Raw genomic sequence first — 57,671 nt, forward strand, 5'->3', positions numbered from 1 at the left:
TGCCCAGAACGGTACCGGCTGTATCAGATCAAATGAGAAAGGCGCGCCGATGTGTCACATCAAATGAGAATGCTTCAGATCGGATGAGAACTGACACGACGCGCCGCGCCACAGGACGGCTGGGTGTGCCTCGGCATTGGCCTTAGGATGTCATCAGGAATACGTCACTGTGACGGTTTACCCAGGCAAATCCCGTTGCATAGCAATATCTTTCGGTCATTTCATGGATAATCTACATTATCCATGAAAATCGTTGTGCACACCTGGTGCAGATGAATCAATCCCCCCGCCTACTGGTCGGCATTGGATGACGCGCTCTGCGGGTGCGAAATCGGAACTTGGCGCCAGTGTCGTCCTTGGGCAGCATGGCACAGGTGTGTAGGTTCCGTCGTCCGCCGAAGGCTGAGGGGTTGGTGGCGTTAATGCCGGCGGCGCGGCATAGGACGGGGCGCAGAGCGTTAGAACAGTGTGCCCTCGACGTCCGTGACGACTTGCCGTTCGGCGGCCTCTACGGGTAGTACACGCTCGTCGGTCAATTCCGCGACGGACCATACCGGTTGTTTCGTGACCGCGGCGAGTAGAACAGCCTGGTCGGCCTCAAGCTCGATGAGGAGCCCCAAGACGTTGAGCAGGTCCAGGAGCTCGGATGTATAGCTGGCCTGCCAGCTGTCGCTATGAATCTTCCAGAGTTCCGACACGGTGCGGTTTCCAATCACCGTGGGCGTTCGATCGCGTCGACGGTCGTTGAACCATTCCCGTACCACGTGCGTACCCGAGACTCTGTAATCCCACATTTCCTGAGTTACGTTGTCGATGAAGCCATCTCCGACATGAAGCCTCTGTGTGGCAGCGTCGTACGAGATAGTGCTCGGCATGTCGTCTACACCCGTTGGGATGGCGCCCCCGTTCGGAACCACCGGACGTTGCGCGGCGGCCATACGCGGCGAGCCCGCTGGCCGTCCGAGCGCTGAATCGATGTATGCGGTGCCGTAGGTCTGCAGCCAAATGACCCGAGCTCCAAGATCACGTATCTGGGAGTAGAGATCGTCGCTGCGTGTAAACGGAATTCGGATCCCTGCGCGGCCAAGCTGCTCCAGGAAGGTGGTCACGTAGTTGGGGTGTGCACAAAGCCCTGCGATGTATGCCGTCACATCGGGCGCGGTGACCGGTGTGTCGTATCGATCACTGAGAAACGCCAACAAGCGCGGATTGATGTTGGGAATACTGGCATTTGAATCCTGCCAGAGCGGGTACACACGCCCGCCGCGGCCGTTGTAGTGGTGCACATCGGGGATCTCAGCGCATACGGTCAGCGCTGGCCCGTCTGCCGGCGACTCGGCTACGGGTGCGGTAAGCCATACTTGCGACGATGACCGTCCCGACCAGAGATGTGGATTGGGCTGATTGATCACGCGCTTGTCGGGGATGACCCAGCGACGATCGAATGAGCGGAAGGCGATTCTGATGGGCGTGGGGCAAGGGCCGGACTCCTCGGCGATCGTGGTTGGTCGAGATTCGAATCCTGGCAATGGATCTCGGAGCACTTTGTCTATGGTCCGGTCGCGGCTGTGCTCCTTGAACAGGAGTCTCTTCCGCTCCCGGTCGGAGGTGCCGATCAACGTATCCCAACGGGCCTTTAGCTGCTCAGCATCGACGTCAATGATCCAGCTGCGACCTGACATGATGCCCGACCCGTTGTACAGGAACACGTCATCCAGAGACAGGAAAGATGACCATTCATCGCTGGCTTGTGGGAGGAATGGGTCTCGCCAAGCGTCGGAACACGTCAGCCATCCGTCGGAACCCAGGTGAATCGCGGCGAGCTGATCGAATTTCGCAGTCCGGTGCCCTGGTTCGAGTTGGCGGTATCGCACCACTGCGGGTGTTTCCGGATTGGCGGTCTTCGACCGCAGGGCGAGCGTGATGCATACCTCGTGTTGCACTGCTTCAAATATTCGGGTGTTTACCTCAGGTTGGAATCCTTCGGGCGAGCATTCGATTACCCAGATGTAGTCACACGTTTGGCGTAGGTAGCGACGCATCCCTTCGAAACCTTGGCCGTGGGTGAATCCGGCGACGGTTATGAAGCACACGATACCGTTTGTATCAGCCGGCTGATTGTCGAAGACTTTCCATGTGGCCCAGCGCCAGAAGTAGATGTAGAGGTTGTAGAGGTGCCTGGAGTGCGCGCTCACTCCCCATTCCGGCTCGGGCATGAACCGTTGAAGCGGTGGAACCCCGTGGCCCTCCGAGCCGGTCTCTAGCCATCCGCCGAGACCACGTGCCCTGTCTTTCCATGGCGGATTACCCGTGACAACTAGGACTTGCTCGCTGGCTTTGACCTGGTTGGCGGCCCGCCTGGCGTCGGTGATCGGCTTGTACCAGCTTCCGAGCTGGTTTTCCTCGACGAATGGATCCTCGAGTGTGTTAGTGATGTAGGTGCGGAGCGTTTGCGGGCCGACGTCAAACACCTTGAACTCTGCGAGCTCAGCGAGTATGCGTAACTGAGCTACAGCGAACGGCCCGAGCTGAAGCTCGAAGCCGATCAAACGAGACAGGCTGGCGATCAAGGCGGGGCCTACTGCGCCCGGCCCTTGATCCGCGGCAATCGTCGCGGCAATGGATCGCAGAATCTCGAGCATGAAAGTGCCGCTACCCATGGCCGGATCGAGGCAAGTAACCGCCGGGTCAGCTAAACCGCTCGGCCTATTTAGATGTTCGGTCAGCGCCTCGGACACCAACCGAACCATTGCAGTAGTCACTTGTGGCGGCGTGTAATAGGAACCGGTGCTCTTCCGAAGGTCCGTGTCGTACGTCTGCAAGAATCCCTCGTAGAAGTACAGCCAAGCATCTGGGTTTCCACGAGATACCTTGTCCCAGTCCACGACCGCGAACACGCGCCCCATCGTCGCCACCGAAGTCTTGAGAGCATTCTCCGAGCCGGGGGTGTCGACCAAGATGCGTAGCGCGGAACCGATGAGCGAATTGGTACTTGCAGCAAGCTCTTTCGCTGCGTAATCGACTCCGGGCTCCAAGTCGATTTCGCGGGCGCGCGCGAGCAGCAACCCGAACGTCACAGCCTGTGCGTACCAGTCGGCGAACTGGTCATCGGTCGCCTCCGGGAAGAGCAACGCCTTCCAGTCGTCGCGTAACGACGTGAGAGTTTGGTTGCCGATGGCGATCTGCTCGCTGACCTCATCGCGCAGCAACCTGCACAGTCGCGCCGACACTTCGGCAAGTGCCGCAGGTGACTGCGGCGCTTGCGGAGTCCACGACATGAAGCCTTCAAGGAAAGCCAGGAATAAGTCGGGTGCCGTGAGAGCCGACCCGGCGTTCGCGAGGTCCCCATTCAGCGTGCGTATGTCCCCAACGCGCTCGCCACTCTGATAGAGACCGAACGCCTGTCCATCGGTGTAGATGAGGTTGGGCAGCGCCTGGAGTTTCTTCCACTGCGTTCGGTCGTGTGGGTCGGAGAATCTTCGAGGGTCGGCTCCCTTTCCTGGGGACTTGACTTCGATGAACCCGACCAATGCGCCGTCGTATTCGACCGCGTAGTCCGGACGCACCGAGATCGCGCTGAGGGAGGTCTCTCCGATCAGGGTGAGCTTCGAGGGGTCGTAACCGATCAGCCGGCACATCGCCAAGAACAGTTCTTCTAGAGGTGCACGAAGCTGGTCCTCGGGCTGACCCGTCACCGTGATGGCATTGAGCTTCTTGTTGACTTTGGTTCCATAAGCGCTGACAGCAGTCGCTAAGTCCTCCGGCGTGGTCGGCACTGTCACATCATGGCGTCTCTGGGCGGCGGGATACCGGCGGACACGCACAGCCGGACTCTGCGGCCGCGCGGCCGCATCCCCGCGCGGTCAACCGCAGTGTGAGTCGGTTCGACTTTACTCACTCCACATGATTGTCAAGACGCGGCAGTCGCGAGGTCGGTTGTCTCGGTGAGCTCAGCGATCAACTTGACGGCGACCGACCGTCTATGGCCGGTGGCACGAGCTGGTCAACGCAGAGCTCAGAGAGCTGAGTCATCTGCTCGGTAAGTCATCAGCGACTGCTTGACCGGATTACTTAGCCGGCAGGCCGCGGCGCTTTGCCAGGTGAGCTCTCCGCCTGGCGTTGCTAAGCTACGGCCTCGAACAGCCTCACGACGACGGTCGTTCGCAGTGCCGCCGTTGACTGCGGGCTCGTTGTAGCTGCATCTCCAGGTATCTCCAGAGGGCGCGGTTTGAGCCCGACAAGATCAACCTGTGCCGAACCTTCCGACCGAGGATGCTCGGCACTGAAAAACGCGGGGAAAGCCACCGCGTGCCGTAACACCCCCGCTCACTCGTCACCGCCGTGGTGGCCGCCCTTTCGGCGACCCGGTTGTCGCAAATACCGGATACCGGTAGTATGACCGGTAACGAAACCGGAAGTTTAGGGAGAGTCTCATGACAGCCACATTGGACCGGGCAGTCGAAGCCACTGAAATCGTCGATGCCCTGAAGCCGTTTGGCGTCACTCAGCTCGATATCGCCGCGGCCACGCAGGTCTCTGACCGGGCCGTGCGCGGCTGGCGGACCGGCGACATACGCCCTGACCGGTACGACCGGCTCGCGCAGCTCCGCGACCTCGTCCTGCTGCTTTCGGACTCACTTACCGCTCGAGGTGTCGGCCAGTGGCTGCACGCGAAGAATCGCCTTCTGGACGGCGAGCGCCCTATCGAGTTGCTCGCTAAGGAGCGCTACGAGGAGGTCCGTCGCGCGGCCGAATCCTTCATCGACGGTTCCTACGTGTGACGCTCGCCGACGCGGTCGCAACCGCACGGCGACGCAAGCTGACCGGGAAATTCTGGCACCAAGGCCCAACGCGGCACCCGCTCGTATCCTGTCTCGACCCCGCGGCGGGGGCGGGCCGATACCACCAAACCGGCGAACCCGGGGTCTGGTACGCCTCCAACCGGGAGCAAGGTGCCTGGGCGGAGCTCTTCCGCCACTTTGTCGATGAAGGCATCGATCCCTTCGAGATCCGACGCCGCGTTGGTCGTGTATCGATCGACCTTCAGGTACTCGATCTCACCGACGAGCAGACCCGATCCCATCTGGGCGTGGACGAAACGGACCTTGTGTCAGAGGACTACGTCATCACCCACGCCATAGCAGTTGGTGCCCGCGATGCTGGGTTTGACGCCATATTGGCCCCGGCAGCCGCGCTACCCGGTTGTCATACACTGGCAGTGTTCGTTCACGCGTTGCCCAACGTCGATGCCGAGCGATCAGAAGTCCGTCAACCTCCGCCACGGCTCGCTGACCTCCTCGCGGTGATCCGACCACACGAAAACGTACCCAACGCTGTACGTCGATTGCTCAAGACACTGGAAGGGATTGGCGCCGAAGAGATTCGGCGTAGACGCCGCTAAACGACCTGATACAGCCCAGTTGACCGTCGATGGATGCGATTCATCCAAAGCTGAACAGACGCCAATGAATACGCCGCACCGCCCAGAACCTCTCAATGGGATATTCGGACAAGTTGACACATCATCATCCATGAATGTGGGCAGCCGTCGTCGCGCTACGTCACGTAGCACCGGCTACTGCTTGCCGAGCCATTTACGCAACGTCGTGCGGGTCCTTATAGCTTCCGGCTGGCCTCGTGCCAGCAACGGCACGCCGTCGCCGATCGCGAAACGCGTTGAGCCACAGTGTAAGCAGTCTGGCGACTTTGCTGGGCGGTGCTCGACGACGTCGTCGGTGAGAGGGTGGTATTCGACCCAATGATCGGCTCCTACGGTCGGATCTACCAGGCCGCCGACCATCATGAGCCAGTCATCGACCGCGCGCGCTGCGGCGACCGCGTTGAGCGTAATCACGCTCGGGGCATGGACGTTCTCATCTTCGATATAGCGCTGCCGGCGGCGTTGGACTTCCCCTGTGGCTTCCTCAGTCAAGCGCGAGGCAGAAATCAGGCCGTTGCACTGCAGGCAACCGCTACCGGGGTTGCTCATCCGCGACACGGAGAAAATGTCGGCGACCTGGCCATCGACGACCGAAACCTTGGCGCCGACTTGACTATTCGGGATCAGATACTGATGAGTTATGGAGTTGACGACGCGGCGGGCGAGCGCTGAGTCGGCGGCAAGGAAAATATGATCACAATCGGTCAACAGCGCCGCAACGTCAGCGTCGACCACCGAGCGCGCCACCGTGGAGATCCGGACGGTACGAGAGGCTTGGTGAGCAACTCGCGCTGCGATCTTCACCTTTGGTGTTGAGATGCGGGCTCCGAGATCTCGCATCCACTGCGGTTGCGTGCTTGCCTGAAGCCAAGTCATCGCGTCGAGTCGGCGAGCACCGACGACCCTGGGAAGATTCGTCGGGTCGACCCGGTCGGGGTCGATGAACACCAGATGCCCTACCCCGAGGCGGGCGAGGTATTCAGCGATGAGCGATCCAGCCCCGCCGAGTCCGACGACGGCCACCTTCGACTGCGCAAGAAGCGCCTGGCCGCGATCACCGAAGACCCGCGTTTGACGATCGTAGGTCGGATCTGCGATCCCGGCTGGCATCGGCTCAGGGGTCAACGTGAGCTGCGGTCGCCCCATCACGCGAAGGTGGGTGAGAGCGCGACGCCGTCCGTCGCTCGTCCAAATATCACCGGCAACAGCACCCTCGGCGAACACCAGCGCTCCTACCGGGACGTCCCCGTTGATGTCGAGCAGTGCCGGATAGCCACGTTCGTGGGATGTCATGTCGGTGCGCGAGAAGGCTACTCGGTCGCGGCCACCGTGATTGTGCACCGCGAGGTAGGCCAACCCTTGCTCCGCGCAGGCGTCGATGGCATCGGCGACGAAGCCCGCGGTGAGCTTCCGGTACCCGCGGGTTCCCTCGACGTAATCGATACCGTCTGCAGCTACCACCACATCGCGCACCAGCAATCTGGTGCCCCGCGCGCTTCGCGCGATACCGCATCGCAGCACGGCGCCGTGCTCCTCACCGTCACCGCAAAACAGATGATCCCGCAGAACAGCCCACTGCGCTGCGGTGATCGCCACCGACCAAGGCGCATCTACCGTTCGTTGAGCCATTTGAGCACCTTCAGGACTTTGGTCGCGGCCGTGTCGACGGCAGGGTTGAGCCGATTACTTCTCCGAGACAGCTGCATTCCCGGCTCCCCCGCCGGCCCCCATGTCGTTGGCGAGAATCCCTCACCAAGGGCGGCGCCGTCCGTGCGCTTCAAATCGGGTCGCACGAAATGCGGATAAACGTCTGCCTCCGGATAGGCGAACGTGATGAGGAAGGCGATCCAAGAGCTGTCCTATGTATAAGTGGAGCTGAGCGGGACCGCGTCGATGACTACCCACGCGCCACCGTCACCGGTGGCGGTGACGGTGACGGTGGACTCGGCGAACGTCTCTTGGATCTCGTGAACCGCGCCCGCGACGGCCGGACTGATCGGTGTGGTCGTCACGAGTTGTCATCCCCGTCGACGGCGCGGAACTCGTCGCCATCGTGGACCCGGATCTGCTCGTCGTCGCCGACCTGGTCGAATTTTGCACCGGTCTTGCGGGACAGCAGGAAGTCCAGCTGGATCGGCACATCCTGCGCGATGGCGGCCTCCTTGATCGACATGCCGGTCTGGCGGGCGCCATGCAGGGTCACCATGTGCTTCCGGTTGACGATGACGTGCAGCTCTTTCTTCGGCAGCTCCTTAGTGAAGAAGCGGTCCCCGTCGGCGATGTGGACGATCTCGCCGGCCTTGATCGGATCATCGAGGTCGTCGGAAATGTCCTTCCAGATGCCGTAGTCGTCGGCGATCGGCGGAGTAGTCAAATCGCGCAACTGCGTTTCGGTGAGCGCGGCGGTGCGCACCTGGTACGGGATCTTGTCGATGTAGATGGTGCGCGGGCGGTCAGTGTAGAAGCGCATGTTTTCCTCGATAGCCACGACTTCGGTCGGGGCAATCGGCTCATCTTGCGCGTCAGCGATGTCGAGCCACACGTTGTCGGCGGGCGGCGTGACGAGAGCGGCGAGCTGGGCGCCGGTAAGGCGCCGGTGCTTGACCGTAATTGGTTCACCGTCGATGTAGATCTGGATATTGTCCTGGGGCGCCACAGCGGGCTCCTTTCCACTCTTTCTGGATGCAGGCATTCGCCTGTTCAACAGTTAGAGACGGGACAACGTCGAAATCGTCCAGAACACCCTGAGCGTGGAGCCGTTGTTAGCTCGCGCAATCCCGGCACACCGTGGAGCCAGTGTCGAATTGGCTGGGGTGCTTGCATAAGAAACACTCTGTGCAGGTCTGTTCGGTGTTGGCGGTGCAGCCGCAATGACCTGACGGGCAGCGGGGATGCTCGCAGCGGCCGCAGACACCCTCTGCAACAAACTCCTGGTGACAGTGTTCGCATTCCTCCCAGGCGTCGGGAGCCCGGTCGGCCGTGCTATCTCGGGGCGGTGAGAACGTCAGCCACGGCGCCCCGTGGGAGACCATCGTCAGGAACAGCCGATCTCCCGCCCAAGCCGCTTGGCCGTACAGCAGGTCGGAGGTGTGGCCATCGCGGTACCAGATCTGTGCGTCGTCGCGCGTGACCACACGACCGTCTCGATCCGCACGCAGCGCCGCCTGGACAAGCGGGTTGGAGCACTGATCGCTACCGCGTGCGGGCGGAAACAATCCACCGCATGCGGCGGCGAAGGTGACGATGCCGTCGCCGTCGAGCACGGCGACTACCCCAGCTGATCGGAGCCGTCCGACGAGGCGGACGCAAATCGCCGCCCGGGAGGCATTGGAGGCTGCGAACAACCCAGTTGCGGTGCTGACCGTGGGCCCAGAACCGTGGATGTGCGTATCGACGAGATCATCGGGAAGCAACATGCGTGCGGCAAACGCATCGCAGCTCGCATCCTCGAACGCCTCAGGCTCACGGTGCTCGACGATTGCAGTGCCGAGGGCGATGTCGGTCTTCTGGATGTGGTGGCCGAGTTCGTGTAGCAGCGTGAATTGCTGGCGCCGCCATGACATCGACTGCGTCACGATCAGCGTCGGCGGATCCCACCGATACCCACCGGCGACGGAACAGCCCAGTTGGGAATCGTGAGGCACGAACTCGGGAACGCGCAGCACGGTGAGATCGTCGCGGCTTTCCAGCGCAGCAAACGCATCACGCGTCAAATCATCTTGACTGCCGCCCCGCGCTTCCCACACACGCACCATCGCGTCGACTTGGGCAGGCACGGCGTCGAATGTTCGCGGCACGGGCCTAACTGCCTTCTGCTGCGATTATCGCTTCCAGGCGTTGTCTCCACTGTTGCCGTCCTTGGCCGGTTTCTCGCGCGGCGAGCTGGTAGGCCTCGTAGCCAAGCTGTGTTCGCGCTGCGCCTTCGTCTCCATCGACCGCGCGTTGTCTGATGTGCGGGCGCCAGCGCGGCTCTTGCAGTTCGCGCGCGAGATCCTTCGGTAGTGGCGCGACGGCGGCAAGGACATCGTCGACGGCGAGATCGGCCGCCGCCGCGAGCTGTTGGGCTTCGTCGCGCGTCAGCGGTTCCTTGCCTATGCGAATGGCCATGGCACGAGCTTGCGTAACGCGCAACGTAGTCATGATGGTTGGTAGCGGAATATCAAGTTGTGCAACCGATTTCACCGAGGTACTGATGTACAGCCCCGGCGCCGCCTGGAGGACCTCGAAAGCATCGAAGAGCTCGTCGATCGCCATGGCCGCTCCCGACCCAAGAGGCGGGTCGAATTTTCCTCTACGCAGCCCTTCTTCTGCGCCACGATTTGTTGTTGTGCCGGTGATGATTTCGAGTAACGGCCGTGGGATTGACGCGATAATCGTGTCCAGCACTCCAAACGGAATCTCGGCTGCTGCGTCTGGCCAAATCGCAATGGGTCCGTATAGCGGGCTGGCATCGGCTTCCACGATCACAGTCGCCCTATCCTCGACGCCGGCCTCCAGAGACACGGGAACAGCGTGGGCTCGTGCAGAAGTGTCGTCGACACTCACGACGAGGAGGATGACGGTCGACTCACGCCAATACGCCTGACGCAGTTGGCCCGCTGAAACGTCGTCGGTTGTGCTGGAGCTGCGCAGAAGCCCGCCGCGCTTCGGGCCGATCGGGGCACGTCGCGCGAGTTCTAACCAGCGCTCGGACGACTCAGACGACATTCGAACCCTCCATGGTCATGTCATCTACTGACGGGACAACGGCTTCATCGTCCAGCACCAGACTGACCAGAGCCGCAACGACCTCGCGGCCTCGCTCGGCATCACCAGCAATCTCGATCAGACGTGCCCGAAGCGTGGCAATGAGGCTGTAGGCGCTGCTGCGGCCCACGCCAAGTTCGTTCGCGAGCCCACGTGGGTCGTTAAGGAATCGGATCACTGTCCGGTCCCGGGCGGTCAACGTCGACATCAGTTGGGCGGCAACGTGTTCGTGACTGAGTTGCGCCTCGGCAATCGCAGCGCTATCAGGACCAGACACTGTCTCTTCAATGATCTCCCAATCAATTTCGAGTGTCACGTCGAAGGCATCATTGGCGTCTAACAAGGATGGGAACCGGTCGGCGCAGATATCGGTGAGGTCGGTGATATGGAGTCGGCCGGCCGCGGCCAGAACCCGCCGTAGCATCTCCTCCAGTTGCCCCGGGCGGCCCAATGGCACGGGGCCATCGCCCCTCAACTGGGCCAACTCGACCGGCGCGCCGGCCGCGATGGAGCGCAGTTCATCGGGCCCGACCAACAGATCAATATCGTCGCCATTCGTGAGGATCCAGTGATGTGCCAACGCCGATGGCGAGAAGAGATCTGAGCGTTCCAGACGTTTTTCGAGCCGGTTTCGTAGTGCTCCCCACGGGCGCTTACGAACTCGGTCGACCAGCCAGTGCTTGACCCATTTGCCGGTGAGACGGTGGGCAGCCGCATCGTCGGGAACCGCGGTGACCGCATTCGCATAGCCGGCACCCTTGGCTTCGAAAAATTCGTTCACCAAGTCATCGACTTCATCGGCCTCGTCGAGGGCACGAAATCGCGGCATCTGCTCACGGAACACGCTGCGCATCATCGCCAAGGCTGCATTGCCGAGATATCCGAGTGCTAGCGCTTCGTCCCGAATGTGCGTCGTGCTCATCCCTATCGCTCCACCTAGTACCAGGTGTTCTGCTGGGCTCCGCGCAGCCGGACCCGCCCCGCGGCGACCCGCTGGACCGGCCGCAAGGCAGTGAATTGCGCAGCAATGTCGTCGTACAACGTGCCGTTCCCACCAGAGTCTGACACCGAGACGAGCATGGCAAAAGGCACCTCAGTCGGCGAACCGTCCAAAGCTCCCGCTCGGCGGGCGACATAGCGCACCTCCAGCCTCGCGCTATCGAGTTCGCCCGCGGTGAAATTGACTCGGTAATGTCGCAGCGTTTCCCACTTGCCCGAGTCGCGCAGATCTGCCTCATTCAAACTTGTTGTGTTCGTGAGGGTTTTGGCAACCGGTTCCTGACCGGCTTTCCATCCCTCCATCAACAGGGTTCGCGCCTCGGACGAGGCGAGGTCGATTTCCCTGGCTGGCTCGTCGGATCCCGCCGGCGGAGAAAATCGAAACATGTTGCGGTGCGGACGCAATGTCAGTTCGAGCGAGGCAGAGGTGTACTCGGTGGGCTGGGTCGGCTCCACGGGTGAGGCATAGGCAAGGGTGACCGACATCTTTGCCGGTCCAGTGAAGTATCGGGGCAGCGGCAATTGATAGCCCACGATGTCTCCACGCGCGATCTCATCGACGAACAGCACGTGCACTTGGTCCGGGGTGCATTCCATCGCGTCGGCGAACGACAAAGGCAGCCGTCCAAAGCCGAACTCGTCCTGCCGCTTCTTGAAGGCACGATGGCGTTCGGCGAAATGCACTGGGAACGCTCGAAGTACGCTGCTGTTCACCCGAGGTAGCCGCGTTGTGAGGTCCGCAAGTGCGTGAGTGACGACCGGCGCGGCAAAGCTCGTGCCCGTCGCCTCCAAAAACGTTCCGTCGGCGCACAAGACGTCAAACATCCGGTCATCCACTCCGCCGAACTGAACGCCCAGCGGCTGGGTCCGATTTCCGGGGCGTCCGGGGCCCATTGATGAGTAGGGTGCGCGCGTCCACGGCCGATCGGGAGCGGGCACATCGCAAGCACCGACCGAAATCGCGTTGGCCATGTCGGCTGGCACTTGCACTCGATGTAGCCCAGTATCGCGATCTTGGTTTCCGTCATTTCCAGCCGCGACCACGAACACGATGTCGCGCTCCCACGCCAATTGATCCAGTTCTGCGGTCCACCGGTTCGGCTCGTTGTCATCCTCGACAGCTAGAGTCGGCCCCAGACTCAAATTGACTAGCTTGTGCCGACCCTCGGTCAGAATGTCCTTGATCTGGTCAAGGATCCAGTACCCATCGAGGTCCCCCGGGTCATACGGCGGTGGCATGACCCGAAAGCTCTCCACGGGCAGAGGTGGCTGCGCCGCCTGATCACCTGAGCGCAACAGTCCGTAGAGGACGGCGCCGGTAACACCGGTGCCGTGATCAACATCGTCGGCCTCGATCGGCTCCTGCGTCAGATCGATCACCGGAATTGGGAACAGCCCAAGCTGATCCGGATCGCGGACGCCGCCGTCGAATACCGCCACAGTTGTGACGTCAGCGATGGGATCCGGAACAGTGGGGGGCCGAATCCGGCTCGCACTGCGCAACCCGAACCGAGGCCGCGGTCGGATGGCGGGCATCGGTCGCAGCGCCCGTAGCGGGTTGAACCTCGCTAATTGCGGTGCATCCGCGTCCGCCACCCGCACTGGGACGAATGTCAATCCCCCGACGGTGCGAAGAAAGTCGCCGTGCACGGTACCGCCGTATGATTCCACGAGCGATATCCAGCGATCCAGCGTTGCAGCGTCGATCGCTACGGGCTCGCCGGACCGCACAGCGCGCGGGTGCAGCACTGCCTCATAGAGAGAGCTCACTTGCTCGCCGATACTCTGCTCGGGATCCACGCGCAGAACAGAACTCACGGCAGGCGAGGCGACTTCCTCGAGGCGTCGAATCTGTTCGAACGCCTGCTGGGCGCTGCGGCCAGGGCCCGGGGCATCGACAAGTGATTCGAGCCGCTCGAGTGCTGTGTCATCGACGGCAAGGATGAGTCGGCGGGTCCCGCTCGGCCGATCTTGCGCCGCTGTGCGCAGGATGCTGGCGTCCGACCTTGAACCCACTGGGACTGCACCGATGTATCCGAGCAGAGCTTCCGGATAGTACGTCGGAGCAAGATAATTCGGGAAGAGCTTGGCTTCGATGTAGATGCGGTCCACGGCCCGCAGCTCGTCAGGCAATTCTCGCAATCCGGCACGCGCGGAACGGATCTGCGGGAGTAGCCACTCCCGAGCTTGTTCGGAAGTGTATGGGTTGTACTTCGGTCCACCACCCGTTGGGGCGGGTTCGACCTCGAATCGCATCGCTTCGCCATTGAGCAACAGCCGGCGGGCGACTCCGGCTGTCGACCCCGGGGTCGTCACAGCGCTTCCGTGGCTTGCCGGATACCGCTGGCAACGGTGGGGTGGCTGACGCCGGCGAGAGTTGCGATGCTGCGATTCGACATCCCTAGCCGATCGTGTGCAACTTGCCAGACCTGGTTACGCGCATCGCTGGTCGGAAACTGCGTGACGAGTTCTGTCACTACGACGTCCTCCATAGTCCGATCGTTGAGAATTGCCCTGCGCCTGCAGAGATCCCAGAAACGCAGAATGACCGCGTGACTGTGTCCTTCCCAGATTGTTGCGGCCACGTCCACTACCTCTGCCGAGACGTCCCTGCATTTCAGGTTGGTCAGCAGTGTGCGCCGTTCCGCGTCGCCGGGGAGCGCAAATTCGATGATGCGATCGAAGCGGCGATCGACGGCTTCATCGAGCAACTGGGGATGGTTCGTTGCGGCGACCAACAGACTCGTCTCCGGCCATCGATCCAGCTCGACAAGGATCACGTTGACAATGCGCTTCAACTCGCCGATGTCGGTGTCGTCGTCGCGGCGCTTCGCGACCGCGTCGAATTCATCGAGCAGAAGTACGCACGGGCCCGACTTTGCGAACTGCAGTACCGATCGGATGTTGCGGCCGGAACTGCCCAGGTAGCTGGAGACGACCGCAGCGAGATCCAGTGTCACCAACGGCAATTCGAGCCGCTGCGCGATCCAACGGGCGGCGAGGGTCTTGCCCACACCCGGTGGGCCCCAAAACAACACGGTCCGGCTCACCGCGACGCCCGCCCGTGCCAGCTCAGCGCGACGCTCACGCTCTGTCACAATCTCGTGTAGTTGCGCCGCCACAGCGTCATCGACCACCAGTTCGTCGCCAGTCGGGATCGCGTCGACGTGGGCCAACGAATGTGTCCCTTCGGCATCCGCCGGGATCGCTCCGCTATCGAACCGGAGCCCCGCAGTGGGCGCTGCCGCCGATAGTGCGTCGTGTAGCGCCACACGAAATGCGTCCGCGTCGGGCACCGACGATGGAACGGCCCGCATTAGGCGTCCGGCAAGCTGACGAACACCTGCGGCGTGGCCACGCGCCCCCACTCGTACCAGATCCACGAGGGCTCGCTCGAGCCCGTCATCGCCCTGGTAAATCGTCGACTTGGATGGCGCCACGTTTACCACGTTAGCGTGGATCGGCGACATTTCCGATAACTGCCGACGATTTCGGCTGCCCGCAATCTCTCGAACTCGCAGCGCAGCGCAGCCCTAACCACGCCCGATAGCATGTTATCCACGTCAGACACCGTCTCGTCGGAGGAGATGCTCGTGGGCTCAGCCGCGGTCTTCATACACGGCATCTTCTCCTCCCAAGACGTATGGCAACCACTGCTGACTCAGTTGCAACAACTGCCGGACGTCGGCGAGAGATACGCGTTCCCGAAGTTCGAGTACAGCTCCAAGAAGGTCGTTGTCAATCGCATGAGGCGCCGCCCAGACCTGGACGCGCTGGCAGACTGGCTGCGCACATTCTTGGAACACCAGTGCCGCGAACACGACGAGCTGGTGCTGGTCGGCCATAGCCAAGGCGGCCTTGTCATACAGCGCTTCCTTGCACGCATGCTCGACGACGGGCGCGGACACGATTTACGCCGCATACGCGCTGTGGTCCTACTGGCCTGCCCCAACGATGGTTCAGACTTCATGATGTCGACGCGGCGGACTATTTTGCGCTCACGCAACGTGCAAGAGCTGCAATTGCGGCCAAACTCCGAACCAGTCAAAGCAGCGCAAGCACGGGTGCTCAATCAGATAGTGAACGCGCCGTACGATTCAGATAGATTCTGCCGGATACCGTTCCACGTCTTCTACGGCCTCGAAGACGGCGTTGTGCCGGTGGCCTCGGCCAGAGGACCCTTCGCAGAGCCGCGGGCGCTCCCCGGAGACCACAGCACAATTCTTTCTGCTACCAACCCCACAAGCGCCGTCGTCACTGTTGTACGGAACATCCTCGTCGATGCTGTGCGGAAGACGCTCCCGCCCACGGAGGTGACCCCCGACGGCGGGGCGGTGGACGTCGAGAGAGGCCAACTTGACCTCAGTTCCCGCCATCCCCCAGCCTCGCGACAAGCAACGTCACATCAGGTCGTCGTAGGTGAGATTCCGGGACTGCCACCGGCATTCATCACAAGGAACACACTCACTCGGCTGTCGCAGTCCCTGGATCGGAATCTGATCGCCGTCGTGTGCGCCTTGACCGGTATGCGTGGCGTCGGGAAGACGCAACTTGCCGCCGCCTATGCCCGGTCGAAAATCGTCGAAGGCTGCGGTGTCGTGGGCTGGGTGAACGCCGAAACGGTAGGCGAGATGGTCACCGGACTAGCTCGAATCGCTGAACGGCTCAATGTCGCAGACCCCAAAGGAGATTCAGCCGAATCAGCCCGGCGGTTGACCGAACACCTGGCGAGCACACGCGTCGGTGACGCTTTGCTGGTCTTCGACAACGCCACCGATCCCGATGAATTGAAGAAGTACATTCCACCAGTTGGCACCCGCGTGGTCATCACCAGTACGAGCCGGTCATTCACCGAGCTTGGAACGCCGATCGACGTGAGCGAATACACCCCGGAAGAGTCAATCAGCTACTTGACTCAGCGAACTGGGCTCGATGACCAGGCGGGCGCGTCGCGCATCGCCGAAGAACTCGGCCACCTCCCGCTCGCGCTTTCGTCGGCCGCTGCGACCATCAAGGCGCGACGGCTCGACTACGGTGCTTACTTCGCATTGCTGCAAGAACGGACGGTCGTCGAGATCATGCCCCGCCGCGAAGGAGGCGGCTACCCGCGTTCGATCGCGGCCGCTTTGATGATGAACGTCGATGCGGTGGTGTCCTCCGACCCGGGCGGCATATGCAGTACCGTCATCGGAACCATTGCCCTCCTGTCGCCCGAAGGTGTACCCCGAGCTCTTCTGCGGGGCATCTCAGATTCCACTCACGCCTCAACCGGAGCCATAGACGATGCGTTAGCCCAGTGCGTTGACGGCTCGGTGCTGTCCTGGTCTTTCAGCGGTGACGCGGTGATCATGCACCGACTTATGGCGCGGGTGCTCTGGGAACGGTATCGCGCAGATGGGACCTTTTCTTCCCTTGCGTCCGGTGTCTTGGACTTGATCGAACCTGAGCTCTTTGACTCGTCTGAGGCGTGGAGCCGCAGGAACGAGGGCTCGTGGCTTGTGTCGCACGCCGAAGCGCTCTGGGAGGCACTGCAGGAAGACGACGTGTCGTGACCGCAGCTTCTCAGCGTGCGCTTTCGGCGCGGCAATGGGCCGTCCGCCAGCTGATCGGTGCGGTCGATCTGACCAGCGCTATCAGTCTTGGCGAGCGGGTCGCTGCTGATACTGCCCGACTCCTAGGTGTCGATCATCCCCAAAGCCTCAGTTCCCGAAGCGATCTCGCGCGGGCGTACGAATTAGCAGGGCGCGCGGACGACGCGATTGCACTCCACGAATCGGTAGTTGATGACTCTCAGCGCGTCTTGGGAGGTGACGATCCGAGTACGCTGGCATACCGTAACAACCTCGCTGACGCCCTGGAGGCTGCGGGCCGCTCCGACGAGGCGATCGCGATGTACGAGGCTGTCCTTTCCGGGCGTATCCGCGTGCTCGGAGCCGATCATCCCGATACCCTGACAACCCGCAACAACCTCGCTGATGCGCTCGAATCGGCCGGCCGACTAAGCGAGGCGATCGCCATGTACGAGGCGGTGATCGCCGACCGAACACAGCTTCTCGGTGCCAACCATCCCGACACACTTATATCCCGTAACAATCTCGCAAGCGCGCATGAATCCGCCGGCATGATCGATGCGGCAGTGACCGAGTTCGAAAAGGTCGTCGCCGACCAGCGGTCAGTAATCGGATTCGACCACCCCGACACCCTCGCCACTCGAAACAACCTGGCCTACGTCTATGAATCCGCAGGCCGCGTCGCTGAGGCCATCGCGTTGTACGAAGATGTCCTCGCTGATCGGATCCGCGTGCTCGGCAGTGATCATCCCGACACCCTCATAACGTGGAATAACCTCGCGCTCGGCTACTTAACGGCTGGTCGTCTCGATGAGGCCATTACCGCCAACGAGACACTGCTCGTTGCCCGCGAGCGGGTCCTCGGCGACAGACACCCCGACACCCTGACCTCTCGCAACAACGTGGCCGTCGCTTATCAAGCGGCGGGTCGGTTGGACCAGGCCATCGCGATACTGGAACCACTTGTCGGTATCCGCACCCAGGTCCTGGGACCCGCCCATCCACACACCCTCCGCACTCGGCACAACGTCGCTAACGCCTACCGGCTGGCAAAAGCCCCGGCCAAAGCAGTCCCCATGTTCTTGGCGACGCTCGCCGACACCCAGCGGGCGCTAGGTTCTGATCACCCCCTCATTGAGACCATCCGGGAGAACCTCTCCCTGGCCGCGGATGCGCTCGATTGACCGTGTCGCCAACGCCCGGGGGTCATCATCCTTCGTGCGGCGCTGCCGAGTGCGGATGATGTCGTGCCGAGCGAGCTGATCAAGAGGGCGCTGGCCGCTCGCCATTGGGCGGTACGGCATCTGCTCGAGGCCGAAAATGCCACCCGAGCAATAGAACTCGGCCAGCGCGTCGTCAAGGATACGGAACGACTACTCGGCACCCACCACCTGGACACCATCGCCGCCCGCAACACCCTCGCCTACGCGTACGAATCAGCGGGTCAGCTGGATGTCGCGATTGCCCTGTTCGAGTCGAACGCAGAGGAACACCAGCAGCTACTGGGCAGTAATCATCCCCGGACCTTGGCCTCCGTCAACAACCTTGCTTACGCCCATCAATCTGCCGGTCACCTCGACCACGCCGCGAACCTTTTCGAATCTGTCCTCGCCGGCCGCACACGAACTCTCGGCAGCACTCATCCCGCTACCCTACGAAGCCGAAACAATCTCGCTGGCGCCTACATGGCGGCCGGGAAAGCGCAAGAGGCTATCCCGCTGTTCGCATCGATCGCCGCCGATCGTGCGAACGTACTCGGCCCTGACCACCCAGGAACTCTGCGCAGTCGTAACAACCTCGCCGGAGCCTACCGCGAAGCCGGAAAGCTGGAACAGGCAAGGGCACTCATCGAAGCAGTCGTCGCCGATACCAGCCGAGCGCTGGGCGCTGAGCACCCTGACACACTGACCGCGCGACACAACCTGGCCGCCGTGCATCGCTCGGCGCACAGAACACAGCACGCCATCGATCTGTTCAAGAGTGTCCTCGCAGACCGCACCCGACTGCTGGGCCCCGACCACCCCGACACCGTCTCCTCCCAGGAAAACCTCGCCGAGGCTTATCAGTCCCAAAATTCCATCAGCAGATCGATCAAAGGCATTCAGGAAACTGTCGCCAAGACGCCGGGCATACCTGACACCTAAGTGACCCAGCCTGAGACGATCCGCTACTCCCCCTTCGCGCCGAACGGCTAGACGGAAGCCGCTGAAGCGATCGTTCCCTGTACACCCAGCCCGGCTGAAGGGCACTTCCCCGCTCGGCCTGCAGACGACACGCGAGCTTCATGGATAACCACTGATATCCATGACGGCTGCGATACTCGGGAGGTGCCTCGGTCGGACTCGCAACCGGAGTCACCTGTCGTTGCCTATCCGGGTTGGTTCACCGACTTTCTGGACGACCGCGTGATTCGCAAACCGTCGCCGCACACAACCAAGGCCTACCGTCAAGACTTCGAAGCAATCGCGACACTGGTCGCCGGCCAAGCTGAAGATGTCGTGAACCTCGAGGCTGCGGCGCTCGACAAAGACACTCTGCGTGCGGCTTTCGCTGTCTACGCCCGGACACATTCAGCGGCCTCGATTCGGCGCTGCTGGTCGACATGGAACACGCTGTGCACCTATCTGTTCACCGCGGAGCTCCTTGGCGCTAATCCCATGCCGCTCATCGGCCGCCCGAAAGTGCCGAAATCGCTGCCGAAAAGCTATAGCGACAATACGGTGACAGGACTCGTCACCGCGATTGATGCCGACACTGGATCCGCGCGCGACAGTGACTGGCCTGAACGCGACCGCGCGATTGTGTTCACGGCCTTGCTGGCGGGTCCGAGGGCCGAGGAGCTCATTCGCGCTGATATCGGTGATGTGCGCCGAACCGATGACGGCGGTGGGGTGCTTCACGTTCGTGGCAAGGGCAACAAAGATCGCCGAATACCTTTCGGCAAAGAGCTTCTCGATGTGATCGAGCAGTATCTCGAAAGCCGTGTCGTTCGTTTCCCCCCGGCAAGGAGGCGAGTGCCTGACTCAGACACGCTGAGCCGATTCTCTTCTAACGCCCCTCTGTTCGTCGGGGTCGACGGAGAGCGGATCACCCGCGGAACGTTGCAGTATCGGATTCTGCGTGCCTTCAAGAGGGCTGGCATCAATAGCGAACGACCGGCCGGCGCCTTGGTCCACGGTCTACGGCATACCTTCGCCACCGAACTGGCCAATGCGCACGTCAGCGTCTATACCCTGATGAAGCTTCTCGGGCACGAATCCATGGTCACCTCGCAACGTTACGTCGATGGCGCCGGCACAGAGACCCGTTCAGCAACTGATAAAAATCCCCTCTACCGCTTCCTCTCTCCGAGAACTGAATACTCGAATCAACCAGTCGATTCCCGGGGTGTGCAGGGTAGCTAAGAGTTAGCTAGTCGCGCTAGCGGGACTAGCGCGATTTTGCATTATCGGGGTACGGTTCCGTCATGTCAGTTGAGAAAGTCAGCAGCACGGAGGCCAAGAACCAGCTCAACCGCCTCCTGGCGGACGTCAAGGCCGGCAGCTCGTTCATCATCACCAGCCACGGCGAACCTGTGGCGCAGCTGATACCGATCGTCACGGTACCGCGACGGTTCGGTCAGTTGCCGAGGCTGTTGGTGCCCAGCGGTTTTGACGACCCTCTGCCCGACGATGAACTCGCGGCGTGGGAAGCCGAGAAAACGTGAATGTCCTTCTCGATACCCACACACTGCTGTGGCTCGTCAGTGATCCCTCTCAGGTGGCCCCGTCAGCACTCACGGCCCTCTGCAGCGCCGAGACGAATCTGTGGGTCTCGGCCGCGTCGGCCTGGGAGATCTCGATCAAGACTCGCCTCGGACGTCTCGATGGCGAAGCGTTGTTGTCGGCGTGGGCGGACATCGTGGCCGACATGAGCACCTCTGAGCTGCCTATCGAATCGCCCGACACGATCCTGGCGGGCCGGCTTCCGTGGGAACATAAGGACCCGTTCGACCGCGTCATCGTCGCGCAGGCGCTGCGCCGGAATCTGACTATCGCGACTCGCGATATGAAGATTATCGCCGCGGCGATGACATCCACTCTTACCGCCTGACACCTCCCCCGTCCCCCCGCCTTCAGCCACGCCCCAATCGCGTTTCATCACTCTTCGCGTGGGCTCGATCCCCGGGCGGGACCACTGGCCGCGAACAGTTCTCGCGGATTCGCCTTATTCGATGTCGGTCCCCCGGCCAGGGGTGTCGGCGGACGAATTCCGTTGTGGCCATGCCCGGTCTTCCTTGTCGACCAACCAAAGCTTCCAGCAGTTCATCTGCCGCCCCCTTCTGTGGTGTTCGCCCCCGTATCGGGGCCACCGCGCGTCACACCCATACCCCCCGATGGGCCAGAGAGCCAGCAACGCCCCGGCTTCTCGCCCCACCGTGACGCATCAACCTCTCCCTCCGGTCAGGGGGTCCGGCTCGTGCGCGCCAGCAGCTCTCTTGTTGCCATTCGCCGCGGCCCGTCCGTCGTCGACGGGGCTATCGGCCCCCGGCGGGCACCGGGGGCTTCCGGCGGGGGGGCCCGACCATCGCCGGCCGCCGCTTGATACAGCCCCAGCGGTCTGGAGCCAGTTTCGTTTCGTTGTTTTGTTTTGTTTTGTTTTGTTACGATGAAATTGTTAACGAAACTGGTACGATGCGGGTATGAGTGATACCGCCGAGGACCCGGCCGGCGCCCCGCGAGACCATTGCAGCTATCCCGGGTGCACGCGGGCGCGGCGTCCTGATCCCGCGACCGGCAGGCCGTCGCGGTACTGCGAGCAGGCCGACGCCGACGGTGGACCGGTGCACAACCGCGCCACGGCTTTCAAGGCACGCCGGGCACAGCGGGGCGGGGTTGTTCTCCAGGAGGACGCGACGTTGTCGGCGCCGGTGTCGATGGCACGGGCGACGCTCGACCAACGCCTGTCCGAGTTCCCCGGCCGGGTGGCCGAGCTGCGCCAATATTTCGACGACGTCGTGTCCGAGATCCGCACCGCCGGCGATCTCGAAGCCGCCGGCGCCGAGGTCGAAGACGCCCACCGCGATGCGCTCACCAAGATCACCGAGGCCGAGCGTCGGGCCGCGGCCGCGGAGCGCGCCGCCCGGCTCGCCGAGGAACGAGCCCAACAGGCCGAGCGTGACCGTGAAGAGGCCGACCAGCTCGCCGAGGACGCTGCCGCGGAGACAGCGCGGGTCCGCGAGCAGGCCGAGGGTGAGATCGCCGCCGCGCGGGCCGATGCCGACGCCGTGGTAGCTCGTGCCCAGCAGCAGTTGGCCGATGCGTCGACCGAGTATCACGATCGCCTGGCTGCACGTGATACCGAAGTCGAGCAGGCACAGCACGAGGCCGCAGCTGCCCGCGTGGAGGCCGCGGCAGCGGTGGCGGCTCAGCGGGCCGCCGACGACGCAGCTACGCGCGAGCGCCAGGGCGCCGCCGAGCTGCGCCGTCAGCTCGATCAGGTCCGGCGTGAGTCCGATGAGATGCGCGAACGGCTTCAAGCCGAGATCGAGGCGGCTCGCGAGTCCACCCAGCGTGCGATCGCCGAAACCGCGGCTGTCCGGGTGGAATTGGCGACGACTCAAGCTGAGGCTGAGGCTGCACGAAGGGCAGCAGAGGTCGACCGGACGGCCGTGACCGCTCTGACTCGTGACCTTGAGCGCCACCGCGACGAAGCCCGGTCGGAACGAGACGCGTTACGCGAGGCACACGCCCAGCAACTCGCCCAGGCCCAGCGCAACGCCGACGATCGCGTGCAAGCGCTCACCGAGGCCCTCGCCGTGGCGTCGACGGCCGCCGAAACCTACCGAGTCCAGCTTCAACCTGGTACAGAAGGAAAACGCGCCGCGCCCCGCAAGGGCACACAGTCCGAGAGATAGCGGCATAGGTCGGATGTCAAGGCGTCAGGGGATTCCCAGCGGATCTGGCAGTTCCGTTCTCCGATGGCCTGCACCGGCTTCGGATCGGTGCTACTGAGAGTTCCTGTCTGCCAATACCATTTGGCTCTGCCCTCTGCCGGAGGACTCGCTTGGGGTTTCGACGAGCCGTCCTATCCGGTACTGGATGATGTCGCGCGTTACCGAAATCACGCCGCCGGAATTCCGGTGACTAGATGTGAGATGAGTTGTATCGCAGACCTATTCGACGTGCGAGTCAGCCATCTTTGTCACGGGCTAGTGCTCGCTTGACGGTGGAGACTGAGACGCCCAGCTGGGCGGCGATGTAGGCGGGCTTCTCGCCGTAGCTGCGCATCCGGCGGGCCAGCGCCGCCTGGTAGGAGTCCAGCGCCCGTGACCGTCCGACACGGGCACGCCCAGGGGGCGGCTGTCCGGCGGGGTCCAGGTCGGCCAAAGGCAGCATCATCACCCGTGGCAGGGTCGGGAAGTGCGAGCCGTGGCCGCGGTCGCGGTTGTCGGCCTTCATCCGCGTGTAGACCACCCGCGCGAGGCGGCGCTTGAGTGAGCGCAGCGCCCGTTGGCGGCTGTCGCCCTCGTCGATCCGCCGCTGAAAATAGTCCCGCCCCGGGCCGGGGTGGGTGATCTGGACCGTGGCGATGCGGTGCAGCGCAACGTTGAGTTGGCGGTTGCCGTGCCGGATGGGCCGCAGCGGGCGGGTGGTCTCCCCCGACCAGTGCGGGATGGGCGCGACCCCGGTGTGGCGGGCGAAGGCGGCCTCGCTCTTGAATCGGTCGATCCCGGCGACCTCGGCCACGATCTTGGCGGCAGTCAGATTCCCGCAGCCCTGGATGCCCAGCAATGCGGGTGCCGCCTCGCGGACCCGCCCTGCGATGCGGCCCTCGAGTGCTTGCGCGGCGTCGATGAGCCGGACGATTTCAGCGAATTCGTCGCGGGCGAGTTCGGCGAGCAGCCCGTGTTGGGTGGCTAGCCAGGCCCCCAGTTCCTCGCGGGGTTTCCTGTTTTCCCAATTACGAGGCTCCGCCCAGGCTGGATCGAGCTGGTGGATGCGCTCGAGCATGCGGCTGATGAGGGCGACGCGGTGCTGCACGAGGTCCTCGCGGCGGTCCACGAGCAGCCGAAGTTCCATCGAGCACGCGTCGTGGCAGGCCACCGGAAGGTCTGGTTCGCGCAGCACCGCCCGCGCCGCTGCGAGGGCGTCGATGGGGTCGGACTTGCCTAGTTCACGTGAGGAGGCGCGCGAGCGGCTCATCAGATGAGGGGGCACCCGGATCACCTTCTGGCCCGCGGCGAGCAGGTCTCGCTCTAGGCGCGCGGTGAGCGTGCGGCAGTCCTCTACTCCCCAGACCACGTCGCGGCCGAACCGAAGTCGCGCCCAGCGCAGTGCGTCGCTGTGACCCTCGCTGGTGGTCGCGACTGTCAGCTGAGCGAGCTTGCGCCCCAGCGGATTCACTGCTACTAGAGTGTGGCTGCGCTTGTGAGCGTCGACTACTACCGCGAGTGCCAGATCNACGCACTCCCGGGCGGGCGGCAACGAAGCTGGCATTGGTCAGGGCTGCCCGGTGCCGGCATGCCTCCATAGGAACCAACCGGGTGGTGGTACGTATCCAAGTTGGCCAGACACCGGGCATCGGCCACTGGCTCTGTGCAGGCCCGCGGCGCCGACAGGAATAGACGCTCGTTGTTCACCATCGCCTCACCCGTGTCCGAGCGGCCCGCCGACACCAGATTCACAAGCCAGCCGTGTGGCGGCACCAGGTCAAGAAGTCAGCACCGGGCCGTTCAGACATCGTAGATTTTCCCGGTATGGCGTCTCTCAAACGGCGGCGGGAAACCGCGTTGGTGCACGCGTCAACGACGGCTATGACAATCCGCTCGACCAAACGTGAACGCTAAATTCTCAGAGCTCGGGTCCCTGCGAATAGGCCTGCGTGGAAACCGCCTTCCCACGGTCAGGTGCTCTCACTGAAGTCGATTGGCTCCCGCGCGCCATGATGACCCGCGTTCATGACTGTCTGCGTCGTTGGGCGAGGCCCGATTTATTCCTTCGCACTGAGTACCTCACCCTCGAGGCCGTCTGGGTCGCGAAAGAATAGGCTATAGACGGCACCAAAATCGTTGACGGTTCCATCGCTGGCCCCGACTCGAATCAAACGCTCACGGATTGTGGCGAACGCGGCACCTGAAGCTGCGTGCAAGCCGAAGTGGTCGATGCGTCCACGGCCCCACATCGGTGTCTGACGCTCTGGTTCGGAGTTGCCTTCGATCGTCACGATGTTCAGTTCAGTATGTGGTCCAATCCGAATGACGGTCATCGTTTCGCCGGGTTCATCGCCATGTGGTCGGGTCGGTCCGACTTGCGCTTCAAAAACCTCGGCGTAGAAGGCCTTGAGGCGCTCGATATCTCCTGAGATCCAGGCTATGTGGTTGATGCCGTCCAGTAGCACGATTGAATCCCTTCCATCTATGGATGCGGTTGACAACTGTCAGCAGGTAACGACGTCAGGGTGTCGAATCCCGAAGATTCCCAACCGCGGGGCAGGATGTCGAATGCCCGGCCCAAGACAACCCCGAAACATCATCCGACACAGCCGACTGTTCTCAACCGTAGACATATTCGCTGAAGCACGAGATTAGTTGTATCGCAGGTAGCTCATGGGAACTGGATTCGGTGGTCGACTCGCGAGTATCGAATGTGGTTTCAGTCTGCGCGATCCCGTTAGTGCCAGCCGCCTATAGAAGACGGGATCCAAGTCTTACTGGCTGGTGACCTCCACCGCCCGCTGAGCAAGGACCGCGGTTCGAGTTCATCGACTGCTATTCCGCTGCACTGAGGGTGGGCAGGCCCCGACGCGAACTGCTCTCACTTCGCAGCAGAGCTCGGCGCTCACTTTCTGTCATTCCGCCCCAAATGCCGTAGGGTTCACCAACCGTCAGCGCATGGTCACGACACTGCGCGATTACTGGACACCTTTGACACAGTCGTTTCGCATGGTTTTCGCGCAGTGCACGCCGTTGACCACGTTCACCGTCTGGCGGATAGAACATGGATACGTCCCTACCTCGGCACAGTCCACGCATCTGCCAATCCCAGTGTTCGGTGAGGTGACCCGGCAGCTCCTGTGCAAGTAGCATCAATCGCCTCATTCTCTCGCCCCTCGGCTGCGTGGGATCATGGTCAACTTGCCTGGGTTACAACACAACAGACAGCTAGCTGATACCGCAGCACGAACACGGAGTCTGGGCTGCCCGTGTGCCTCTATACCGGTCCCCCTCATCCGACGCTTCCGATCACTCAGTATCGGAGTTCGCGGCGCGTGGAAGGTCTTTCATCTGCCCCGACGCCTTCAGTTCTGTTCGGAGAGCACATAGTGAGAACCAAGGCTACAATAGCTTGCTCGCGCAAGCAATATGCACTCATCTCAAGCCTCACCGCGTCACGTTCGGCGTGATGGCTTTGGTTTCTGTCTTCGTTCTTCGACGACCACCCCCATGGTAATCGAGCTGTCGACATGGCCATCCGGCGCCCGCCCGCACTCAGGAGGATGGCAGATGCCTAGGTGACCGTCCAGGCGCGGTCGACGTTCAGGTTATGTCCGGACATCCCACGGTTGGATAGCAGGAACTGTGTGGCATCGACGACATCGGCCACTGTTGCGAGTTTGCCGCCCGGCGTTCGCGATGCGTACTTCTCGATGGCTGCCGTCTTTTCGGCCCAGAACTCGCTGTCTCCGATCACTCCCGGGTGCAGTGCGTTGACGCGGATCGGCGCGAGCTCGAGCGCGAGTGTGTTGACAAGCCCCATTACACCGCCATTGATGGTCGACACCGTGGTGGAGCCAGGGTATGGGAGGTCTTTGGCCCTTCCCCCGAACAGCACAATTCCGGTGTCGACGGTCGGTTGCAATCTGTCGAGCAAGACGTGGACCGTTTCCGTATAGCCGACGAGTTTGAGGATGGTCAATCGCCTGGCCTGGGCGATGTCGTAGTCGCGCACATTGTTGTTGTCGCGTTCGATCGCACCGAGCACAAGACCGTCGAGGCGGCCGACCCCGGCAAGAGCAGTAGCAATGGTCTCGGGTTCGGAGATGTCGAGCGCGATGCCCTGGGCTTCGTCGCCGATTGTGGCGGCGACCTCGGCGGCACGGGCTTGGTCACGACTAGTGACAATTACCCGGTTACCCTTAGCCACGATATCTCGTGCGAGCGCGCCGCCGATGCCGGACGTGCCGCCGACGACGAGGATGGTTTTGGCCATAGTTGCTCCTGTGTTGGGTTTGGGTTTGGGGCCGGGTCGTGGGTGCCTCGGGTCAACCGGAGGGCGTTAGCTTCTGGGACAGGTAGTCCCAGTCGCGGGCGAAACGGTAGGCGTGGCGGGCCGGCATTTGGGGCGCTTGCGTCTCCAGCCAGCGCACCGGAGCTCCGGTTGCGGTGAATGAATGGACGCATCCGACTCCGGCCCAGGCGAAGTCTCCAGGCCCGAGGCGAAATGATTGGCCGTCAAATGTCGCGTCGACTTCGCCCTCGACGATGAGATAGCACTCTTCGAAAGGGTGGTCATGTGGACCGGCCCTACCGTCGGGTTCGTATTGGACCATGAACATGGTGGAGGCCACGGCGCCAAGGTCGGCATCGACCATCATCTTCAGTGAGATCCCGCTGTAGACGAGCAGTGCGGTGCGCATGCTCGCCGAGCGGGCGAGCAGTTCCTGGGATTGCTTGGAGGGATCCAACTGCACAGCGGTGATCGATCCGTATGACCGTGTTCTCGGGTCACGGGGGTCGATCGCAATGGGTTGCGCGCGAGGCAGTTCGGTGACGGGGTATGTGTCGTGGCCGTACTTGGTCCGGGGTGGCGGGGTGAAGTGGTCGGCCCAGACGGCGGTCGTGCTGGCCGCCGCGTGCCATGAGTGCGGCACTCCGACTGGTATCACGCCGTAGTCGCCGGGGCGCAGTCGGACCGTGGCTTCCGGGGTGACCAGCATAACCTCGCCGTCCATCAGGTAGAAGGTCTCCTCGAACGAATGGACGTGTGCCGGAATGGCCCCGCCGGGATCAAGGCGCGAGACTCCGAAATCGGAGTGCACAGACCCCGTCTCGTAGTTGATCGCGCTGAACCGGGTGTATGCGCGGCTGCCAGGTGCGAGTGGTCCCGGATCCTGGTAGTTGGCTGCGGCGGCTTGGCGCACTATGAAGTTTGCGGCCATAGCTGTCTCTTTCTTCGGTGGTGTTGTCTTTGCGCAGTGGCAAAGACGCACGGTTTCAAGTGGCCCGTTGCTTGTCAGCGATCGGCCTACTTGATGTGAATGGCGCTGTGTGAGAGAAGAACGTCGATGCCGAGGTTGCCCTCGTTCAGCAGCCACGTTCGGATTTCGTACTGTCGAGCGTTCTTGCGATGCATCGGGTCGGCGTCGGCGATGGCCTTCGCGGCGGCGAGGCTTTCCGCGCGATAGACGAATAGCCCCTCACCATTCCAGTGCTGCTCGTCAGTGGTCGCAAGCGGCCCCGCCGCGAACATGATGCCCCGGCTTTCGAGTTCGCGTTGATAGTCAAGATGCTCGTCGACCACTTCCATCACACGGTCGAAGCTGTTGACCGGTCGCGAAAAAACGAGGTAAAGCTGTTTGGCGAGCAGCTTCTGTTCCGCGGAGTACTGCAACGTCTCAGCCCACGTCATCCCGTCCTGCGCCATCACTCGCCCTTTCGTTCAGCGGTCACTTAGCGGTCATGAGCAGCAGCGCCTATCTGCGTATAAGGCAACTGTTGCGATACGCACACAGAACCGGCCAATCGATGTGAGGGATGAGTGCGCGCTCACGCGATCCGTTATACGAAGGGCGTCTGTGCGTTTCGTCGGCTCGTAAGTCAAGGGTTGCACGCCGTGTGCGGTCCTCTTCTCGCCTGCTGAAGGGACTCGCGTTGGGGTGCGTGGCGCCATCTCCCGAACCGCACGCCGCCTCCTCACGCTGTAGGGAACTCTGTGTCGACGACCACAGCATCGCGTCCTGATGTGCAAACTACAGGTAGTTGCGTGCGCGGACAAGCAGTTGGTGTCGTCAGCCGCACGCGCTGTGGACAATTCGTGGGCGGTCAGCCCGTCGCCGGACCGACGTGTGGACGCTGCAACTCGAGCGCACTCCCTCTGGGTGGGCAGCTATACCAGGCGCAGCGCGCGCAACCCTGACAAAGCCGTCGAAGAAGCCACCAGCGTGTGCTGGCGCGTCGTGGAATCCATGCTGCGCGAGACCAAATCGAGAGATAGATCGCTGTGCTTGCTTGAGCATGCAAGCTATGCTAATTTCCGCGACGGTCACCCGATCTGGGGTCTAGCCATGCTGTTGGGAGGTCTGTGACATGACTCAAGGACCACGGAGCCTCGAGGACAAGATCCAGCAATCTGGTGGGCCACTTTCTATGCTCCGCAGTGCTCCTTTGGGGCATTATCGATTTCCTGTTCTGCCGCCGGCCTATACCAGTTGGATGGATGAGCAGCGGGCGTGGAGGGAATCGGCGATCCTCTACGATCAGTCGTTTCATATGTTCGAGGTCTATATCAAGGGCCCCGACATGCTGCGGGTGCTCTCGGATATCACCGCCAACAACGTCTCGACGTTCGGTAAGAACCGCGGCAAGCAGCTCATCGCATGTAACTACGACGGGCAGCTGATCGGTGATGCCATCCTGTTCGGCCTCGACGACGACGAATGCGTGGCGGTGGGTGCCCCGTTAGCGCTGGACTGGGTGCGGTTTCAGGCCGAACACGGCAACTACGATGTCGATATCACCCGCGATGACGCCGTCGGCTTCAACCCGACCGGGCGCCGGAGGCTGTTCCGGTATCAGCTGCAAGGCCCGAGTGCTCTTCAGATCGTCGAGAAGGCCTCCGGCGGCACCATGCCGTCGATCAAGTTCTTCCATATCGGGGAGTTCAGCATCGCCGGCCAGCCGGTGCGCGCGCTCAACCACACCATGATCGGACTGTCCGGGGCGGAGAAGACGGGTCTGGAGATCTACGGGCCAGCAGAGTATCGCGATGAGGTCAAAGACGCGCTGCTGGCCGCCGGCGCCGAGTTCGACCTCAAGCTCGGTGGCGCCCAATCCTATTCAACAACAGGGCTGGCCAGCGGATGGCTAGGACTGCCCTTGCCGGCGATCTACACCGGCGAGCAGATGCGCCCGTATCGGCAGTGGCTGGGCGCCGACACCCCGGAAGCCAACATGTCGCTGGGCGGCAGCTTGGACAGCGACAACATTGATGACTACTACGTCACCCCCTGGGATGTGGGCTATGGCCGGGTCCTCAAGCTGGACCGCGATTTCATCGGCGCGCAGGCGCTGCGGGCGGCCGCGAAGCGTCCGCACCGCCAGAAGGTGTGGCTGGTGTGGAACGACGACGACGTCACCCAAGCGTGGTCACGCAGCCTGTTCGCCGACCCCCCGACCAAGTCGCTGACACTTCCCGATCCGGCCTACTCCACGTTCCAATACGACGCCGTCCTGCAGAACGACACCGTCATTGGTGCGTCGTCTCGGATCGGCTATACCCGTGACGTCGGTAAGGTCAGCTCTCTGGCGATGATCGATCAAGACAAGGTGCACGACGGCGCCGGGGTCACCGTTATCTGGGGTGAACCCAACGGCGGTTCAGCGCGCCCCGGCGTCGAACGCGGACACGTCCAAATCCCCATCCGGGCCACCGTCAGCACCGTGTACCCCGCCTAGACGGGTGAATCAAGCGTGGTGGCTGCGGCGGTGATCGCGTGAAGGGATGTCATGGATTTACCTGGTGCGATGGACTCGGCAGCCGATGGTGAATTCACTTCCGGTCGTATGTCGGGTGTCGTGTCTTCGCGGGGCGGCACGTTGACGGCGTTCACGTTGAAGGTCGAGATCGGCGACAGGAACCGGTTCGGCGGCAACAGGGTTGGTTCGTCTGTCGGTCTGGCGCCCGTCCCGGAGTGCCAGATGTATCGACCTGTCTTGTCCCAAGTTTAGTCCGAAGTGTCGGCTGGCTTGGCAGGCTCTGCGTCGCCCATAGCCAACAGCACATCCCGCAGGATGTCGGCGGCGGACTTGCACAGGGGCGCGGGTACCGCACGGAAGATGTCTGCCTGAGTCCGGCCCCATGCCCGAGCCATCTCGGCTGAGGTATTTACACCGTCAGGAGTGAGCCGAACCCATGTGCTGCGGCCGTCGGACGGATGGGGCTGGCGCTGCACCAGACCCAGACCCTCCAGCCGCGCGACCATATTCGACACACCGCCTGAGGACAGCAACAGACGACTACTCAATTCCTTGGGGCGCAGAGCATATGGTTCGCCGATGGAGCGCAATGTGCTCAGAACTCCGTAGTCGGCGCGGGTAAGCCCCCAGGGTGCGATGCAGGCCGTCAACCGGTCACCCAGCTTTGCGGCCAGCCTGGCCGCCCGCTTGGTGAGTTCCGATTGGGATCGGTCGAGTTCTGGCATCTCGGCTTGCCACGAATCGGTGATGCCGTCGATCAAATCGCGCGCGGTCTTCCCTTGCTTCGATGTCGCAGGTGTCGGCATCAACTGACGATACCATCATCAAAAGCTTTCTAAATAGCTTTCGCACGAGCTATATTTGTTGCATCGCATCCCCCGCAGTCAAACGGGTTCGCCGGCGCTGATGCACGACAGGCGAACAGATACACACAGCAGCCCCCAACCAAGGGAAGGGTTACGGTATGAAACCGCGCGTCGACTTCGCCTCGCCGAGGCGACAGCGCCCGAGATCTTGCTCAATGCCTCGCTTTCGCTGGGCGACATAGTGATTCGATGGGGCCGCGTTCGACACGAGACAAGTCGGGTGCCCGGGCAGGTAGGCGAGAGAATGTCCGCACCTGACCCGTTCCGGCTCGTCGTCGGCGTCACTGGAGCCACCGGCGCTGCCCTGGCGGTACGACTGCTTGAACGACTGCGCGAATTACCCGGGCTGGAATCTCATCTGATTATCAGCGCGTGGGCTCGCTCCACCATCCGTCACGAGACCGGCCTTCGCGCGCGCGATGTCGCCGCCTTGGCCGATCACACCTATCATCACGCCGATCAGGCGGCCGCAATCGCGTCGGGCTCATTTCGAACCGAAGGCATGGTAGTCATCCCGTGCAGCATGAAGACTCTGGCTGCCATCCGACTTGGGTATGCAGATGGTCTCATCGCCCGCGCGGCTGACGTCACGTTGAAGGAGCGCCGCCGACTGGTGCTTGTCACACGCGAAACACCGCTGTCAGATGTCCATCTGGACAATATGCTTGCCGTCAGCCGAAGCGGTGCCATCGTGTTCCCACCGGTCCTGGGGTTTTATCACTTGCCGCATTCACTCGATGAAGCATTAGACCATCTGGTCGCGCGGCTCATGGACCAGTTCGACCTGCCCACTCCCGGCGCCCGGCGGTGGGCCGGAATTCAACGGCCATCGCTGATGCAGCCAAGTTCCCCGCTCAGCGATGACGCCTCCCACGACCCGCTCCAAGGAGAACCACGATGACACCACCGAATGGGATGCGGGAGTATCTCGAACTGCTTGAGGACCACGGACAGTTGGCGCGCATCAGTGAACCGGTGACGCTGGAGCCAGGCGTCCGCGAAATAGCCGGTGCCGCGGCCAGCGACCGCGATCACGGGCCCGCCGTCTTGCTGGATAACCTAGTCGGTGCCAGCGGTGCGCGTATCGCCGTCAACGTGCACGGCAGTTTCGCCAATCTGGCTGTTCTGCTTGGTATGTCACCGCAGACGACGACCCGTCGGCAGATGTTCGAGGAGCTCTGCCGGCGCTGGCGACCGCAGCCCCGTTCCTTGGTACACGTGGACAACGCACCGGTGCACCAGGTCCGCAGCGAGAAAGAGTCCGTTGATCTTTTTGCCGAACTCCCGCTGTTCCGCGTCAACCCCTACGACGGCGGCATGTACATCGCCAAGGCGTGCACGGTATCGCGCGACCCGCACGACCGCGACGATGTGAATAAGCAAAACGTGGGCATCTACCGCATACAGGTCCACGGGGGCACCACCGTTTCGATCATGACCGCGGCGAGCCACGATCTGGGTCGCCAGATCGTGGCCGCCGAAAGAGACGGTCTGCCACTGCATGTGGCGATCACCATCGGTCCGCACCCGGCTGTGGCACTGTTCGGCGGTACTCCGCTCGGCTACGAGCAATCCGAATATGCCTATGCTGCCGCAGCGTTCGGCCATGAACTGCGCCTGACGACATCCGGAAACGGTTTGGACGTGCTCGCCGACGCTGAAATGATCATCGAGGCAGAACTGCAGCACGGTCAGCGGATCGTGGAAGGGCCGTTCGGGGAGTTTCCTGGCACCTACACCGATACCTGCTTAGCGCCGGTGTTTGGTGTCACCGCCATCTCGCGACGGCACGATCCGATCTTCGAAAACATCTATCTTGGCAACAGCTGGGGTGAGCTGGACACTCTGATCGGTCTCAATACTTGCGTGCCGGTGTACGCCGATCTGCACAGTGACTTCCCCGAGGTGGTCGCGGTCAATGCGATGTACCAGCACGGACTGACAGCGGTCATCAGCGTGCGAAACCGCTTCGCCGGCTTCGCGAAAGCCGTTGCCCACCGGGCTATCGGATCCACCCACGGCTTGCAATATCTGAAGAACATCATCCTGGTGGATGACGATGTCGACCCGTTCGACCTCGAACGGGTGATGTGGTCGTTGTCCACGCGCACCCGGGCAACCGACATCGACGTTCTGCCCGATATGCCGCTCATCCCCCTAGATCCGTCGGCGGTGACGCCAGGCAAAGGTCATCGCCTGATCATCGACGCGACCTGCGCCGTGGCACCCGATCCGGTAGGGCACAGTCGACTGATCGACACCCTGTCAGCGCACGGCGTCGAGGAGGCCGTTGCCCTTCTCACCGCCGCCACAGAAGGATCCCGATGATCGACCATTGTCCTCGCTGTGCCACCAAAGACATCAGCCTCGTCCGCACTACCTCGCAGTGGACGCTTTTCCGTTGCGGCACCTGCTCGTTCACATGGCGCAGCACTGAGCCCGATTCGGTCATCCACTTCGAGCAACGGCCCGCAGACTTCCGACTCGACCCGCATAACCTCACCGCGTTGCGGCAAGTGTTGCCTACGCCTACCTCAGCCGGCCGGCGCGCACGACATCGGGACGCTTGACGCGGGTGGTGCGCGATCAGACGCGGCAAACGGTCACCCGGAGAAGCCCCATTCGAGGGCTTCGACGATCAGTCCGGTACCCATCAGGGCATGCCGTCGCGTGCCGTCTGAAACGACAGAGCAGTGCGTGTGGCCCGCTACCGCGACTTGGCCGAAGAGCGGCCTGATTGAGTCGGCCACGCCGCGCCTAATTTCGATCGACACCTGTGGGAGACAACACGGGAGACAACAACCGGGCACCACGGGCCATCGTGGGCGCCCCGGCCGGGCCCGTATGGTTCACGTCGGTGTTAATAAGGTGGCCGGACCCCCCATTGGCGGTGGTTGGCGGGCGCATCGCAAAGGCAGTGTCCGGGCCAAGGCTGTCGCGGCGACGAGTGCCGCAGGCGCCCGAGCTGGCTAGGTGTATTCGCATTCAGCCGTCGACTGCTATTCGCGAATGGGCTTACATGGGGCCGCCGATCACGAAAAGGGCTATCGCCACAGTCGAATTCGTGCACAGCGTGCGTGTGGTTCGCCGCTCACGGCATCGACGGGATCGTCACCGACAACGATGCCTGCTACCGTGCCAACGATTTCACTCACAACCTGCATGGGCGCGCATCATTATCGGATCGGCTGTACACCCGCCGGCACAACGGGAAGGTGTGTGCTACAACCGAATCCTGGCCGAGGAATTCCTTTATGCCGGTACTTGGACATCCGAGGCCAAACGCGCCGAAGCGCTCAATGCCTCATACATCTAGCCGTCGCAAGACCGGTGCCCGGTGTCAAAGTTGGCCTGGCCCCGCGGCTGTGAGCTACCTCTGTGAGCGCCCGGTGTACGTGGCCGAGTTGTGCCAGTTCGGCGAGCATGCGTGCGGCGGGCGAACTGGCCGCATCGGCTATCGCGCGCCACAAGTCGTTGGCTCCGGTGTGGGTCACACCACAGTCGTTTGTGCAATCGGCTGCGTTGATCAGGATGGCCTTGGCGTGTGGGGTGTAGGGCAGATGCGCGGCACGAGGCGGCTGGTGCGATCGCGCCCCGGAGACCTGCTCGAAATGGCGCCGAATCATGTCCGGGGTCGCCCCAGTCCTGATCAGGACAGAAGTTACGGGCTGTTCAGTGTCGACGAGCAGCCCTAGCAGCAGGTGCACCGACCCGAGGGCGGCACTGGCGTAGCGGTAGGCCTCGTGGTGGGCGGCGGTGACGGCGGCCTTCGCCGATTCATCGAGTGTGCCTAACGCTCGGGCAAGCCGAGCCGTGCTCATATCGCCCCCGGGTAGGGGCGCCCCCGCGACCATCAGTGGAGCCTAACAATATGGCCGTATTGCTCCAATATGTTGTATCGCACACCCGCAAGCAGAACATCTCGCGGTTTGTCAGCGAGTGCTCGTTGGCGTTCTAGCGGGTCTTGAGCTGGCCGCCGATGAGGGTGTTGACCGCTCGTTCCCACCGGCTGAGCTGGCTACGGCTCGTGAATGCCTCGGGAAGGTAGCGGTCCACGTGTCGGCGAAACGTGATGGTGCCCAGGACCAGAATCAGCGGATTGAGGCCGGCCCAGACACTGTCGAAATCCTCGGTGGTTGCACCACTGTGCGAGAGGTCGTCCCACCGTTGGATGCCCAAGGAGGCCATGGCGTCGAAAAGCGCCTTGCCTGTTGGGGTGCCCTCGACCACTTGACGAGCGATGTAGTCCAGAACCGGCAAGTGATCGTCAAACAACGCCGTCACTCGGCGTCCTATCTCGGGAATCGACTCGGCGGCCGGCGGCGGTGTGGGCTCGGCCATAGCCACTCCAATGGTATTGAGCGCGTGAGCATCCACGGCTTCGATCAAGCCGTCCTTGCTGCCGAAGTAGTGCTGGATTAGGCCAACAGACACCCCGGCAGCTTTCGCAATGACTTGCAGCGTGGAATCTGCCGACCCGCGGACGGCGAGAACCTCCAGCGCAGCTTGCACGATGGCGTGACGTCGCGAGCCGTCGAGGCGGCTTTTTGATTCCACAAGTCCACCTTCCCATGGTCGGCAAAGTGTTGCTGCGTGCTGAACTGTGAGGGGGCTAGGACCGCCCGGCGTCGGCAGCTTCTCCCCGGGGGAGCCAGTGCACGGGGCGGTGGCCTATCGTTCGTCACCGCCGACGCGAGCGGTCGACGCTAGAGGTGTTCGTTTCAGGGCGTCGGGCCGCTGCGAGCCCGCCGGGGGCGCCATCGTCAACGACGAGAATTCATCAGGTGGTTTGCCAGGCGGTGTTTAGGTCTGGGTATAGCGTCGCGCGCGGTCAGGTGGTATCGGGGGCGATGAGGTCGCAGCGAATCACGGTGCCCTCGGCAATAAGTTGGGAGGGAACAGCGAGTAGCGGATTGACCAGATGCTCGACTGCCGGGCCGAGTGCCTTGAGGCCGGCTTGCTGGTGTTCGGCTGTCTCCCAAAGGTTAATGACGAACCGGCGGCCTTGGCCTACGTCGACGGTCACATTGCCGAGATAGCCCGGCTGCACCGCGTGGAGGCGGTCAAACTCCTCCAATTGTTCGGAAGCTGCCGCCAGCTTGTCTGCGTCGAATGTATTTAGTCTCAACACAGCGCGCATTGCCTACTCAACTCCTTACCTCGACTGCTTGCCGCCAACAGTCAAAGTTGTTGTTGCATCGGGGTTCCCGGGATCGGCACCGCGGTAAACGCGGGCAGACTACAGGTTGGCTATCGATGGCAGTCGAAGTCTTGGGTTACACCGTCGCGGGCCGCAGTTTATCGGGATTGCCGGGTTTTGAGTTCATGTCTGGTGGAGGCGTTCGAATAGCTCGACAACGTCTTGAGAGGGTCCGACGCCGATCTGCTCCATCGCCGAGCGGTAGCAGCGGTAGCGTCGGACCAGGGTCTGGGAGTCGCCGAAGGCGTTGGCGGTGAGGATGGATAGCCGCCACGCCTCTTCTTGGTACTCGTCTTCGCGTAGCACCGCTTCGACGAGGTCGTCGGCATCAACGAAGTGGCCCAGGTCGTAGGCGAGCTCGGCGGCGCTGAGTTGTGCGGCGCTGATGCGGTCGGCCAGTTCCTGGCGGCGCCCGACGATCCATTCGGAATCCGAATCAGCGAAATAGGAGCCCGCCGCGGCGAGTTCCAGCGCGGCGCGCAGCGCCGACAGCTTGTCCTCGCCATGCAAGAGGGCACCTTGGTCGAGGAGGGCGCACACGGTCAGCGAGTCACAGGTCACTTCGTCGGGTGCGGGCAGCAGAATACGGTTGCCCTCTGTGCGCGGAGCGAGCGCCTCGGGGAGCACCTCACGCAGCCGATACAGCGCTTGACGTAGGTAGCTGCGGGTCGAGTCGTTAGCGCGGCCGCCGAACAGTGCGTCGAGCACCTGGCTGCGGGCGGCCTCCGCGGTGGGCTGTTGGCGCAGGAACGCGAGAAGCTCAAGGCTTTTGCCGATCCGCGGCCGCTGGGCCGTGCCGTCGACGGTGAGCGAGACTTGGCCGAGATCCTTCAATACGACGCGGTGTGTGGGTCCGGCAGAGCGGATCCTGGAGTGCGCGCGACAGCTGCGTCCCAACGCGTGCCAGGCCGATCGTCGCTCGGGTTCGGCGTCGAGTCGCCGTGAGAGCACGGCGGGAACGTCGTCGAGGGCTTGCAGCAGGATGTGATTTGACCCGTGCCGTGCGGCCGCGGTCAACGCGAGGTCGGCGGCTCGGTCGGCGGCGTCTTCGCGGCCGCAACGCCACTCGGCTTCGGCAAGGTAGATCGCCGCGGTCGGCAGCTCCAACATGCGGTCGCCGCGGCGCATGCTACGCACAGCCGCGGTCAACCGGCGCCGCGCGTCCTCGTCCTGACCGAGCAGGAGCTGGGCGTAGCCGGCCCACATGTCGGCGATTTCAAGAACGAAGGGGTAGCTGGTGGCCTGCGGGCGCATCGCTTCCAGGGTGGCCATCGCCGCGGGCGCATCCTGGTCGAGACGCAGATGCAGTTTGGCCTCGGCGACCTGGGTGAGCAGTGTGTTGGGGATGGATCCGCGCTCGGCGGCCAGTTCCCGCGCCTTCTGCAGCTGGGCAAAGGCGTCGTCGCGGCGGCCGAGGTCGAGGAAGAGATCCGGGCCGGCCACAACTTGTAACCACACGCTGCCAGGGTCGTCATCGCCGGCTGCCTGGAACATCTCAAGGGCTCGGTCGAGTTGGCCGCTGGCGCGTAAGGCGCTGGCTTGCACCGACACTCCCATCGCGCGGGCCCATGGTGAAGAGAATGTGGCGGACAGGATCGTGTGTAGGAACCCGCGAAAGTAGTGCACCCGCATCAGCATGCCGTCATACGGTCCGCCGTCAGGTGCGATCGGGACGGGCAGGGGGGCTGCGGCGTCGGAGCTGAAGGCCAGGATGGCCGCGGCGATCTGCACGGTACGGTCGCTGGGTCGCAGCGACAGTATCGTGCGGGCGTCTTCGAGCCGGCCGGTTTGCCAGTACGCCCAGGCCAACATGCCATCCAGCGGGGTCTCGTGGCGTGAGGTGACATCGACCGGCGCCGTTTCGGAGAGCAAACCCAGGCTGTCGCCGATGGCGGCCGCACGCGCGGAGTGCTCGCGGCCCATGGCGACCATGAACTCGGCGATCGACAGCGTGGTGCTCGGTGCGTCGGTGGTGTGCAGCAGCTCAAGCCACTGCTCAGCGACATCGAAACGCAGCCCGTCGATCTCCCCGTCGATCGCCTCGCGGGCGCTGCGTGCGGCCCGGTCGAGCTGGCGGGCCTTGATGTACTGCTGCACGGCTTCGTCGCGGCGACCCTCTTGCAAGAGCAACCCGCCGTAGCGGGATCGCAGATCGCCTTCCTCGGCGCTGCCGGCCAGGCGCCCGAGAAGATAGTCGCGGAACCGCGGATGGGCCCGCATGATTTGGCCGGCCTGGCTCCAGCTCACCGGCAGGGGTTTGGCTGCCAGATGGGCCAGCAACGACGAGGGGTCGGTCTGGCCGAGTTCCCTGGCCGCGTCGGCGGTGACCTGGGTGAGCAGTGACGTCGCGATCAGAAAGCGCTGCTCGTCCTCATCCAGGATGGGCATGATGTGTTTGGTGTAGAACACGGTCAGGTCGCGTGCCGGCCCGGTCGCCGCCGACCCGGGTCGCTGGCGGGCCTCGGCGAGTACTCCGGTGATCCAGCCCCCGTGGGCGTCGACGATCCGGTTGACATCGGCGAGGTCTTCAACGTTGCGGCCCAGGACGGTTGCGGCTTCCTCCGTCGAAATGGCCAGCTCCGTGTCCCCAATAGTGGCCAGGAAGCCCGGGGGCAGCTTCTCGTCGAGGTCATCGATGATATTGCGGCGGCTGATCAACACGATCCGCAGGCTGGGCGGGGCGAAGCGGGTGAATCCCCCGATCACTTGGCGTGCAGGGTCAAGGTCGTGGAGCCGTTCGAGATCGTCGAAGACGACCACCAGTGGTCGACCGTGGGCGGCCTCGGCGAGTAGGCCGGCGACATCGCGGGTGGCCTGCCGAGGGCGCGCAGCGGCGCAGATCCCGCGGACTGTGTCTAGCTGGGTTGCCATGGCGGTTTCCAGGTCGGTCAACAGCCGCCACGGGTCGGTGTCGCCGCGGTCCAGCGAGAGCCAGATCACCGGGTCCGGCAGATGCGCGGCCGCGTGGACCATTGCGGTCGTCTTGCCGGCGCCGGCGGTGGCGCTGATCGCCAGCACCTGATGGGTGTGCAGCATCCCGCTGAGCACAGCGGTCAACCTGCTGCGTTCGACCACTCCGGAAGCAAGGCCGGGCGTCGTGATGCGCCGACTTACCGTCTGCGGCGTCGCCTCCGGTAGCGGCTGGGGCTTGAGGGTAGACAACGCTGGACGCACATCGGTGGGCGACGCGGTGAGCGCCGCCACGTCTGTGCGGGTATCCATCATGTGTCCTCGTAGCTTTCAGCCCGCGCGTGCCTCAAGGATCTGGCGGTGCAGTTTGATGAGCGCGGGCACCTGCCAGGCCGGTCGACGTCCCCAGCCGCACTCGGTGGCGATACCGAAGTCCTGACGGAACTTCGCCGCGGCATCCCATCGCAGCACTCCGCCCTCAAGTCCATCATGCTCGTGGACCAGGCCGAGGAACGGTTTAGGGCCCGGGCGTAGGAATTGCAATGGGGCAAAGTAGGCGTCGTCGGCCCGGTCGGCGGGCACAGCCATGTGCACGAAATCCACTGGCCGTCCGGAAGACTCCGCGGCGACGTTGCTCATCGTCACCGACACCGCCAAGTTTTCAGGATTCTTCATGTGCTTGTGCCCCAGATCGCCGTAGCACAGGTGGTAGCCCAGCAACACTTCTGGCGGGATGGCGGATGACATCCGGGCACACATCGCCCGGAAGCGTTCAAGAGGCGGCTCGCCGCCGGGCAGGGTCCAGGGCGCCGCTTCTTCGACGTCCAGGATCTCCCAGCAAGTGTCCCACTGGATCGTCAGCTGGTCATGCGGGACGGTGTCGAGCACCGCCGCCAACTCGCGCTGCAGCGCCGTCGTATAGGCGTCGATCGCCTGGCGCAGATGCTCAGGGTTGGGGAAAAACCAGCTAGCTGCGCTTTCGGGTAACGGGAGGCTGACTTGGAAACGCGCCGAAGACGGCACGATGCCAGCTGCCTTGAGTTCGCGGAATGTGTCGTAGGACTCGGCGGCTGTTCGGGCGTAGCCGATGTCGTCGAGATGCAAGGTTTCGCCGTCGCGGACCGCGAAGAGCCAGAAGTCGTCGAATCCTGATGGCCGCCAGTTGTAGTCGGGTTGCGGTCGCTGGATGGTGGCCAGTTGCGGATGCCCGTCTAAAACCCGGTAGGCCTGATAGATGATCCACATCGAGCGGTCGCCCACCTCGCCGTCGGGGATCCCGACGGCGACGTCGCCGAGCCCTCCCCCGCAGTACTTGATGACTTCCTCGGTGGAGTACAGCGGGACGCTGCCGGTGAGCAACACGCCGGCTTGCGACATGCGGTCGGTGGGTGTGATCTGCGAGTTCGACATGGTTGTCATCCTGTCAGCGAGTTGCCTCAGATGACGGCTTTATCCATTCCGCCGTCGACGCCGAGGACCTGTCCGGTGACGTAGCTGGCCTGCGGGGACGCCAGGAAAGCGACCACCGCGGCGACCTCACTCTCGGTGCCCCAGCGTCCGAGACCGATACCCATTCCCTTGGTCATGCCGTCGCGAACATCGTCAGCGGATCGGCCTTGGGCTTGGGCCATGCCGCTGAGGCGCTGCTGCCAGCCCTCGGTGTCACACAGACCAGGTGAGACCGCGTTGACCAGGATGTGTCGGGGGGCTAGCTCGCCGGCCAGGTAGCTGGTGAACGCCACGACCCCGGCGTTGACGACACCGGTGATCGCGCCGCCAGGGATGGGGACGCGGGCGGCCTGCCCAGCGATGCCGATGATCCGTCCCGTCCCATCCTCGGGCAGGTGAGGGATCGCCGCGCGGCTGATCCGCCACATCCCCAGCAGCTTGGACTGCAGGGCTCCGAGAAGCACGTCGTCGTCGCTCTCGGCGATCGGCGTCGGCCGCAGCTGGGGTCCGGCGTTGTTGACCACGACGTCGAGACGGCCCGCCCAATCGACCACCGAGGTGACGGCGGCGTCGACGGCGGCACGGTCTGTGAGATCGGCAGTGACCGTGAGGGTGTTCTCACCACCACCGAGACGTTTGTTCGCGTTCTCCAGCGCCTGCGCGTCCCGCGCGAGCAGAGCGACCTTCAAACCGTCCCCGAGTAGCCGCTCCGCGACGGCATAACCGATACCGCGCGATGCCCCCGTGACCAGCGCAACCCGGGCGTCTGTAGCTGTGCTCATAGGTGATGTCTCCTAATTGTTGTCGGCGTTGAAGTGGGTGGGATCGGCGGCCTGGCGGCTCACCAGAAGGTCCAGTCGTGGAAATCTCCGATATTCGCCCACTGCCCCACCGCCGGCTGCGCATCTGAGCTGGGAAACCGTTCGGTCCGGCGGTATCGCCCACCGCAATACACCAGGGGGTCGATGTCGTCGCGCAGCACGATGCGGTGGATGCGCCCGACGAAGATCGAGTGATCTCCTCCGGGGTGCACCGCCTCAAGGGTGCAGTCGAAATGCACGGCAACGTCTGCGAGAGCCGGACTGGATGTGGTGGAAGCGTCCATGCACAGATGCGCGATGTCCTTGGAGGAACCGCGGCGCGCGCAGTGGTCGGAGATCGACGACTGATCCTCGGCGAGCACGTTGACCCCGAAGCAGCCCGCCTCGACAAGCAGATCGTGGCTGCGGGCGCGGCGGTCAACATTGAACATCAGCAGCGGCGGGTCCGCCGACAACGAGCTCAGCGAGCTGACGGTGATGCCCACGACTGTGTCCCCGTAGGGCACTGACACAATCGACACCCCACTGGGTAGCTGGCTAAACGCCGCCCGGAATGTCGCCAAATCCGGTTCACGAGCGGTGCGGGACAGGGTCATAGGCATGAGATCTCCTCGGTGTGGGTGGATAGTCAGGGGGTAGCCGAGGCCAGGTTGGCCGGCCGGTCGATGCGCTTGATGTAGTCGGGCTGTGCGTCCGTCTCGGTGTCGGCGGCTTCGATGCCGCACAGCTGACGGGCGAAGTCGACGGCTTCCCCAGCCGGGGTTTGGTACCAGCGCATCATGTTCAGGAACCGGATCATGCGCAGCGGGGTGGCTTGGAAGTTGTCGAACATCTGCTGACGAGTGCCCCACTCGGTGAGGAACAGGTCGTGGATCACCCGGGCCATCTTGATGCGGTCATAACCGTTGCCGTGCGCGCCGGTGACCGTGGGCTCCATCCACTTGCGCAGCTTCTCGTCGTGCCACTGACCTTCAGAGGGGTACATCAGCGCCACCCGACCACACAGGTCGAGCAGTTCCTGGATCATCGCCGGGTAATGCTCGAGGTAGTAGGCGCGCCCCGTGTCGACGGTCTGTGGATCCGGTTTGAACTGGCCGCCGGGGGTGATGAAACCGAACTCCTCGGAGGCGACGACCGAGGCCCGAAGGATCGAGTGGAATTCGATGAACTTCGCCAGCCGGACCTTGACCTCCGGAATCTGGAAGGTGCCCAAGCTGTCGGCCATGGCCATGGCCAGCCCGAGCATCAGCTCCGCACGCACGGCGGCCCGCACCAGGATGTAGTACTGGTGCCAGTCGAAAACGCGGATCGGGTAAAGCACGGCGTGCTCGACGTTTCGCACGTGGAACACACAGTCCCACGGGATCAGAACGTCCTCGATGATCGCCGCGCAATCCAGCTCGTCACCCATCGCAGCGAGCGGGTGATTGGCGGCGTCGTCGTTCACATACGCCTCTCGCGCAACGATTGTGACACCAGGAGTGTTGGTGGGGATCACGCCGAAGATCACCTGATCCGGTGGTAGGCCCGGGCGGAAGAACACCCCGAGGTGCAGCCATTGCGCGAAAGCTGCGCTCGTGCCGACGGGCTTGACACCGCGCACCAGGATGCCTTCGTCGTTTTCGTCCACGATGGTCAGCGCCGGCGAGGCCGCGGACCCATGCTCGCTTCGATCGGTTTGCGGGTCGATGAACATGGCCGAGGTGTAGATGTCCTCGTCGGCGAAGAACGCCCATTTGTCGCGGATGTTTTGGGCCAGCGGCCGCCCTTCGGTGCCGATCGACTGCNGATGAACATGGCCGAGGTGTAGATGTCCTCGTCGGCGAAGAACGCCCATTTGTCGCGGATGTTTTGGGCCAGCGGCCGCCCTTCGGTGCCGATCGACTGCGTCTCCCAGGGCTCGGGATCATCAATGTAGGTCAGCAGCACCGCGTTGCTGGAATCAGGCATCCGGGAAAACGAGGTGCCGCCGACCTCGCGCATCATCGTCTCGTAGTAGGTGCGGCGGCGACGCAGCTCTTCCTTGGTGGAGGGGATGAACCAGTCCATGGAGCGACGTACACCGGCCTCGTCTACGAAGGTGGTGCGGTCTTGAAATTCCGGGTCGTGGTGCAGGTCGTAGAACTTCGCGATCGCCTCGACGTAGCCCTTGGTCTTCGGGTGGCTGGCGAGGTNACGAAGGTGGTGCGGTCTTGAAATTCCGGGTCGTGGTGCAGGTCGTAGAACTTCGCGATCGCCTCGACGTAGCCCTTGGTCTTCGGGTGGCTGGCGAGGTCCTCGATGAGTTCGTCGCCGACCCACACTCGACGACCGTCGTCAAGCGAGGCGATGAATTCGGCTCCTGTGCGCATGGTTTTCCTTCAGTTCGTGTTGATCCGCTCAACGCGAAGATGGGACGGCGATCGCTTCGATTTCGAAGAGCAGACCGGGGATGGCGAACGCCTTCGGCGCGTAGAGGGTGCTGGCGGGCCGCTGCGGCAGGTATTTCTCGCGCAGCCCGCGGTAGGTCGCCGCATCGGAGGGCTCGGAGACGAGGACCTGGACCTTGACCACGTCGCCGAGTTTGGCCCCGGCTGCCGTTAGCACGGCGCTCAGATTCTCTAGGGCCTGCGTGGCCTGGGCTTCAAAGCCCTCCAGCAGCTTGCCTGACGGATCGATACCTACTTGACCTGCGACGTAGACAACACCGCCTGCGACGACCGCATGTGAGTAGGTGTTAGCCGGTGGAGCATGAACACCATCAGGCAGCAGAAACTCGGGCTTTCCGTCGGTCATCTCAACCCTTTCGGCAGGTGCGGCGTCGTGGCTTAAAACGTGACGTAAGTCTCGCAATCTAGGCGTGAGCGAGCCGTTAACGCTGAACGGCGGGTAGTTGATAACGCCCCGCCAATAGACCCGACGTCAAAAAGCGTCGTCTAGCGGAGCGGCGCACCCATACGCCGGGCCTGGCCTTGATGAAAGGTGCGCTTCGGATCGATCCGGCCTGGTCCCTGGGTGTGCAGAATTCAGTGCTCGCCTGCGTGGTCGAGCTGGTCGGCCGCCAGATCTGCTCCAGCGACCGTGGGGCCGGCGTTGAACAGTCGAGTTGTGGATGCCAAGGCCCATCCCGTGGGGGCTATCTCACTCACTGGGCGGTCCGGCGACCATGTTCAACACCGCTGTCGAAGCCACGTGGCGAGCCGCGGTCATGGACGCGGCCGGTTTAGCCAGTTCACGATTGATCGATATTGCGCCGTCTCGGACATGATGAGGTTGTCGAATTCGCCGTCGGGCTCCCGGCCGCAACGACGTTCACGGCTTGCTCACGTACGGCGAGGACACTCATCGCTCGTCGAATGGTGTAGGCCGCCAGCCGCGCCGGTCGGCTCTTCATCCACCCTGCTGGAACCGGAAGTGGGCCGATCATGAACGATCCCGCCGCACCCTCCAAGAACCTCAATCATCGCTGGACCGACGCGTTCAACGCCGGTGACCTGCGTCTGTTGATGACGATGTACGAACCGGACGCGGTGGTCGTCCCGAATCCCGGCGCGGAACCGGTCCAGGGACACGATGCGATCGAGGCGGTAATACGAAAGTTCCTCGCCATGGGTGGACAGCTGCGCACCACCCCGCGGCCCTGGATCATCCGTGGCGACATCGCACTCAGCAGCATGGACTACGTCATGGACGGCGGCCACGACGAGGACGGCAACCCCGTCGATCTTCGGGGCATCACCACCGAAGTCGCGCGTCGCCAAGCCGACGGAACCTGGAAGTACGTCATTGACCAGCCCTTCATGAGCGAGGGCTGAGCAGGCACGGGACCGCGGCCGGCTCGTCATCCCGCGGCCTCGTTGCCTGCCGGACTGATCCGGGACTTCCTGTTGGCCTTCAACTCATCGGTCGCAGATACGACGAGAATCTGATGACGGCATGTGCGCCGTTCGAGTGGGCTCGAGCGGGGTCCGAGCATTACCGGCTCTGTGAGCAGCGACCGCTGCGGGCTTGAAGACCGGCGCGGCGGCCAACGAGGGCCTGTTCCGGATCGCTGCTTGCTTGCACGCTCAAGCCTTGCTTGCACGCTCAAGCAGCGTTTAGTGTGGAGGCGCCCGTCTGCGCGTACTTCAGGTCGCCGTGTGGGTCGTGATGGTGGTCATCGTGACGTAGTTGGTGCAGCGCGGAGAAGAGATGTGACGCTTCAACCACGCGCTCGACGCAGAAGTTTCGGCTGTGTGTCGTTGCTCGGCCGGGTAGGCGGCGTCGATTCGCCGTCGGGCGATCGGCGGGGTCCCGCCGGACTCGCTAGGAGCACATGATCGTGACCGTCGAACCTTTGTCGCGTTGGGCGCTGATACGTTCGACGTCGGTCGGTGAGTGTGAGCGAAGCGCGGCCGCACTGCTGGCTGAACACCGGCTTCATATCCCAGAAACTGCTAAACTGAACGCCTCGGTTAATGGCATATCCGTCGGCGGAGTATCGCTGTTCTACATGTCTTATCGTGCTCACCTGAAGGTGACTGCCCCACCGCTGGCCGCCTTCATGGCGGTCTGCGTGCCGCTGGAAGGCAGTTTGGAACTTCGTCAGGGCCGCACCCGCTTTGAGGCGCGGGCGGGCCGAGGCGCCGTGCTGCTCTCGTTCGACGAGCCATTCGAGATGCGGTGGAGCCCAGATTTGTCGATGTTCTGCTACAGAATTGACGTCTCGACGCTGAGGGATTTCGCGACGACGCTCGACTCGCCCGCCGACAATCAGCTCACTTTTGCGCGTGAGGTCACCGACCTTCGCGTCGTCGAAAGCCTGCGCGGCTGCGCGCGGGTGACTGAACTTGCTGTCGCTCAATGTATTCCGGGCCAAAGTATTGCTCCCTCGTTGGCCGCTCGGCTACGCGATCACATCCTGCTCACCACGCTGGTTGCCCAGCCGAATAGTTGGCGGCCTGAATTCATGGCGAAAGACTTCGGCGGCGGGCGCGCCGCGATATCGGCGGCGGTCGACTACATCGAAGCCCACCCCCTGTCAGCGACGCCGAACGCTGTCGCCATAAGTACCTGTATGAGCCTGCGTGCGCTGCAGGAGAATTTCAGACGCTCCCTGGGGACAACGCCGCATGCCTACATCCTCAAGACGCGGTTGCGACGTGCTCATGAAGAGCTTCAGGCCGCGGACCCGGGGTTGGGCGCCACAGTCACCGATGTGGCACGACGGTGGGGCTTTACCAACGTCGGCCGGTTCGCCGACCGGTACGCACGAACCTATGGACAGACACCGTCGCAAACACTGCGCGGCACGCGTCGTGGCGACAGATCGAGTAAGGGCGCTAGATTGATACACACCGAGCATGGATGCGGCTGAGACCGGTTTCTTGATTTGCGACTACGGATCTGCTTGGCATCGCGTCCGAGTCCGGTCGACTCCAGCCAGCCGAGCAGACAGTGTCGCCGCTCTCGCCGCGGACACACCGCGGCAAACCCGAGTTATGGACGTTTCGCGCAGGTTGGGTGGCCGAATTGCGCTGCCGCATTGCCTATCGCGGCGCAGCCGCTACCGTGGTACCACACGCTGAACGACATGACCGCCAGGGCATACGCTGCACAGATGTGGAGCGGATGTGGTTGTGCCCGAGAGGTTTTCAGTTTGTAAAGTTCAACGAAGCAGCCCTGAGGCCACCTGCACACTGTCCGATTCCCCTGGGAGGATTTAGTCGACCATGAATGCCGGCAGGACGAACATCGGTGACCGATCAACGAACTTCGACCACATGAATTCGACCGTACCCGCATCGCAGCTGCGCCAGATGTACGCGTCGATGCGGGAGGGCTGTCCGGTTGCCCATAGTGACCGTTACGGCGGATACGAGTATGTCAGCCGCTACGCCGACGTGAAGGCGATCATGGCCGACCCGGCGACATACACCTCCGGAGAAGGTGTGTTCATTCCCGACACCGGCCTACCTCGGCTGCCCGCTTTGGAATTCGACGCTCCCGAGCACACCACGATTCGCGCGATCATGTACAACCGGCTACTGACTCCGCGCGCGGTCCGGGCCTTTGAGCCGACGATTTCTGAGAGCGCCAACCGTCTCATTGACTCCTTCGCTGACCGCGGAACTGCAGACCTGGCACCGGAGTTCGCCGAACAGTTGCCTGCGATCGTGGTAGGTTAGATGGTCGGGCTTGACTTCGACGAATCCGTTGAGGTGCGCCACATCGCGATAACGATGTTCGACAGCATCGGAACTACTGATTTTCCAGCGAACATGGACGCGTTCGTCGCGTTTTACACCGACAAGCTGCGAGCGCGTAGAGTCGCTCCCCGTGATGATTACTTGACGATGTTGGCTCACGGTGAGGTCGACGGCGTCGCGGTCGATGAACCAACGGTCAACGGAATCATGGTTGCGTTTCTCCTGGCGGGTCATCACTCCACAGCGACCGGCATCGCAGGGCTTCTTGGGCATGTGCTCGTCGAAGCGGGTCTGCGAGACCGGGTTGCTGCCGATTCGAAGTTGCTGTCTCGCGTCATTGAGGAAAGCTTGCGTCTGGTTACGCCGCTTCAGTTCTTCGCACGGACGGTTCATGGGACGGCGATGCTTGGTGGTGTGGCGCTCGAGGAGGGCACTCGGGTGATGATGAACCTTGCCGCGGCCAATCGTGATGGGCGGCAGTTCGATGAACCTGATCGGTTCAATCCCCAGCGCTCGCCGAACCCTCACGTCGCGTTCGGGGGTGGCTTGCATGTGTGCGTGGGGCACAATCTGGCGCGTGCTGAAATGCGCGTGGCTGTCAGGGAACTGCTGAGGCGGCTGCCCGATGTTCGGCTCGTGGGTGAGGTCACCGTGGCTGGCATGCAGTCGGGTCAGTTGATGCCCGTGACGTCGGTGCCCGTCGAATTCACTGCCGAGCCCGTGCGATCATGATGCTAGTGATCCGCCCGTCGAGTGGGGATGTTGCGGCCACGAACCGGACCATCAACGTTCTTCGTTGACCGCGAGGCAGATCCCGCGAACCTCAGCCTGTTTCGTTTCGACTGTGGGGTCGAGGGCAGCAAAGATCGATGCACCGGACAGTATCGATCCGTCGCTCGCAAGAGCCGATTTCACCACACAGTGTGCACCGTATCGATACCCGGTGGGTAGCTGACTGAACGCTCGGCGGGCAGGGCCACCAAGACTGTCTTTCACCGCCGTGCCGGCCCGCGGGCGGGCTCATCCGCCCGCGGGACCGGTCGGCTTCTTAGGTTGCGGCGCCCGCCGGTGCGGCGGCGCGGTCGATGCGGCGGATGTAGGCCGGCTGTGCGTCGATTGCAGTTTCGGCCTTCTCGATACCGCACACCTGGCGGGCGAAGTCGATGTGGTCGCCAGTGGGGGTTTGGTAGAAGCGCATCATGTTCAGGAACCGGATCATGCGCAGCGGGGTGGATTGGAAGTTGTCGAACATCTGCTGACGAGTGCCCCACTCGGTGAGGAACAGGTCGTGGATCACCCGGGCCATCTTGATGCGGTCATAGCCGTCTCCGTGCGCGCCGGTGACCGTGGGCTCCATCCACTTGCGCAGCTTCTCGTCGTTCCACTGACCTTCAGAGGGGTACATCAGTGCCACCCGACCACACAGGTCGAGCAGTTCCTGGATCATTGCCGGGTAATGCTCGAGGAAGTAGGCGCGCCCGGTGTCGACGCGCAGTGGTGCCGGTTTGAACTGGCCGCCGGGGGTGATGAACCCGTGCTCCTCGGCGGCAAGGACCGCTGCCTGCAGAATGTGTTGGAATTCAACGAATTTCGCCAGCCGGACTTTGACCTCGGGAATCTCGTAGGTGCCTAGGCTGTTGGCCATGGCCATGGCCAGCCCGACCATCAGCTCGGCGCGCACGGCGGCCCGCACCAGGACGTAGTACTGGTGCCAGTCGAAGACGCGCTTTGGGTACAGCATGGCGTGTTCGACGTTCCGGACGTGGAACACACAGTCCCACGGGATCAGAACGTTCTCGATGATGGCCGCGGAGTCGAGTTCGTCGCCCATCGCTGCCATTGGGTGGTTGGCGGCGTCGTCGTTGACGTAGGACTCGCGGGACACGATCGTGACACCGGGCGTATTGGTGGGGATGACCCCGAAGATCACCTGATCCGGCGGCAGACCCGGGCGGAAGAACACCCCGAGGTGCAGCCACTGGGCAAACGCTGCGCTGGTGCCGACGGGCTTCACCCCGTTCACGATGATGCCTTCGTCGGTTTCTCCCACGATCGTCAGTGCGGGTGAGGGGCCTGATCCGTCGCCGCCGCGATCGGTTTGCGGGTCGATGAACATGGCCGAGGTGTAGATGTCCTCGTCGGCGAAGAACGCCCATTTGTCGCGGATGTTTTGGGCCAGCGGCCGCCCTTCGGTGCCGATCGACTGGNATGAACATGGCCGAGGTGTAGATGTCCTCGTCGGCGAAGAACGCCCATTTGTCGCGGATGTTTTGGGCCAGCGGCCGCCCTTCGGTGCCGATCGACTGGGTTTCCCAGGGCTCGGGATCATCGATGTAGGTCAGCAGCACTGCGTTGCTGGAATCGGGCATGCGAGAGAAGGCGGTGCCGCCGACTTCGCGCATCATGGTCTCGTAAAACGCCCGCCGCTGGCGCAACTCCTCCTTGGTACGGGGAATGAACCAAACCCGGGAGCGACGTACACCGGCCTCGTCGACGAAGGTGGTGCGGTCTTGAAATTCCGGGTCGTGGTGCAGGTCGTAGAACTTCGCGATCGCCTCGACGTAGCCCTTGGTCTTCGGGTGGGTGGCGAGGTCCTCGATGAGTTCGTCGCCGACCCACACTCGACGACCGTCGTCAAGCGAGGCNACGAAGGTGGTGCGGTCTTGAAATTCCGGGTCGTGGTGCAGGTCGTAGAACTTCGCGATCGCCTCGACGTAGCCCTTGGTCTTCGGGTGGGTGGCGAGGTCCTCGATGAGTTCGTCGCCGACCCACACTCGACGACCGTCGTTGAGCGAGGCGATGAATTCGGCTCCTGTGCGCATAATTTTCCTTTTGGTTGTGTATCCCGGTTCACCGGGAAGAGGGAACAGTGATCGCTTCGACGTCGAGCAGCGATCTCGGGATAGCGAATGGGTTCGGCGTGTAGCGACTACCTCGCGGCCGCTGCGCCATGCCAGCACGATGCTCATCGGGGTGCCGCCTGACGTGCCGGCGACGTAGCCGAGTCCGGTCGCCCATGGCCGCATGCGAGTCGGTGTGGGCGGCTGACGCGTGGACGCTGTCGGGCGGTAGAGGTTGGAGCTTTCTGGTGTCGCTCGTCATCTCGGCCCCCTTTCAGCTGTTGCGGAGTTGCGGTTCGAATGTGATGAAAGCCTCGCAACGGTGCGTGAGTGCGGCGTTAACGGTGTGGGCCGACATGTGATAACGGTGCAGGCGGCCGTGTCGGTGAATGTGGTGTCGGCAGGCTCAGCCCACGGCTTGTGGCTGTAGCCGCGCTCGGCAGACCTGCTAGCCCGTGAGCTCGGCTCCCACCTGTGCCTGCCGATCGGCAGCTGTCGTCATCTGGCCGAGAATGCGCACAACCACCTGGGTTGCTAGCCACAACGCCGTCTGATCGTCTCGACACACAGCGGGCAACAACTCAGCGATGCGCTGTCGCCATCTGTTGGTGCGCGCATCACAGAAACGGCGGCCGGTCTCGCCGATCATGACCAACGACGCTCGGCCGTCGTCGGGATCAGTCGAACGCTCCAGCAGCCCTTGACCTTCCATACGCTGTACGAGTTGGGTCATTCCCGATTGACTGACGCCCTCGGCCGAAGCGAGTGCTGTTAAGCGCATCGGGCCTTGGCGGTTGAGTCGGTTCAATACCAGCGTCGCGCTCACGCTGAGACCGTCGCGGTCGCTCAGGTAGCGCCACAGCATGTCGGTGCTGAGGTCGATCATCTCGGCGATCGCGTCGGGAACGTCGGGGATTGCTCGTTCTACGGGGTGTTTCGACTCCATCTCCGTTGCCTCACTAGACCCGTTCTGGTTGCAGACGCTCAGAGCCGGCGTAGACGTTCATTGAGCTACCCCGAAGGAAGCCGACGAGCGTCAGGCCGTTGTCGATTGCGAGGTCAACGGCCAACGACGAAGGGGCCGATACGGCGGCCAGCATCGGGATCCCGGCCATGAGGGCTTTTTGCACCAGTTCGAAGGAGGCGCGGCCGCTGACCATCAGGATGGTCGCGCGCAGCGGTAGCTGTCCGCGGCGCAATGCCTGGCCGATGACCTTGTCCACGGCATTGTGTCGGCCCACGTCCTCGCGCAGGCAGAGCAGTTCGCCCCGGGCGTTGAACAAGCCAGCGGCGTGCAGCCCACCGGTGCTGTCGAAGACTTTCTGAGCGGCGCGCAGTCTCTGGGGCAGAGCAGTCAGGGTGTGGGGCGCAATTGTGAGCGCGTCCTTGTCGACGCGCCATCGCGCAGAGGTGCGCACCGCGTCCAGGCTGGCTTTGCCGCACAGCCCGCACGAGGAGGTGGTGTAGAAGTTGCGTTCCAGCGACGCATCGGGCGCCGCCACGCCGGGGGCCAGGCTGACATCGACGATGTTGTAAGTATTGATGCCGTCGACGGCTCCTGCGCAGTAGCGGATCTGGGCGAGGTGATCCGGTGAGGACACCACGCCCTCGCTGACGAGGAAACCGGCCGCTAGGTCGAAGTCCTGACCCGGTGTGCGCATAGTGACGGTGAGCGCGCGTCCACCGACGCGGATCTCGAGGGGTTCTTCGGCGGCCAGGGAGTCGGGGCGGCGGGAGTACTGGCCGTCATGGATGCGCAGTACCGGCCGCCGTGCGGTCACCCGCCCCATGGTTTGAGCGGGCGACCATGCTCGACCAAGTTGGCGGCGGCCGCGATGAGGGCATCGCAGTTGTCGCCGGCTTGAGTTACTTGGTTGATTAACCGAGCGCGCATCCGTGGGTCCCAGAAGTTGAGGATATGCGTGGCGATCGCTGCGGCCCCGTGCTCCAGTGGCAGGTTGCGGAATTGGGCGGCGATCTCGTTGGCGAGCCTGATCTCGGCAGGAGCGGCCATTGTCACCTCGGTTCGCCGGAGCTGACGAGGGAATGTGCGTGCGCCTCTGGCGTGGCGGAACCGTTTGCGGATGGCCGCAGCGCGACTTGTACGGCGGTGACTTTGTATTCGGGGCAGTTGGTCGCCCAGTCCGAGTTGTCGGTGGTGACGACGTTGGCGCCGGTGGTGGGGTAATGGAAGGTCGTGTACACCACCCCGGGTGGCATTCGGTCCGAGATCAGGGCCCGCAGTGTCGTTTGGCCCGCTCTGCTGGTCATTGTCACCTGCGCTCCGTCGGTGACACCGCGCACTTCGGCGTCATGGGGATGAATCTCCAAGACATCTTCCTTGTGCCATAACACGTTTGGGGTGCGGCGAGTTTGTGCGCCCACGTTGTATTGGCTCAGGATACGGCCGGTGGTCAGGATCAGTGGGAACTTGCGGGTGGATCGTTCGGTCGTGGGAACGAACGTGGTGGGAATGAATTTGCCTTTGCCGCGGACGAATTCGTCGACATGCATGATCGGGGTTCCCTCGGGCGCTGCATCGTTGCAGGGCCACTGCACGCTGCCTAAGGTGTCCAGCTTGTCGAATGACACTCCGGCGAAAGTGGGTGTGACGGTGGCGATTTCGTCCATGATCTGGCTGGGATGATCGTAGGACATCGGATAGCCCATGGCTTGGGCGATCTCGCAGGGGATCTGCCATTCGTGCTTGCCTGTTCGGGGTGTCATCACCGGCCGTACTCGGTTGATCCGGCGTTCGGCGTTGGTGAAGGTGCCGTCCTTCTCCAGAAACGACGTGCCGGGCAGGAATACATGAGCGAATTTGGCGGTCTCGTTGAGAAACAGATCCTGTACGACGAGTAGTTCCAAGGCCGCCAGCGCGGCGTGAACGTGGTTGGTGTTGGGGTCGGACTGCGCGATGTCTTCGCCTTGGACGTAGAGGCCACGGAATGATCCGTCGATGGAGGAATCGAACATGTTTGGGATCCGCAGCCCGGGCTCGGCCAGCAATGGCCGCTGCCATAGCGACTCGAATACGCCGCGCACCGTGTCGTCGGAGACGTGTCGGTAGCCGGGTAGTTCGTGCGGGAAGGATCCCATGTCGCAGGAGCCTTGGACGTTGTTCTGGCCGCGCAGCGGATTGATCCCGACCCCGTCATGGCCGATGTTGCCGGTGGCCATGGCCAGGTTGGCCATTCCAATCACCATGGTCGAGCCCTGGCTGTGCTCGGTGACGCCCAGTCCGTAGTAGATGGCGGCGTTGCCGCCCGTCGCGTACAGCCGTGCCGCGGCTCGGACGTCGTCAGCGGGAACACCGGTGATGGCCTCGGTGGCCTCTGGGCTGTGCTCCGGTTGGGCGATGAATTGCGCCCACTGCTGGAAGCCTTCGCAGCGGGCATCGACGAACTCCTGGTTGACCAGCCCCTCGGTGACCACGACGTGGGCCAGCGCGTTGACGATCGCGACGTTGGTTCCCGGGTTGAGTCGCAGATGGTGTTGGGCCTCGATGTGCGGCGAGCGGACCAGGTCGATGCTGCGGGGGTCGATGACCACCAGTTTGGCCCCGTCGCGCAGCCGGCGCTTCATCCGGGAGGCGAAGACCGGGTGTGCATCGGTGGGGTTGGCGCCGATCACCAGGATGACGTCTGACTTCGCGACGGACCGGAAGTCCTGGGTGCCCGCGGATTCGCCGAGCGTTTGTTTGAGGCCGTAGCCCGTCGGTGAGTGGCACACCCGGGCGCAGGTGTCGACGTTGTTGTTGCCGAATGCGGCGCGCACCATCTTCTGCACCACGTAGACCTCTTCGTTGGTGCAGCGCGACGAGGTGATCCCGCCGATGGCGCCGGTCCCGTAGCGCTGCTGGATGTCGCGCATCCGGGCGGCGACGTAGCTGATGGCGGTGTCCCAGTCCACCACCTGCCATTCGTCGCTGATGTGCTCGCGGATCATCGGTTCGAGCATGCGGTCGGGGTGGGTGGCGTAGCCGAACGCGAACCGTCCCTTGACACACGAGTGGCCCTCGTTGGCGCCGCCGGCCTTGCTGGGCACCATCCGGACCAGTTCGTCGCCACGTAGTTCGGCCTTGAATGAGCAGCCGACGCCGCAGTATGCACACGTCGTTTCGACGGTGCGGGTCGGGATGCCCAGATTGACGACGGATTTTTCTTGCAGTGTCGAGGTCGGGCAGGCTTGCACACATGCGCCGCAGGACACGCATTCGGAGTCGGCGAACAGCTCGCCGGCACCGGCGGACACTTTGGAGTCGAAGCCGCGTCCTTCGATGGTGAGCGCGAAGGTGCCTTGGATTTCGCCGCATGCGCGCACACAGCGCGAGCAGGCGATGCATTTCGAGGGGTCGAAGTCGAAATAGGGGTTGCTGTGGTCGGTTTCGAGGTCGAGGTGGTTGTGGCCGTCGGCGCCGTAGCGGACTTGACGCAGCCCGACCACGCCGGCCATGTCTTGCAGTTCACAGTCGCCGTTGGCGGGGCAGGTCAGGCAGTCCAGCGGGTGATCGGAAATGTAGAGTTCCATGACGCCCTGGCGCAGCTTTTCCAGCTTGGGTGTCTGGGTGTGCACCGTCATCCCGTCGGTGACCGGGGTGGTGCACGAGGCGGGGGTGCCGCGCCGGCCATCGATTTCGACCAGGCACAGCCGGCAGGAGCCGAAGGCGTCCAGACTGTCGGTGGCACACAATTTGGGGATGTTGACTCCGGCCAGCGCGGCCGCCCGCAGCACCGAGGTGCCCTCCCCTACGGTCACTGGCATGCCGTCGATCTCCACCGTGACCGGCGCGGCGTCGACCGCGGGGGCCGGGGTACCGAGATCGCAATCTTTGATGAGCGTCATCATGCGTCCTTCGTGTTTCGAGCGGTGAAATCGTCGGGGAAGTGCAGCAGGGCGCTGCGCACGGGATTAGGGGTCAAGCCGCCCATCGCGCACAGGGATCCCTCCGTCATCACCTCGCAGAGGTCGTTCAACAGGGCGAGATTGCCGTCGGTGTCCTGACCGGCGACGATGCGGTCGATGACTTCTACGCCGCGCACCGCACCCATGCGGCACGGGGTGCATTTGCCGCAGGATTCCTCGGCGCAGAACTCCATGGCGAAGCGCGCCATCGCGGCCATGTCCACGGTGTCGTCGAATACCACGATGCCGCCGTGTCCGAGCATCGCGTCGGTGCTGGCGAAGGTTTCGTAGTCGGTGGCGATGTCGAGGTGCGAGCCGGGGATGTAGGCGCCCAGCGGGCCGCCGACCTGTACGGCGCGCACCGGTCGACCGGAGCGGGTGCCGCCGCCGTACTCGTTGACCAGCTCGGCGAGCGAGATCCCGAACGCGGTCTCGAATACGCCGCCGCGGGCGACGTTGCCGCTGAGTTGGAACACTTGGGTGCCGCGGGAGCGCTGCACGCCCAGTGCGGCGTAGGCCTTCGCGCCGCCGGCGAGGATCGTGGGCACACTGACCAGGGTGAGCACGTTGTTGACCACGGTGGGTTTGCCGAAGAGTCCCGTGATGGCCGGAATCGGGGGTTTGGCGCGGACCATGCCGCGCTTGCCTTCCAGGCTTTCCAGCATCGAGGTCTCTTCGCCACAGATGTAGGCCCCGCCGCCGACCCGCAGGAAGATGTCGAAGCTGAACCCCGAGTCCAGGATGTTGTCGCCGAGCCACCCTTGGGCGCGGGCAACCTCCAGGGCCCGAGTGAGCACCGCGGCAGCGTCGGGGTACTCCGAGCGCAGATAGATGTAGCCTTCGGCCGCGCCGACGGCGTAGCCGGCGATCGTCATCCCTTCCAGAAGGGCGAAGGGGTCACCTTCCAGCACGACACGGTCCGCGAAGGTGCCGCTGTCCCCCTCGTCGGCGTTGCAGCAGACGAATTTCGTCTCTGCGGAGGCCTCGGCGACGGTCTTCCACTTGATACCCGCCGGAAACCCCGCACCGCCGCGGCCGCGCAGCCCCGACTCGGTCACTTCGGACACCACGTCGGACGGCTCCAAGTCCAGGGCGCGGCGCAGGCCGGCCAGACCGCCGTGGTTGACGTAATCAGACGGCGATACCGGATCGGTGACGCCGACACGCGCGAGACACAGACGTTGCTGGTCGCGCATCCACGGTAGATCCTCAATGACACCTCGGCACAGTGCGTGCGGGGCGCCGTCGAGCATTCCGGCTGCGATGAGATCGCCGATGTCCTCGGCGTTGACGGGACCGTATCCCACTCGGCCTCGGTCGGTGTCGACCTCGACGAGCGGCTCGAGCCACAGCATTCCGCGTGTTCCGTTGCGCACCAGTGTGATGTGTTTGCCGGCCAGGGCCGCTTCGCGCTCCAGCGCGACGGCCACTTCGTGTGCCCCTACCGAGGCCGCCGCGGAGTCGCCGGGCACGTACACCGTCGTGGTCATGACGCCTGCGCCTGCACGATGGCCAGCACGCGATCGGTATCGAGCCGACCATGCACCTGGCCGTTGATTTGGGCGGACGGCCCGAGTGCGCAGTTGCCCAAGCAGAAGACCTGATCGAATGTGGTCGACCCATCATCGGCGGTTTGGCCGACCTTCACCCCGAGCGCGCGTTCAAGGGCGGCCACCAGCTGCTCGGCACCCACCGATTGGCAGGCCTCGGCGCGGCACACCCGAATGGTGGTCCGGCCAGGGGGCTCGCGCCGAAAGTCCCGGTAGAACGTCACCACGCCGTGAACATCGGCTCGTGACAGATTCAGCTCGGTGGCCAGCAGCGGGATCACCTCTTCGTCGATGTAGCCAGCGCGGTCCTGGATTGCTTGCAGGACCACCAGAAGCGGGGCGCGTAGGTGTCGATGCGCGTCGACGACGGAGCGCACCAGCTGCGCAAGGGGCGGCGTTGGGTGAGTCATCAGGTGTTTCCGGCGTGATAGTCGGGCTGTGTTGGTGTATCGGCGAGGTTCGGGGCTGCTCGCATCGTTGTCTCCTTAGCCCGGCTGGAAGCGTCCCCCACGTCAGCGCGCGAAGCGGCGGTG

50 protein-coding genes and 5 pseudogenes are annotated in these 57,671 nt (G+C 63.2%); 18 read left to right on the plus strand and 37 right to left on the minus strand.

Annotated elements, in window-relative coordinates; all coding sequences use genetic code 11:
- Nucleotides 1–458: 458 nt before the first annotated feature.
- On the minus strand, nucleotides 459–3,776 hold the full coding sequence (locus MCHLDSM_RS34310; protein ID WP_063840671.1) for a type ISP restriction/modification enzyme: 3,318 nt from the start codon (nucleotides 3,774–3,776) through the stop codon (nucleotides 459–461).
- A 657-nt stretch (nucleotides 3,777–4,433) separates the two neighbouring features.
- Here MCHLDSM_RS34310 and MCHLDSM_RS34315 point away from each other — a divergent pair.
- On the plus strand, nucleotides 4,434–4,781 hold the full coding sequence (locus tag MCHLDSM_RS34315; protein ID WP_048474238.1) for an antitoxin Xre/MbcA/ParS toxin-binding domain-containing protein: 348 nt from the start codon (nucleotides 4,434–4,436) through the stop codon (nucleotides 4,779–4,781).
- Nucleotides 4,778–5,401 carry an RES family NAD+ phosphorylase gene (locus tag MCHLDSM_RS36815; protein ID WP_082169214.1) on the plus strand — a complete coding sequence of 208 codons (624 nt, stop codon included), beginning with the start codon at nucleotides 4,778–4,780 and terminating at the stop codon, nucleotides 5,399–5,401. The genes MCHLDSM_RS34315 and MCHLDSM_RS36815 overlap by 4 nt, the downstream gene beginning before the upstream one ends.
- A 174-nt stretch (nucleotides 5,402–5,575) precedes the next feature.
- Here the strand turns inward: MCHLDSM_RS36815 and MCHLDSM_RS34325 are convergent, their stop codons facing one another.
- The 8 genes from MCHLDSM_RS34325 to MCHLDSM_RS34355 form a co-directional block, all read right to left on the minus strand.
- Nucleotides 5,576–7,069: a HesA/MoeB/ThiF family protein gene (locus MCHLDSM_RS34325; protein WP_048474240.1), complete on the minus strand. Its 1,494-nt coding sequence runs from the start codon at nucleotides 7,067–7,069 to the stop codon at nucleotides 5,576–5,578.
- A gap of 230 nt (nucleotides 7,070–7,299) precedes the next feature.
- Complete coding sequence (locus MCHLDSM_RS38855) at nucleotides 7,300–7,452, minus strand: hypothetical protein (RefSeq protein WP_201780418.1); 153 nt, start codon at nucleotides 7,450–7,452, stop codon at nucleotides 7,300–7,302.
- Nucleotides 7,449–8,096 (minus strand): multiubiquitin domain-containing protein, encoded by a 648-nt coding sequence (locus MCHLDSM_RS36825; RefSeq protein ID WP_053083166.1) that lies wholly within the window; start codon nucleotides 8,094–8,096, stop codon nucleotides 7,449–7,451. The genes MCHLDSM_RS38855 and MCHLDSM_RS36825 overlap by 4 nt, the downstream gene beginning before the upstream one ends.
- 106 nt (nucleotides 8,097–8,202) lie before the next feature.
- The gene (locus tag MCHLDSM_RS39995) at nucleotides 8,203–9,216 is read right to left on the minus strand and encodes an ImmA/IrrE family metallo-endopeptidase (RefSeq protein ID WP_053083167.1); all 1,014 of its coding nucleotides are present in this window, start codon (nucleotides 9,214–9,216) and stop codon (nucleotides 8,203–8,205) included.
- Between the two features lie 25 nt (nucleotides 9,217–9,241).
- Nucleotides 9,242–10,147, minus strand: coding sequence for a hypothetical protein (locus MCHLDSM_RS36840; protein ID WP_082169215.1), 906 nt, complete (start codon nucleotides 10,145–10,147; stop codon nucleotides 9,242–9,244).
- Nucleotides 10,137–11,108 carry a hypothetical protein gene (locus MCHLDSM_RS40000; protein ID WP_048474242.1) on the minus strand — a complete coding sequence of 324 codons (972 nt, stop codon included), beginning with the start codon at nucleotides 11,106–11,108 and terminating at the stop codon, nucleotides 10,137–10,139. The genes MCHLDSM_RS36840 and MCHLDSM_RS40000 overlap by 11 nt, the downstream gene beginning before the upstream one ends.
- Nucleotides 11,109–11,122: 14 nt before the next feature.
- Nucleotides 11,123–13,297, minus strand: a complete 2,175-nt coding sequence (locus tag MCHLDSM_RS36850) for a S8 family peptidase (protein WP_060937690.1) — start codon at nucleotides 13,295–13,297, stop codon at nucleotides 11,123–11,125.
- Between the two features lie 200 nt (nucleotides 13,298–13,497).
- On the minus strand, nucleotides 13,498–14,625 hold the full coding sequence (locus tag MCHLDSM_RS34355; protein ID WP_201780419.1) for an AAA family ATPase: 1,128 nt from the start codon (nucleotides 14,623–14,625) through the stop codon (nucleotides 13,498–13,500).
- A 153-nt stretch (nucleotides 14,626–14,778) separates the two neighbouring features.
- Between MCHLDSM_RS34355 and MCHLDSM_RS35240 the strand changes: the two genes are divergently transcribed.
- From MCHLDSM_RS35240 to MCHLDSM_RS34385, 7 genes are all read left to right on the plus strand, one after another.
- A complete protein-coding gene (locus MCHLDSM_RS35240) occupies nucleotides 14,779–16,737 on the plus strand; it encodes an alpha/beta fold hydrolase (protein ID WP_158023749.1) in 1,959 nt (652 codons plus the stop codon).
- Complete coding sequence (locus MCHLDSM_RS35245) at nucleotides 16,734–17,939, plus strand: tetratricopeptide repeat protein (protein ID WP_053083170.1); 1,206 nt, start codon at nucleotides 16,734–16,736, stop codon at nucleotides 17,937–17,939. The genes MCHLDSM_RS35240 and MCHLDSM_RS35245 overlap by 4 nt, the downstream gene beginning before the upstream one ends.
- Nucleotides 17,940–18,002: 63 nt before the next feature.
- Entirely contained in the window at nucleotides 18,003–18,899 is an 897-nt protein-coding gene (locus MCHLDSM_RS35250) for a tetratricopeptide repeat protein (protein WP_053083171.1), read from the plus strand.
- 183 nt (nucleotides 18,900–19,082) lie between these two features.
- Nucleotides 19,083–20,159 (plus strand): tyrosine-type recombinase/integrase, encoded by a 1,077-nt coding sequence (locus MCHLDSM_RS34370; protein ID WP_048474244.1) that lies wholly within the window; start codon nucleotides 19,083–19,085, stop codon nucleotides 20,157–20,159.
- Between the two features lie 62 nt (nucleotides 20,160–20,221).
- The gene (locus MCHLDSM_RS34375; protein ID WP_048474245.1) at nucleotides 20,222–20,461 is read left to right on the plus strand and encodes a type II toxin-antitoxin system Phd/YefM family antitoxin; all 240 of its coding nucleotides are present in this window, start codon (nucleotides 20,222–20,224) and stop codon (nucleotides 20,459–20,461) included.
- Entirely contained in the window at nucleotides 20,458–20,847 is a 390-nt protein-coding gene (locus tag MCHLDSM_RS34380) for a type II toxin-antitoxin system VapC family toxin (RefSeq protein WP_048474246.1), read from the plus strand. The genes MCHLDSM_RS34375 and MCHLDSM_RS34380 overlap by 4 nt, the downstream gene beginning before the upstream one ends.
- A 589-nt stretch (nucleotides 20,848–21,436) precedes the next feature.
- Nucleotides 21,437–22,651, plus strand: a complete 1,215-nt coding sequence (locus MCHLDSM_RS34385) for a coiled-coil domain-containing protein (protein WP_109789019.1) — start codon at nucleotides 21,437–21,439, stop codon at nucleotides 22,649–22,651.
- Nucleotides 22,652–23,171: 520 nt separating this feature from the next.
- On the opposite strand, the pseudogene MCHLDSM_RS34390 reads toward MCHLDSM_RS34385, so the two are convergent.
- The 6 genes and pseudogenes from MCHLDSM_RS34390 to MCHLDSM_RS34410 form a co-directional block, all read right to left on the minus strand.
- A pseudogene (locus MCHLDSM_RS34390) lies at nucleotides 23,172–24,194 on the minus strand (IS110 family RNA-guided transposase); the annotation flags it as partial.
- A 532-nt stretch (nucleotides 24,195–24,726) separates the two neighbouring features.
- A complete protein-coding gene (locus MCHLDSM_RS34395) occupies nucleotides 24,727–25,134 on the minus strand; it encodes a VOC family protein (RefSeq protein ID WP_048474248.1) in 408 nt (135 codons plus the stop codon).
- 370 nt (nucleotides 25,135–25,504) lie between these two features.
- Entirely contained in the window at nucleotides 25,505–25,822 is a 318-nt protein-coding gene (locus MCHLDSM_RS36855) for a WhiB family transcriptional regulator (RefSeq protein ID WP_082169226.1), read from the minus strand.
- A 421-nt stretch (nucleotides 25,823–26,243) separates the two neighbouring features.
- A complete protein-coding gene (locus MCHLDSM_RS34400) occupies nucleotides 26,244–26,945 on the minus strand; it encodes an SDR family NAD(P)-dependent oxidoreductase (RefSeq protein WP_048474249.1) in 702 nt (233 codons plus the stop codon).
- A gap of 52 nt (nucleotides 26,946–26,997) precedes the next feature.
- Nucleotides 26,998–27,774, minus strand: a complete 777-nt coding sequence (locus tag MCHLDSM_RS34405) for a cupin domain-containing protein (RefSeq protein WP_201780420.1) — start codon at nucleotides 27,772–27,774, stop codon at nucleotides 26,998–27,000.
- Nucleotides 27,775–27,980: 206 nt separating this feature from the next.
- Nucleotides 27,981–28,379, minus strand: coding sequence for a YciI family protein (locus MCHLDSM_RS34410; protein ID WP_048474281.1), 399 nt, complete (start codon nucleotides 28,377–28,379; stop codon nucleotides 27,981–27,983).
- A 454-nt stretch (nucleotides 28,380–28,833) separates the two neighbouring features.
- Between MCHLDSM_RS34410 and MCHLDSM_RS37960 the strand changes: the two genes are divergently transcribed.
- Both MCHLDSM_RS37960 and MCHLDSM_RS34415 read left to right on the plus strand, forming a co-directional pair.
- A complete protein-coding gene (locus tag MCHLDSM_RS37960) occupies nucleotides 28,834–29,040 on the plus strand; it encodes a hypothetical protein (RefSeq protein WP_131722727.1) in 207 nt (68 codons plus the stop codon).
- Nucleotides 29,041–29,101: 61 nt separating this feature from the next.
- Nucleotides 29,102–30,409 carry a hypothetical protein gene (locus tag MCHLDSM_RS34415; protein WP_234714290.1) on the plus strand — a complete coding sequence of 436 codons (1,308 nt, stop codon included), beginning with the start codon at nucleotides 29,102–29,104 and terminating at the stop codon, nucleotides 30,407–30,409.
- Between the two features lie 269 nt (nucleotides 30,410–30,678).
- On the opposite strand, the gene MCHLDSM_RS34420 is transcribed toward MCHLDSM_RS34415, so the two are convergent.
- On the minus strand, nucleotides 30,679–31,236 hold the full coding sequence (locus MCHLDSM_RS34420; protein ID WP_048474252.1) for a MarR family winged helix-turn-helix transcriptional regulator: 558 nt from the start codon (nucleotides 31,234–31,236) through the stop codon (nucleotides 30,679–30,681).
- Nucleotides 31,237–31,540: 304 nt separating this feature from the next.
- Here MCHLDSM_RS34420 and MCHLDSM_RS34425 point away from each other — a divergent pair, with 304 nt between their 5' ends.
- From MCHLDSM_RS34425 to MCHLDSM_RS40615, 3 genes are read left to right on the plus strand one after another with little or no spacing between them, the layout of a single operon-like run.
- Nucleotides 31,541–32,197, plus strand: a complete 657-nt coding sequence (locus MCHLDSM_RS34425; protein WP_048474282.1) for a UbiX family flavin prenyltransferase — start codon at nucleotides 31,541–31,543, stop codon at nucleotides 32,195–32,197.
- The gene (locus tag MCHLDSM_RS34430; RefSeq protein ID WP_048474253.1) at nucleotides 32,194–33,624 is read left to right on the plus strand and encodes a UbiD family decarboxylase; all 1,431 of its coding nucleotides are present in this window, start codon (nucleotides 32,194–32,196) and stop codon (nucleotides 33,622–33,624) included. Before MCHLDSM_RS34425 ends, MCHLDSM_RS34430 begins: the two co-directional genes overlap by 4 nt.
- A complete protein-coding gene (locus tag MCHLDSM_RS40615) occupies nucleotides 33,621–33,866 on the plus strand; it encodes a non-oxidative hydroxyarylic acid decarboxylases subunit D (RefSeq protein ID WP_407661951.1) in 246 nt (81 codons plus the stop codon). Before MCHLDSM_RS34430 ends, MCHLDSM_RS40615 begins: the two co-directional genes overlap by 4 nt.
- A 726-nt stretch (nucleotides 33,867–34,592) precedes the next feature.
- Here the strand turns inward: MCHLDSM_RS40615 and MCHLDSM_RS40620 are convergent.
- The 12 genes and pseudogenes from MCHLDSM_RS40620 to MCHLDSM_RS34475 all read right to left on the minus strand — a co-directional run bounded on the left by MCHLDSM_RS40620 (nucleotide 34,593) and on the right by MCHLDSM_RS34475 (nucleotide 44,451).
- Nucleotides 34,593–35,150 (minus strand): Clp protease N-terminal domain-containing protein, encoded by a 558-nt coding sequence (locus MCHLDSM_RS40620; protein WP_048474254.1) that lies wholly within the window; start codon nucleotides 35,148–35,150, stop codon nucleotides 34,593–34,595.
- Between the two features lie 100 nt (nucleotides 35,151–35,250).
- Complete coding sequence (locus tag MCHLDSM_RS34440; protein WP_048474255.1) at nucleotides 35,251–35,853, minus strand: TetR family transcriptional regulator; 603 nt, start codon at nucleotides 35,851–35,853, stop codon at nucleotides 35,251–35,253.
- Between the two features lie 274 nt (nucleotides 35,854–36,127).
- Nucleotides 36,128–36,436, minus strand: coding sequence for a hypothetical protein (locus MCHLDSM_RS37965; RefSeq protein ID WP_060937687.1), 309 nt, complete (start codon nucleotides 36,434–36,436; stop codon nucleotides 36,128–36,130).
- Between the two features lie 183 nt (nucleotides 36,437–36,619).
- The gene (locus MCHLDSM_RS34450; protein ID WP_158023751.1) at nucleotides 36,620–39,718 is read right to left on the minus strand and encodes an AfsR/SARP family transcriptional regulator; all 3,099 of its coding nucleotides are present in this window, start codon (nucleotides 39,716–39,718) and stop codon (nucleotides 36,620–36,622) included.
- A gap of 18 nt (nucleotides 39,719–39,736) precedes the next feature.
- Nucleotides 39,737–40,816: a hypothetical protein gene (locus MCHLDSM_RS34455; RefSeq protein ID WP_053083172.1), complete on the minus strand. Its 1,080-nt coding sequence runs from the start codon at nucleotides 40,814–40,816 to the stop codon at nucleotides 39,737–39,739.
- 26 nt (nucleotides 40,817–40,842) lie between these two features.
- Nucleotides 40,843–41,637, minus strand: coding sequence for an SDR family NAD(P)-dependent oxidoreductase (locus MCHLDSM_RS34460; protein WP_048474258.1), 795 nt, complete (start codon nucleotides 41,635–41,637; stop codon nucleotides 40,843–40,845).
- A gap of 59 nt (nucleotides 41,638–41,696) precedes the next feature.
- Nucleotides 41,697–42,278 (minus strand): flavin reductase family protein, encoded by a 582-nt coding sequence (locus tag MCHLDSM_RS34465; RefSeq protein WP_082169219.1) that lies wholly within the window; start codon nucleotides 42,276–42,278, stop codon nucleotides 41,697–41,699.
- A 26-nt stretch (nucleotides 42,279–42,304) separates the two neighbouring features.
- Complete coding sequence (locus tag MCHLDSM_RS34470) at nucleotides 42,305–43,372, minus strand: 4-hydroxyphenylacetate 3-hydroxylase C-terminal domain-containing protein (protein ID WP_131722728.1); 1,068 nt, start codon at nucleotides 43,370–43,372, stop codon at nucleotides 42,305–42,307.
- Nucleotides 43,373–43,464: 92 nt separating this feature from the next.
- Nucleotides 43,465–43,725: pseudogene (locus MCHLDSM_RS40005) on the minus strand (2,4,6-trichlorophenol monooxygenase); the annotation flags it as partial.
- A 23-nt stretch (nucleotides 43,726–43,748) separates the two neighbouring features.
- On the minus strand, nucleotides 43,749–43,850 hold a 102-nt coding region (locus MCHLDSM_RS40705), incomplete at its 5' end, for a hypothetical protein (RefSeq protein ID WP_459542937.1).
- Nucleotide 43,851: 1 nt separating this feature from the next.
- Nucleotides 43,852–44,027 (minus strand): annotated as a pseudogene (locus MCHLDSM_RS40010) (4-hydroxyphenylacetate 3-hydroxylase N-terminal domain-containing protein); the annotation flags it as partial.
- Between the two features lie 28 nt (nucleotides 44,028–44,055).
- Complete coding sequence (locus tag MCHLDSM_RS34475) at nucleotides 44,056–44,451, minus strand: RidA family protein (protein WP_048474259.1); 396 nt, start codon at nucleotides 44,449–44,451, stop codon at nucleotides 44,056–44,058.
- 629 nt (nucleotides 44,452–45,080) lie between these two features.
- On the opposite strand from MCHLDSM_RS34475, the gene MCHLDSM_RS34480 reads away from it, so the two are divergent.
- The 4 genes from MCHLDSM_RS34480 to MCHLDSM_RS36865 all read left to right on the plus strand — a co-directional run bounded on the left by MCHLDSM_RS34480 (nucleotide 45,081) and on the right by MCHLDSM_RS36865 (nucleotide 48,575).
- Nucleotides 45,081–45,470, plus strand: coding sequence for a YybH family protein (locus MCHLDSM_RS34480; RefSeq protein WP_048474260.1), 390 nt, complete (start codon nucleotides 45,081–45,083; stop codon nucleotides 45,468–45,470).
- A gap of 500 nt (nucleotides 45,471–45,970) precedes the next feature.
- A complete protein-coding gene (locus tag MCHLDSM_RS35255) occupies nucleotides 45,971–47,011 on the plus strand; it encodes an AraC family transcriptional regulator (RefSeq protein WP_082169220.1) in 1,041 nt (346 codons plus the stop codon).
- A gap of 442 nt (nucleotides 47,012–47,453) precedes the next feature.
- The gene (locus MCHLDSM_RS36860) at nucleotides 47,454–47,822 is read left to right on the plus strand and encodes a cytochrome P450 family protein (RefSeq protein WP_131722729.1); all 369 of its coding nucleotides are present in this window, start codon (nucleotides 47,454–47,456) and stop codon (nucleotides 47,820–47,822) included.
- Nucleotides 47,823–48,575 (plus strand): cytochrome P450, encoded by a 753-nt coding sequence (locus MCHLDSM_RS36865; protein WP_234714291.1) that lies wholly within the window; start codon nucleotides 47,823–47,825, stop codon nucleotides 48,573–48,575.
- Nucleotides 48,576–48,891: 316 nt separating this feature from the next.
- On the opposite strand, the gene MCHLDSM_RS40625 is transcribed toward MCHLDSM_RS36865, so the two are convergent.
- The 9 genes and pseudogenes from MCHLDSM_RS40625 to MCHLDSM_RS34530 form a co-directional block, all read right to left on the minus strand.
- Entirely contained in the window at nucleotides 48,892–49,959 is a 1,068-nt protein-coding gene (locus MCHLDSM_RS40625) for a 4-hydroxyphenylacetate 3-hydroxylase C-terminal domain-containing protein (protein WP_053083176.1), read from the minus strand.
- 92 nt (nucleotides 49,960–50,051) lie between these two features.
- Nucleotides 50,052–50,464 (minus strand): annotated as a pseudogene (locus MCHLDSM_RS40630) (4-hydroxyphenylacetate 3-hydroxylase N-terminal domain-containing protein); the annotation flags it as partial.
- 25 nt (nucleotides 50,465–50,489) lie between these two features.
- Nucleotides 50,490–50,869 (minus strand): annotated as a pseudogene (locus MCHLDSM_RS40270) (4-hydroxyphenylacetate 3-hydroxylase N-terminal domain-containing protein); the annotation flags it as partial.
- A 262-nt stretch (nucleotides 50,870–51,131) separates the two neighbouring features.
- Nucleotides 51,132–51,629: a MarR family winged helix-turn-helix transcriptional regulator gene (locus MCHLDSM_RS34505; protein ID WP_048474262.1), complete on the minus strand. Its 498-nt coding sequence runs from the start codon at nucleotides 51,627–51,629 to the stop codon at nucleotides 51,132–51,134.
- A gap of 13 nt (nucleotides 51,630–51,642) precedes the next feature.
- The gene (gene fdhD, locus MCHLDSM_RS34510; protein WP_048474263.1) at nucleotides 51,643–52,473 is read right to left on the minus strand and encodes a formate dehydrogenase accessory sulfurtransferase FdhD; all 831 of its coding nucleotides are present in this window, start codon (nucleotides 52,471–52,473) and stop codon (nucleotides 51,643–51,645) included.
- Nucleotides 52,461–52,697, minus strand: a complete 237-nt coding sequence (locus tag MCHLDSM_RS34515; protein ID WP_048474264.1) for a formate dehydrogenase subunit delta — start codon at nucleotides 52,695–52,697, stop codon at nucleotides 52,461–52,463. The genes fdhD and MCHLDSM_RS34515 overlap by 13 nt, the downstream gene beginning before the upstream one ends.
- 2 nt (nucleotides 52,698–52,699) lie before the next feature.
- Complete coding sequence (fdhF, locus tag MCHLDSM_RS34520; RefSeq protein WP_048474265.1) at nucleotides 52,700–55,528, minus strand: formate dehydrogenase subunit alpha; 2,829 nt, start codon at nucleotides 55,526–55,528, stop codon at nucleotides 52,700–52,702.
- On the minus strand, nucleotides 55,528–57,078 hold the full coding sequence (locus tag MCHLDSM_RS34525) for a formate dehydrogenase beta subunit (RefSeq protein ID WP_048474266.1): 1,551 nt from the start codon (nucleotides 57,076–57,078) through the stop codon (nucleotides 55,528–55,530). The genes fdhF and MCHLDSM_RS34525 overlap by 1 nt, the downstream gene beginning before the upstream one ends.
- Complete coding sequence (locus tag MCHLDSM_RS34530) at nucleotides 57,075–57,515, minus strand: NADH-quinone oxidoreductase subunit NuoE family protein (protein ID WP_234714292.1); 441 nt, start codon at nucleotides 57,513–57,515, stop codon at nucleotides 57,075–57,077. Before MCHLDSM_RS34530 ends, MCHLDSM_RS34525 begins: the two co-directional genes overlap by 4 nt.
- Nucleotides 57,516–57,671: the final 156 nt, after the last annotated feature.

Source organism: Mycolicibacterium chlorophenolicum (genome assembly GCF_001044235.1).
GTDB lineage: Bacteria > Actinomycetota > Actinomycetes > Mycobacteriales > Mycobacteriaceae > Mycobacterium > Mycobacterium chlorophenolicum.

Bases quoted from the DNA above. Each gene is read 5' to 3' on its own strand.
- MCHLDSM_RS36865 (WP_234714291.1), top strand. From the start codon at position 47,823: ATGGTCGGGCTTGACTTCGACGAATCCGTTGAGGTGCGCCACATCGCG.
- MCHLDSM_RS34325 (WP_048474240.1), bottom strand. From the start codon at position 7,069: ATGGCTCAACGAACGGTAGATGCGCCTTGGTCGGTGGCGATCACCGCA.
- MCHLDSM_RS34525 (WP_048474266.1), bottom strand. From the start codon at position 57,078: ATGACCACGACGGTGTACGTGCCCGGCGACTCCGCGGCGGCCTCGGTA.
- MCHLDSM_RS34415 (WP_234714290.1), top strand. From the start codon at position 29,102: ATGCTCCGCAGTGCTCCTTTGGGGCATTATCGATTTCCTGTTCTGCCG.
- MCHLDSM_RS34425 (WP_048474282.1), top strand. From the start codon at position 31,541: ATGTCCGCACCTGACCCGTTCCGGCTCGTCGTCGGCGTCACTGGAGCC.
- MCHLDSM_RS40625 (WP_053083176.1), bottom strand. From the start codon at position 49,959: ATGTTCATCGACCCGCAAACCGATCGCGGCGGCGACGGATCAGGCCCC.
- MCHLDSM_RS34480 (WP_048474260.1), top strand. From the start codon at position 45,081: ATGAACGATCCCGCCGCACCCTCCAAGAACCTCAATCATCGCTGGACC.
- fdhF (WP_048474265.1), bottom strand. From the start codon at position 55,528: ATGACGCTCATCAAAGATTGCGATCTCGGTACCCCGGCCCCCGCGGTC.
- MCHLDSM_RS36860 (WP_131722729.1), top strand. From the start codon at position 47,454: ATGTACGCGTCGATGCGGGAGGGCTGTCCGGTTGCCCATAGTGACCGT.
- fdhD (WP_048474263.1), bottom strand. From the start codon at position 52,473: ATGGGGCGGGTGACCGCACGGCGGCCGGTACTGCGCATCCATGACGGC.
- MCHLDSM_RS40620 (WP_048474254.1), bottom strand. From the start codon at position 35,150: ATGGTCGCGGGGGCGCCCCTACCCGGGGGCGATATGAGCACGGCTCGG.
- MCHLDSM_RS40000 (WP_048474242.1), bottom strand. From the start codon at position 11,108: ATGAGCACGACGCACATTCGGGACGAAGCGCTAGCACTCGGATATCTC.
- MCHLDSM_RS34315 (WP_048474238.1), top strand. From the start codon at position 4,434: ATGACAGCCACATTGGACCGGGCAGTCGAAGCCACTGAAATCGTCGAT.
- MCHLDSM_RS34420 (WP_048474252.1), bottom strand. From the start codon at position 31,236: ATGCCGACACCTGCGACATCGAAGCAAGGGAAGACCGCGCGCGATTTG.
- MCHLDSM_RS40615 (WP_407661951.1), top strand. From the start codon at position 33,621: ATGATCGACCATTGTCCTCGCTGTGCCACCAAAGACATCAGCCTCGTC.
- MCHLDSM_RS34455 (WP_053083172.1), bottom strand. From the start codon at position 40,816: ATGTCGAACTCGCAGATCACACCCACCGACCGCATGTCGCAAGCCGGC.
- MCHLDSM_RS36840 (WP_082169215.1), bottom strand. From the start codon at position 10,147: ATGTCGTCTGAGTCGTCCGAGCGCTGGTTAGAACTCGCGCGACGTGCC.
- MCHLDSM_RS34475 (WP_048474259.1), bottom strand. From the start codon at position 44,451: ATGACCGACGGAAAGCCCGAGTTTCTGCTGCCTGATGGTGTTCATGCT.
- MCHLDSM_RS34515 (WP_048474264.1), bottom strand. From the start codon at position 52,697: ATGGCCGCTCCTGCCGAGATCAGGCTCGCCAACGAGATCGCCGCCCAA.
- MCHLDSM_RS37965 (WP_060937687.1), bottom strand. From the start codon at position 36,436: ATGCGCGCTGTGTTGAGACTAAATACATTCGACGCAGACAAGCTGGCG.
- MCHLDSM_RS34465 (WP_082169219.1), bottom strand. From the start codon at position 42,278: ATGCCTATGACCCTGTCCCGCACCGCTCGTGAACCGGATTTGGCGACA.
- MCHLDSM_RS34430 (WP_048474253.1), top strand. From the start codon at position 32,194: ATGACACCACCGAATGGGATGCGGGAGTATCTCGAACTGCTTGAGGAC.
- MCHLDSM_RS34410 (WP_048474281.1), bottom strand. From the start codon at position 28,379: ATGGCGCAGGACGGGATGACGTGGGCTGAGACGTTGCAGTACTCCGCG.
- MCHLDSM_RS36855 (WP_082169226.1), bottom strand. From the start codon at position 25,822: ATGCTACTTGCACAGGAGCTGCCGGGTCACCTCACCGAACACTGGGAT.
- MCHLDSM_RS34400 (WP_048474249.1), bottom strand. From the start codon at position 26,945: ATGGCCAAAACCATCCTCGTCGTCGGCGGCACGTCCGGCATCGGCGGC.
- MCHLDSM_RS34385 (WP_109789019.1), top strand. From the start codon at position 21,437: ATGAGTGATACCGCCGAGGACCCGGCCGGCGCCCCGCGAGACCATTGC.
- MCHLDSM_RS34505 (WP_048474262.1), bottom strand. From the start codon at position 51,629: ATGGAGTCGAAACACCCCGTAGAACGAGCAATCCCCGACGTTCCCGAC.
- MCHLDSM_RS34450 (WP_158023751.1), bottom strand. From the start codon at position 39,718: ATGGATACCCGCACAGACGTGGCGGCGCTCACCGCGTCGCCCACCGAT.
- MCHLDSM_RS34375 (WP_048474245.1), top strand. From the start codon at position 20,222: ATGTCAGTTGAGAAAGTCAGCAGCACGGAGGCCAAGAACCAGCTCAAC.
- MCHLDSM_RS34470 (WP_131722728.1), bottom strand. From the start codon at position 43,372: ATGTTCATCGACCCGCAAACCGATCGAAGCGAGCATGGGTCCGCGGCC.
- MCHLDSM_RS35255 (WP_082169220.1), top strand. From the start codon at position 45,971: ATGATCGTGACCGTCGAACCTTTGTCGCGTTGGGCGCTGATACGTTCG.
- MCHLDSM_RS34460 (WP_048474258.1), bottom strand. From the start codon at position 41,637: ATGAGCACAGCTACAGACGCCCGGGTTGCGCTGGTCACGGGGGCATCG.